Annotated in this window: 43 protein-coding genes; 21 read left to right on the plus strand and 22 right to left on the minus strand. The window is 68.8% G+C overall.

From position 1 onward, the window contains the following. Positions 1-130: 130 nt before the first annotated feature. Together ACIHAO_RS20880 and ACIHAO_RS20885 are read right to left on the minus strand one after the other, a co-directional pair. Positions 131-325 (minus strand): ferredoxin, encoded by a 195-nt coding sequence (locus ACIHAO_RS20880; RefSeq protein ID WP_125788969.1) that lies wholly within the window; start codon positions 323-325, stop codon positions 131-133. Between the two features lie 8 nt (positions 326-333). Next, positions 334-1,548 (minus strand): cytochrome P450, encoded by a 1,215-nt coding sequence (locus ACIHAO_RS20885; protein ID WP_396560162.1) that lies wholly within the window; start codon positions 1,546-1,548, stop codon positions 334-336. Positions 1,549-1,764: 216 nt separating this feature from the next. On the opposite strand from ACIHAO_RS20885, the gene ACIHAO_RS20890 reads away from it, so the two are divergent. Beyond that, positions 1,765-2,403 (plus strand): TetR/AcrR family transcriptional regulator, encoded by a 639-nt coding sequence (locus ACIHAO_RS20890; protein ID WP_396560164.1) that lies wholly within the window; start codon positions 1,765-1,767, stop codon positions 2,401-2,403. Between the two features lie 62 nt (positions 2,404-2,465). On the opposite strand, the gene ACIHAO_RS20895 is transcribed toward ACIHAO_RS20890, so the two are convergent. Genes ACIHAO_RS20895 through ACIHAO_RS20915 form a run of 5 tightly spaced genes read right to left on the minus strand, consistent with a single transcriptional unit; the run spans position 2,466 to position 7,544 of the window. Further along, positions 2,466-3,332 carry an aldehyde dehydrogenase family protein gene (locus ACIHAO_RS20895; protein WP_396560166.1) on the minus strand — a complete coding sequence of 289 codons (867 nt, stop codon included), beginning with the start codon at positions 3,330-3,332 and terminating at the stop codon, positions 2,466-2,468. After that, positions 3,325-4,758, minus strand: coding sequence for an aldehyde dehydrogenase family protein (locus tag ACIHAO_RS20900; RefSeq protein WP_396560168.1), 1,434 nt, complete (start codon positions 4,756-4,758; stop codon positions 3,325-3,327). Before ACIHAO_RS20900 ends, ACIHAO_RS20895 begins: the two co-directional genes overlap by 8 nt. A gap of 3 nt (positions 4,759-4,761) precedes the next feature. Next, on the minus strand, positions 4,762-5,736 hold the full coding sequence (deoC, locus tag ACIHAO_RS20905; protein WP_396560170.1) for a deoxyribose-phosphate aldolase: 975 nt from the start codon (positions 5,734-5,736) through the stop codon (positions 4,762-4,764). Between the two features lie 19 nt (positions 5,737-5,755). Beyond that, the gene (locus ACIHAO_RS20910) at positions 5,756-6,913 is read right to left on the minus strand and encodes a serine hydrolase domain-containing protein (RefSeq protein WP_396560172.1); all 1,158 of its coding nucleotides are present in this window, start codon (positions 6,911-6,913) and stop codon (positions 5,756-5,758) included. 22 nt (positions 6,914-6,935) lie between these two features. Then, a complete protein-coding gene (locus ACIHAO_RS20915) occupies positions 6,936-7,544 on the minus strand; it encodes a DUF1707 domain-containing protein (RefSeq protein ID WP_125796731.1) in 609 nt (202 codons plus the stop codon). A gap of 105 nt (positions 7,545-7,649) precedes the next feature. On the opposite strand from ACIHAO_RS20915, the gene ACIHAO_RS20920 reads away from it, so the two are divergent. Genes ACIHAO_RS20920 through ACIHAO_RS20935 form a run of 4 tightly spaced genes read left to right on the plus strand, consistent with a single transcriptional unit; the run spans position 7,650 to position 10,660 of the window. Next, on the plus strand, positions 7,650-8,093 hold the full coding sequence (locus ACIHAO_RS20920; protein ID WP_396560174.1) for a protein-tyrosine phosphatase family protein: 444 nt from the start codon (positions 7,650-7,652) through the stop codon (positions 8,091-8,093). 18 nt (positions 8,094-8,111) lie between these two features. Then, positions 8,112-8,735 carry a uracil phosphoribosyltransferase gene (gene upp / locus ACIHAO_RS20925; protein ID WP_037332384.1) on the plus strand — a complete coding sequence of 208 codons (624 nt, stop codon included), beginning with the start codon at positions 8,112-8,114 and terminating at the stop codon, positions 8,733-8,735. A gap of 54 nt (positions 8,736-8,789) precedes the next feature. Further along, positions 8,790-9,383, plus strand: a complete 594-nt coding sequence (locus tag ACIHAO_RS20930) for an RNA polymerase sigma factor (RefSeq protein WP_396560544.1) — start codon at positions 8,790-8,792, stop codon at positions 9,381-9,383. Continuing rightward, positions 9,380-10,660, plus strand: coding sequence for a hypothetical protein (locus ACIHAO_RS20935; RefSeq protein WP_396560176.1), 1,281 nt, complete (start codon positions 9,380-9,382; stop codon positions 10,658-10,660). The genes ACIHAO_RS20930 and ACIHAO_RS20935 overlap by 4 nt, the downstream gene beginning before the upstream one ends. Before the next feature lie 492 nt (positions 10,661-11,152). On the opposite strand, the gene ACIHAO_RS20940 is transcribed toward ACIHAO_RS20935, so the two are convergent. Then, positions 11,153-11,746, minus strand: coding sequence for a TetR/AcrR family transcriptional regulator (locus tag ACIHAO_RS20940; RefSeq protein ID WP_396560178.1), 594 nt, complete (start codon positions 11,744-11,746; stop codon positions 11,153-11,155). An 84-nt stretch (positions 11,747-11,830) separates the two neighbouring features. On the opposite strand from ACIHAO_RS20940, the gene ACIHAO_RS20945 reads away from it, so the two are divergent. From ACIHAO_RS20945 to ACIHAO_RS20955, 3 genes are read left to right on the plus strand one after another with little or no spacing between them, the layout of a single operon-like run. Next, entirely contained in the window at positions 11,831-12,232 is a 402-nt protein-coding gene (locus ACIHAO_RS20945) for a MerR family transcriptional regulator (RefSeq protein WP_007032012.1), read from the plus strand. Continuing rightward, entirely contained in the window at positions 12,229-13,212 is a 984-nt protein-coding gene (locus ACIHAO_RS20950; RefSeq protein ID WP_396560180.1) for an aldo/keto reductase, read from the plus strand. The genes ACIHAO_RS20945 and ACIHAO_RS20950 overlap by 4 nt, the downstream gene beginning before the upstream one ends. A 25-nt stretch (positions 13,213-13,237) precedes the next feature. Further along, the gene (locus ACIHAO_RS20955) at positions 13,238-14,239 is read left to right on the plus strand and encodes an aldo/keto reductase (protein ID WP_396560182.1); all 1,002 of its coding nucleotides are present in this window, start codon (positions 13,238-13,240) and stop codon (positions 14,237-14,239) included. A gap of 62 nt (positions 14,240-14,301) precedes the next feature. On the opposite strand, the gene hisS is transcribed toward ACIHAO_RS20955, so the two are convergent. The 8 genes from hisS to ACIHAO_RS20995 form a co-directional block, all read right to left on the minus strand. Beyond that, positions 14,302-15,588: a histidine--tRNA ligase gene (gene hisS / locus ACIHAO_RS20960; RefSeq protein WP_396560184.1), complete on the minus strand. Its 1,287-nt coding sequence runs from the start codon at positions 15,586-15,588 to the stop codon at positions 14,302-14,304. 36 nt (positions 15,589-15,624) lie between these two features. Next, entirely contained in the window at positions 15,625-16,014 is a 390-nt protein-coding gene (locus ACIHAO_RS20965; RefSeq protein WP_396560186.1) for a hypothetical protein, read from the minus strand. A 61-nt stretch (positions 16,015-16,075) separates the two neighbouring features. Continuing rightward, positions 16,076-17,260: an amidohydrolase family protein gene (locus tag ACIHAO_RS20970; RefSeq protein ID WP_396560188.1), complete on the minus strand. Its 1,185-nt coding sequence runs from the start codon at positions 17,258-17,260 to the stop codon at positions 16,076-16,078. After that, on the minus strand, positions 17,257-18,390 hold the full coding sequence (locus ACIHAO_RS20975) for an MAB_1171c family putative transporter (RefSeq protein WP_396560546.1): 1,134 nt from the start codon (positions 18,388-18,390) through the stop codon (positions 17,257-17,259). The genes ACIHAO_RS20970 and ACIHAO_RS20975 overlap by 4 nt, the downstream gene beginning before the upstream one ends. Then, the gene (locus ACIHAO_RS20980; RefSeq protein ID WP_126735233.1) at positions 18,387-18,908 is read right to left on the minus strand and encodes a hypothetical protein; all 522 of its coding nucleotides are present in this window, start codon (positions 18,906-18,908) and stop codon (positions 18,387-18,389) included. Before ACIHAO_RS20980 ends, ACIHAO_RS20975 begins: the two co-directional genes overlap by 4 nt. Then, positions 18,905-19,297, minus strand: coding sequence for a helix-turn-helix domain-containing protein (locus ACIHAO_RS20985; RefSeq protein ID WP_396560191.1), 393 nt, complete (start codon positions 19,295-19,297; stop codon positions 18,905-18,907). The genes ACIHAO_RS20980 and ACIHAO_RS20985 overlap by 4 nt, the downstream gene beginning before the upstream one ends. 389 nt (positions 19,298-19,686) lie before the next feature. Continuing rightward, entirely contained in the window at positions 19,687-20,139 is a 453-nt protein-coding gene (locus ACIHAO_RS20990) for a flavodoxin family protein (protein WP_396560193.1), read from the minus strand. A gap of 2 nt (positions 20,140-20,141) precedes the next feature. Beyond that, the gene (locus tag ACIHAO_RS20995; protein WP_396560195.1) at positions 20,142-21,779 is read right to left on the minus strand and encodes a phospho-sugar mutase; all 1,638 of its coding nucleotides are present in this window, start codon (positions 21,777-21,779) and stop codon (positions 20,142-20,144) included. Positions 21,780-21,808: 29 nt separating this feature from the next. On the opposite strand from ACIHAO_RS20995, the gene ACIHAO_RS21000 reads away from it, so the two are divergent. Then, positions 21,809-22,966, plus strand: a complete 1,158-nt coding sequence (locus tag ACIHAO_RS21000; protein WP_396560197.1) for a glycosyltransferase — start codon at positions 21,809-21,811, stop codon at positions 22,964-22,966. A 72-nt stretch (positions 22,967-23,038) separates the two neighbouring features. Here ACIHAO_RS21000 and ACIHAO_RS21005 read toward each other — a convergent pair whose 3' ends face one another. From ACIHAO_RS21005 to ACIHAO_RS21015, 3 genes are read right to left on the minus strand one after another with little or no spacing between them, the layout of a single operon-like run. Beyond that, positions 23,039-23,824 (minus strand): purine-nucleoside phosphorylase, encoded by a 786-nt coding sequence (locus ACIHAO_RS21005; RefSeq protein WP_396560199.1) that lies wholly within the window; start codon positions 23,822-23,824, stop codon positions 23,039-23,041. Then, a complete protein-coding gene (locus ACIHAO_RS21010; RefSeq protein ID WP_396560201.1) occupies positions 23,817-24,248 on the minus strand; it encodes an ABA4-like family protein in 432 nt (143 codons plus the stop codon). Before ACIHAO_RS21010 ends, ACIHAO_RS21005 begins: the two co-directional genes overlap by 8 nt. After that, positions 24,245-25,219, minus strand: coding sequence for a hypothetical protein (locus ACIHAO_RS21015; RefSeq protein WP_396560203.1), 975 nt, complete (start codon positions 25,217-25,219; stop codon positions 24,245-24,247). The genes ACIHAO_RS21010 and ACIHAO_RS21015 overlap by 4 nt, the downstream gene beginning before the upstream one ends. A gap of 75 nt (positions 25,220-25,294) precedes the next feature. On the opposite strand from ACIHAO_RS21015, the gene ACIHAO_RS21020 reads away from it, so the two are divergent. Then, positions 25,295-25,996: a MerR family transcriptional regulator gene (locus ACIHAO_RS21020; protein ID WP_396560205.1), complete on the plus strand. Its 702-nt coding sequence runs from the start codon at positions 25,295-25,297 to the stop codon at positions 25,994-25,996. Between the two features lie 54 nt (positions 25,997-26,050). On the opposite strand, the gene ACIHAO_RS21025 is transcribed toward ACIHAO_RS21020, so the two are convergent. Next, positions 26,051-26,794, minus strand: coding sequence for an SAM-dependent methyltransferase (locus tag ACIHAO_RS21025; RefSeq protein ID WP_396560207.1), 744 nt, complete (start codon positions 26,792-26,794; stop codon positions 26,051-26,053). A 287-nt stretch (positions 26,795-27,081) separates the two neighbouring features. Continuing rightward, positions 27,082-28,842, minus strand: coding sequence for a serine/threonine-protein kinase (locus ACIHAO_RS21030; RefSeq protein WP_396560209.1), 1,761 nt, complete (start codon positions 28,840-28,842; stop codon positions 27,082-27,084). 128 nt (positions 28,843-28,970) lie between these two features. Between ACIHAO_RS21030 and ACIHAO_RS21035 the strand changes: the two genes are divergently transcribed. From ACIHAO_RS21035 to ACIHAO_RS21060, 6 genes are all read left to right on the plus strand, one after another. Next, positions 28,971-30,833, plus strand: a complete 1,863-nt coding sequence (locus ACIHAO_RS21035) for a methylmalonyl-CoA mutase family protein (RefSeq protein WP_396560211.1) — start codon at positions 28,971-28,973, stop codon at positions 30,831-30,833. Then, positions 30,833-33,001: a methylmalonyl-CoA mutase gene (gene scpA, locus ACIHAO_RS21040; protein WP_396560213.1), complete on the plus strand. Its 2,169-nt coding sequence runs from the start codon at positions 30,833-30,835 to the stop codon at positions 32,999-33,001. Before ACIHAO_RS21035 ends, scpA begins: the two co-directional genes overlap by 1 nt. 3 nt (positions 33,002-33,004) lie before the next feature. Beyond that, the gene (gene meaB, locus ACIHAO_RS21045) at positions 33,005-34,003 is read left to right on the plus strand and encodes a methylmalonyl Co-A mutase-associated GTPase MeaB (RefSeq protein ID WP_396560215.1); all 999 of its coding nucleotides are present in this window, start codon (positions 33,005-33,007) and stop codon (positions 34,001-34,003) included. A gap of 57 nt (positions 34,004-34,060) precedes the next feature. Then, positions 34,061-34,360, plus strand: coding sequence for a hypothetical protein (locus ACIHAO_RS21050; protein WP_396560217.1), 300 nt, complete (start codon positions 34,061-34,063; stop codon positions 34,358-34,360). 238 nt (positions 34,361-34,598) lie between these two features. Next, positions 34,599-35,897, plus strand: coding sequence for an amidohydrolase (locus ACIHAO_RS21055; protein WP_396560219.1), 1,299 nt, complete (start codon positions 34,599-34,601; stop codon positions 35,895-35,897). A 178-nt stretch (positions 35,898-36,075) separates the two neighbouring features. Continuing rightward, positions 36,076-36,969 (plus strand): DUF559 domain-containing protein, encoded by an 894-nt coding sequence (locus tag ACIHAO_RS21060; RefSeq protein ID WP_396560221.1) that lies wholly within the window; start codon positions 36,076-36,078, stop codon positions 36,967-36,969. A gap of 63 nt (positions 36,970-37,032) precedes the next feature. Here the strand turns inward: ACIHAO_RS21060 and ACIHAO_RS21065 are convergent, their stop codons facing one another. Further along, positions 37,033-37,485: a gamma-glutamylcyclotransferase gene (locus tag ACIHAO_RS21065; protein WP_396560223.1), complete on the minus strand. Its 453-nt coding sequence runs from the start codon at positions 37,483-37,485 to the stop codon at positions 37,033-37,035. A 127-nt stretch (positions 37,486-37,612) separates the two neighbouring features. On the opposite strand from ACIHAO_RS21065, the gene ACIHAO_RS21070 reads away from it, so the two are divergent. The 5 genes from ACIHAO_RS21070 to ACIHAO_RS21090 all read left to right on the plus strand — a co-directional run bounded on the left by ACIHAO_RS21070 (position 37,613) and on the right by ACIHAO_RS21090 (position 41,862). Continuing rightward, complete coding sequence (locus ACIHAO_RS21070; RefSeq protein ID WP_396560225.1) at positions 37,613-39,016, plus strand: NAD(P)H-quinone dehydrogenase; 1,404 nt, start codon at positions 37,613-37,615, stop codon at positions 39,014-39,016. A gap of 80 nt (positions 39,017-39,096) precedes the next feature. Further along, on the plus strand, positions 39,097-39,558 hold the full coding sequence (locus tag ACIHAO_RS21075) for a hypothetical protein (protein ID WP_396560227.1): 462 nt from the start codon (positions 39,097-39,099) through the stop codon (positions 39,556-39,558). 140 nt (positions 39,559-39,698) lie between these two features. After that, entirely contained in the window at positions 39,699-40,271 is a 573-nt protein-coding gene (locus ACIHAO_RS21080; protein ID WP_396560229.1) for a hypothetical protein, read from the plus strand. 380 nt (positions 40,272-40,651) lie between these two features. Beyond that, a complete protein-coding gene (locus ACIHAO_RS21085) occupies positions 40,652-41,326 on the plus strand; it encodes a class F sortase (RefSeq protein ID WP_396560231.1) in 675 nt (224 codons plus the stop codon). A gap of 5 nt (positions 41,327-41,331) precedes the next feature. Next, a complete protein-coding gene (locus ACIHAO_RS21090) occupies positions 41,332-41,862 on the plus strand; it encodes a hypothetical protein (protein ID WP_396560233.1) in 531 nt (176 codons plus the stop codon). Positions 41,863-42,091 lie beyond the last annotated feature (229 nt).

Raw genomic sequence — 42,091 nt, forward strand, 5'->3', positions numbered from 1 at the left:
TCCCCCTACCTCGGTGTTTGTGTTGTTGTGTGGTTGGCTTTTTTTTTGGGGTGGGGTTGGTTGGGTTGTTTTGTGTTTTATTTTTAAACAAAACACAAACCCCCCCCCCCCCCCCCCCACGCCCCACGCCTCACGCGAGCGACAGGGCCTGCCCCGGACAAATGTGCACGGCGGTGCGAGCGTTCTCCTCGGCCTCATCGCCTTCGGGCTCGGCGTTCAGCACGATGACGGTCCCGTCGTCCTCGCTCTGGTCGAACAGATCGGGGTCGGTGAGCACGCACTGGCCCGCGCCCACACACTTCCCGGTGTCCGCGATGATCTTCATGGATCCTCCTACCAGGTGACCGGAAGGGCGTGGAGGCCGTAGATCGACGAGTCGTGCTTGAACGGCAGCTCGTCGACCGGAACGGCGATCCGGATGCCCGGAATACGCTTGAACAGCGTATCGAACACGATCTGGAGTTCCATCCGTGCGAGATTCTGGCCGAGGCACTGATGCACGCCGAACCCGAACGCGACGTGGTGCCGGGCGCCGCGTTCGATGTCGAAGGCGTCAGGGTTCTCGAACCCGTCCGGATCGTGGTTGCCCGCGTTGCTCAGGCCGACGACGCCCTCACCGGCGCGGATGAGCGTGCCGCCGATCTCGACGTCCGCCGTGGCGAAGCGTGAGGTGGCCGTCTCCGCGATGGTGTAGACCCGCAGAAGCTCTTCGATCGCGGGGAGCGTCTTGCCAGGGTCCGCCTTGATCTTCGCCAGCTGATCCGGGTTCTCCAGCAGAGTCACCGTGCCGAGCGAAATCATGTTCGCCGTCGTCTCGTGGCCCGCGATGAGCAGCAGGAACGCCAGGCTGACGAGTTCGGCGTGGTCGGCCTCGCCCGTTTCCCGCTGCTTCAGGATCTGGCGGCCGAGGAGGTCGTCCTCGGTGGCGTTCGCTTCCTTCTTGGTGACGAGTTCGTCGAGATAGTTCCGGAGGCTCTCGAACGCCGTCTGCCGTTCTTCGGGGCTGACCTCCCGGCTGAGCATCTTGGAACTGCACGCCTGGAAGAAATCGTGGTCCGAATAAGGGACACCGAGCAGTTCGCAGATCACCAGCGACGGCACCGGCAGGGAAAGCGCCTGGACGAGATCGGCGGGTTTGGGGCCCGCGAGCAGGGCGTCGATGTGGTCGTCGACGATCTGCTGGATTCGCGGCTGGAGCGCCTTCATCCGTTTGACGGTGAATTCCCCGACGACGTCACGACGGGCCTGGCTGTGCTCCGGCGGATCCATCCCGATGAGGGACGGGCGGAACGAATCGTCCTCCGGGCGGACCGGCCGCGCCACCATCAGCGGGAACGACGGATTCCGCCGGTCGGAGCTGAAATGCGGGCTGCTCAGCATTTCGCGGATGTCTTCGAGCCGGGTGAGTGCCCAAGCGGTTTGGCCGGACGGCAGGCCGACCCGGGAAATCGGGCTTTCCGTGCGAAGCGTTTCGTATTCGGGCGGCGGCGAAAACGGGCATTTCCGGGCCAGTGGCAAAGTCGCGGTGGTTTCCTCGACGTCAGTCATCGGGTTGTCCTTCCCCAGGTGTCGGGTGGGCTCGGGCGATATCGGACAGGGGACCCCAAAACGTATGCGGATGGTTTCATTCCGCTTATGCCACCAAGGTACTCAAGTGGAGACAGGTCGTCCACTCGCGAAGGGGTGGTTTCCCGGGAAGCGTGAAGGGAACGCCCTTACATGCGAGAATCACGGCCCTGAAGGACCCTTCGAGAGGCGAGGATCATGACTGCCGACCCCGAGACCCGCTTGCGCGCCGACGCGCGCCGGAACCGGGATCAGATCCTGGCCGCCGCGAGAGCCATCTTCGCCGCACAGGGCGCCGAGGTCCCGATGGAGGAGATCGCGCGCTCGGCGGGCGTCGGCGTCGGCACCCTCTACCGGCGATTCCCGGACCGGGACGCGTTGATCCGGGCGGTCGCCGTCGACAACTTCGACCGGGTCCTGAGGGACGCGAAAGCCGCGAGGGACCAGGAATCCTCAGACTGGGACGCGCTGATCCGGCTCCTGCACCAGTCGATGGAGCTTCAGCTGAGCATCCAGCTCGCGATGGTGTCGCCACGCGCGCTGGTGATCCTGAAGAGTGACCCCGCGATCAAGGCCCTGCGTGACGAGCTGGTCATGGTGATGGACGCTTTCGTCCGCGGCGCGCAGGCGGAGGGCAGGCTCCGGACGGACGTCGCCACCGGTGACGTCGCGATCCTGTTCGCGACGTTGCTGCGGCAGATGCCGGGCAAGGGCGAGGAGGTCGCGCGGATGGCGACCCGGCGCTGCATCGGGATCATGATCGACGGCTTGCGGGCCGTCGGCGGGAACGAGCCGCTGCCGGGACGGCCGCTGACCGGCGCCGACCTGGACGCGTGAGGCCCCTTGCGCATCTAGATGACTAATTGCGGTGTAGCAAGGGGGCCTTCACGCGCTTCGGGTTAGACGCCCAGCGGGTGCCAGACGGTTTTCGCTTCCAGGTACCGCCGCAGCCGCGCGATGTCGGCGTCGGCGGTCCAGTCCGGCTCGGCGTCCGGGACGGTCAGGACACGCTTCACGGTGCCCGCGGCATCGCGCGCCAGGTCCGCTCGCGCGGACGGCTCCGCGCCCGTCGGGTCGAGGGCGTTGACGTCCCCGTGCGAGGCCAGCCACGAACCCAGCTCCGACGCGCGGCCGGTCAGGATGTTGGCGACCCCGCCGGGCAGGTCGGACGTCGCCAGGACCTCCGAAAGCGTGATCGCGGGCAGCGGCCGGTCCGCGCTGGAGACCACCACGGCCGTCGAACCCGTCGCCAGCACCGGTGCGAGCACGCTCACCAGGCCCAGCAGCGACGACTGCTGCGGCGCCAGCACACCCACGACACCCGTCGGTTCCGGGACGGTGAAGGAGAAGTACGGGCCGGCGACCGGGTTGGCTCCGCCGAGCACGGTCGCGATCTTGTCGGTCCAGCCCGCGTACCAGACCCAGCGGTCGATCGAAGCGTCCACAAGGGACTGTGCCTTCTTGGCCGCGACGCCTTCGGACGCGGCGACCTCCGCGACGAACTGCTCGCGGCGGCCTTCCAGCATCTCCGCGACCCGGTACAGCACCTGGCCGCGGTTGTACGCGGTCGCCGCCGACCAGCCGCCGAAAGCCTTGCGGGCGGCGGAAACCGCGTCGCGGACGTCCTTGCGGGACGCGTGCGAGGCGTTCGCCAGGAACTTGCCCTTGCTGTCGGTGACCGGATACACCCGGCCCGACTCCGAGCGCGGGAACTTGCCGCCGATGTAGAGCTTGTAGGTCTTCGCCACCGAAATACGGTCAGACATCGAGGTAGGCCTCCAGTCCGGTGCGTCCGCCTTCGCGGCCGAAACCCGACTCCTGGTAGCCGCCGAACGGCGCGGCGGGATCGAAGCGGTTGAACGTGTTGGCCCAGACGACACCGGCGCGGAGCTGGTTCGCCATCCACAGGATGCGCGAGCCCTTCTCGGTCCAGATTCCGGCGGAGAGCCCGTACGGCGTGTTGTTCGCCTTGGTGACGGCCTCGTCCGGCGTGCGGAAGGTCAGCACCGAAAGCACCGGCCCGAAGATCTCCTCGCGGGCGATGCGCATCGACTGCTGCACGTCGGAGAACACGGTGGGAGCGAAGAAGAAGCCGCGTTCCGGCACCGGGCACGGGCTGGTCCAGCGCTGCGCGCCCTCGGCGTCGCCGGACTCCACCAGGCCCTTGATCTTCGCGAGCTGCTCGGCGGAGTTGATCGCGCCGATGTCGGTGTTCTTGTCCAGCGGGTCGCCCAGCCGCAGCGTCGAGACGCGGTAGCGGAGCTTTTCGAGCACCTCTTCCGCGATGGACTCCTGCACCAGCAGACGCGAGCCCGCGCAGCAGACGTGGCCCTGGTTGAAGAAGATCCCGTTGACGATCCCCTCGACGGCCTGGTCCAGCGGAGCGTCATCGAAGACGATGTTCGCCGCCTTGCCGCCCAGTTCCAGCGTCAGCTTCTTCGCGGTGCCCGCGATCTGGCGCTGGATGGCCTTGCCGACCTCGGTCGATCCGGTGAAGGCGACCTTGTTCACGTCGCCGTGGCCCACGAGCGCGGCGCCGATGTCTCCGGCGCCGGGCAGGATGTTCACCACGCCGGGCGGCAGTTCGGCCTGCTGGCAGATCTCCGCGAACACCAGCGCGGTCAGCGGCGTGGTCTCCGCCGGCTTGAGCACCACGGTGTTGCCGGTGGCGAGCGCGGGCGCGATCTTCCACGCCAGCATCAGCAGCGGGAAGTTCCACGGGATGACCTGCCCCGCGACGCCGAGCGGCTTCGGGTTCGGGCCGTAGCCCGCGTAGTCGAGCTTGTCGGCCCAGCCCGCGTGATAAAAGAAGTGCGCGGCGGCCGTCGGCACGTCGGAATCGCGCGATTCCTTGATCGGCTTGCCGTTGTCGAGGCTTTCCAGCACGGCCAGCTCCCGCGACCGCTCCTGGATCAGGCGCGCGATGCGGAACAGGTACTTGGCGCGTTCGGCGCCCGGCATCTTGGACCAGACACTGTTGTACGCCTTGCGCGCGGCCTTCACCGCGATGTCCACATCGGACACCGACGCGGTGCCGACCTCGGCGAGCACCTCTTCGGTCGCGGGGTTGATCGTCTTGAGCGGCTCACCCGAGCCGTCGACGAATTCGCCGTTGACGAACGGCCGGTAATGCGGTTTGAGGTTCGCGAGGTCGCGCGATTCGGGCGCGGGCGCGTACTCGAAGATGCCCATGGATCAGTCCACCGTCACGTAGTCGGGACCGCTGTAGTGGCCGTCGGCCTGGGTGCGGCGCTGCAGCAGGAGGTCGTTGAGCAGGCTGGACGCCCCGAACCGGAACAGGTCCGGGGTCAGCCACTGCTCGCCGGCGACCTCGTGCACCGCGACCAGGTACTTGATGGCGTCCTTGGTCGTCCGGATGCCACCGGCGGGTTTGACGCCGCGCAGTTCACCGGTCTGGACGAACCAGTCGCGGACGGCCTGCAGCATCACGTGGGTGACCGGCAGCGTCGCGGCGGGCGCGACCTTGCCGGTGGAAGTCTTGATGAAGTCGCCGCCCGCCAGCAGCGCCAGCCAGGACGCGCGGCGGACGTTGTCGTAGGTGGCGAGCTCGCCGGTTTCGAGGATGACCTTGAGGTGGGCGTCGCCACAGGCGGCCTTGATGGCCTGGATCTCCTCGAAGACCTCCAGATAGCGGCCTTCGAGGAAGGCGCCGCGATCGATCACCATGTCGATCTCGGCGGCTCCGGCGTCGACGGCGATCTTGGTGTCGGCCAGCTTGATCTCACGGCTCGTGCGGCCGGCCGGGAAGCCGGTGGCGACACTCGCGACGTGGATGCCGGTGCCGCGAAGCGCCTCGACAGCCGTCTCGACCATGTCCGGGTACACGCACACGGCCGCGACCCGCGGGGTGTCCGGGCGGTCCGGATCCGGCCGCATGGCCTTCGCGGCGAGCGCGCGGACCTTGCCCCGGGTGTCGGCGCCTTCGAGGGTCGTCAGGTCGACCATCGAAATGGCGGTGTCGATCGCCCAGAGCTTGGCGGCCTTCTTGATGCTGCGCGTGCCGAGTCCCGCCGCCCGCTGCTCGACGCCGACCTGGTCGACACCAGGCAGCCCGTGCAGGAACCGGCGCAGGCTCGCCTCGTCGCGAGTCGCGTCCGCCAGCGGCGACGGGGTGGCCGTCGCCGCTGACGAGCTGGTCGTAGCTGTCATACGGGTGAGTGTAGGCGGCCTACAAGCTGGGCACCGGGGCCTGGGCGGCGGCCCGTGCGGGCAGCACCGGCGCGCAGAACTCGCTGACCATCGGCAGCTGACGCTTGAGCGCGGCCTCGGGCGACGCGGTGAGGTCGACGGTGGCCAGCGTGGAGATGTTCTTGCCGGATTCGTCACGGAAGCTGAGGGTGGCGAAGCCGGGCAGGTCGCCGCCGTGACCCCAGACGGTGACGTCCTCGGCGCAGATACCCGCGTTCTTGAGGTTCACCTTCATCAGGCCGAGGCCGTACTCCATGCCGCCCGCCGGGACCGTCTTCTTCATCTGCGCGAGCAGGTCCGCGGGCAGCAGACGGCCGCCGAGCAGAGCCTCGAAGAAGCGGTTGAGGTCCTTGCCCGAAGACACCATTCCACCCGCGCCGTAGTACCGCGAGTAGTTGTAGGTGGTGACGTCGGTGAGGCCGCGCGGCGCGTCGTACAGCTGCTCGTAGCCGCGGGCGGCCGCGCCGATCAGGAACGGGAAGTCGCGGGGCAGCGAGGTGTCGCGCAGGTGCAGCGGCCTGGTGACGCGCTCGGCGAGCGCGCGTTCCAGCGGCTTCCGCGTGGTCTTCTCGACCAGCAGGGCGAGCACGTTGTAGCCGGTGTTGGAGTACGCCCAGCTCGTCCCGGGCTTGAACTGCAGCGGCTGCTTCGTCACGCTCAGGCGGATCTGGTCGTCGCTGTCGAAGTGCTCGAAGCGTTCGGTGTCGACCTCCGGGCCGGATGCCCAGGTGTCCTCGGGAGCCAGATCGCGCGGGAGGCCGCTGGTGTGCTGCAGCAGCTGGCGGACGGTGATCGGCTCCGGGTACGGCAGCAGCCCGGGCAGGTAACGCCCCACGGGCTCGTCCAGCCCGACGCGCTTTTCGGCCACGAGTTGCAGGACCAGGGTCGCGACGAACACCTTCGACACACTCGCGATCCGCCAGCGGCCGGCCGCGTCGGGCTTGCCGGGCCGGTCGATGTTCGCGACGCCGCTGACGCCGCGGAATCCGTCGGAGACGGCGACCATGCCCGGGATGCCCGCGGCGACCGCCGCGTCCATCGCGGCTTGACGCGGATCGGTCTTCTCAGCGGCCACCGCCGGGAAGGCGGTGACGGAAAGCAGTGCGGCACAAGCGATCGCGACGAAACTTCGGCGCATGTGATGAACCCCCCAGTTCAGGTCAGGCTTCCAGTTCGGGTACGTCCTTCTTACGCGGTTTCCGCTTCACGACGACGCCGCCCCAGAACGCCAGGCCGGTGATCTTCACCGTCGGCGCGGTCGGCGGCGCCGGGGGAGTCCCGGCGCGGTCCTCCAGTTCGAAGGCGCCCATGAAGCCGATTCCGGTGACCTCCACGTTGATGTCGTCGGGCACGATGATGTCGATCCCGCCCATGATCGCGACCGCGGTGATCGTCGTGTTCTTCTCGGCGAAGCGCGCGTATCGCAGGTCGATGTCGGTGCCGCCCCAGAACGCGAAACTGTTGTGCTGCGGCGGGACGACCCAGCTGCCCTTGCGTGACGCGCCGGACATGACGGCGATCGACGCGCCGGAACCCGGATGCCCGCCGATGCGATCGTCGGGCAGGCCGAGCGCGCGCGACGCCGACGGCTGGATCGCCGAACGGGACTGCGGGAGATCCGCGGTGACCGGCTTGAGGTCGCCGACGGTCTTGGCCGCGTACACGATGGTGAGCCGTTCTTCCAGCTCGTTGATGGTGATGCGCCCTTCGGACATCGCCGCGTGCAGCACCTGCGCGACCTGCTCACGGTCGGCGTCGGAGATGCGCATTTGTTCGGGGCCCGGCAGGGCCGGCTCTTCACTCACCTGGAGGAGCCTAGCGCCGACGGGAGGGCCAAGCGTCCATCTTATGGTCGACAGTGGCATCCTCCCGTGATGGGGAACTCACTACCCGGCGCCGTCACGCTGCCGGACGGGATCGAAGTACGCGGACGGGGCCTGGGTCGCCCCTGGCCAGAGGGGCCTTCGCCGGATTTCGGCCTGTATTTGGGCGGCGCGAAGCTGCGCCGGAAACACGATCACAAAATGGACTGGGAGCGGGCGTGGATCCGCTGGCCCGACTTCCTGCTGCCGACGGACTGGGCGGACGCGCGGAGCCGGATCGTCGATCTGCACACCCGGGCGGCGGCGGGTGAAGCCGTCGAGGTCGCCTGTTACGGCGGAGTGGGGCGGACCGGCACGGTGCTGTCCTGTCTCGCCACCCTTTCCGGGCTGAACGCCGAAGAGGCGGTGGCGTGGGCGCGGGCCAACCACGACAAGCGTTCGGTGGAGACGCCGTGGCAGCGCCGCTGGGTCGGCTGGTTCGCGCGGCAGGCCTGACGGGCTAAATTGACCGGCATGGATGTGCACGTCGTTGATCACCCGCTGGCCAAGGCCAGGCTCTCCACCATGCGCGACGCGCGCACCGACAGCGCCGCCTTCCGCGCGGCGCTGCACGAACTGACCGTCATGCTGGTCTACGAAGCCACGCGCGACATGCCGGTGCGGATCGAGCGGATCCACACGCCGGTGGCGCGCACCGACGGCTACGCGCTGGCGAGCCCGCCGCTGCTGGTGCCGGTCTTGCGTGCCGGGCTCGGGATGGCGGATCAGGCGCACAAGCTGATCCCGGACGCCCAAATGGGTTTCGTCGGCCTCGCCCGCGACGAAGAGACGCTCAAGCCGACGCCGTACCTCGAGTCGCTGCCCGAATCGCTCGCCGACCGGCCGGTGATGGTGCTCGACCCGATGCTCGCGACCGGCGGCTCGATGGAGTACACGATCCGGCTGCTCACCGACCGGGGCGCCACCGACGTCACCGCGATCTGCGCGCTCGCCGCGCCCGAGGGCATCGAGCACCTGGAGAAGACCGGGCTGCCGCTGCGGGTGGTGACCGCGAGCATCGACGAGCGGCTGAACGACTCCGGCTTCATCGTGCCGGGCCTCGGGGACGCGGGAGACCGGCAGTACGGGGCCGTCTGACCCGTTTCGCAACATCTCCGCCGTTGCCGGTCACTGACAGATGTGACCAGAACAGTGACCGGAACGGTGGGGGTGCCGGTGGACTCGAGCGAACCTCCTCCCGACAGGAGCGACACGGAGCTTTGGCGGGCGGCCGCGGGCGGTGATCACGGGGCGTTCACCGAGCTGTTCGAACGCCACGCCCAGCCGGTGTGGAACCACGCCTACCGGCTCACCGGGTCGTGGGCGTCGGCCGAAGACCTGACCTCGACGACCTTTCTCACCGCCTGGCGGCGCCGGGCGGACATCACGCTCATCCGCGACAGCGCGTTGCCGTGGCTGTACACCGTCGCGGGGAACCTCGCGCGCGGTGAACACCGCAGCACCGGGCGGCGGCTCCGGCTCGTCCGGCGGCTGCCGGAACCCCGGTCGGTGTCCGACCACGCCGACACCGTCGTCGACCAGCTCGACGGCGAAGACCGCCTTCGGCAGGTGCTCGCCTTGGTCGCGAAGCTGCCGAAATCGCAGCGGCAAGCCGTCGAACTCTGCCTGCTCGGTGATCTCTCCTTCGGCGACGCCGCCGAACTGCTCGGCGTCGCCGAGGTGACCGTTCGCGCCCACATCTCGCGGGCCCGTACGCAGCTGCGGGCCGCCTTGGAGGAGAAATGACCGACGACCTCGGCCTGCCCGGCAGGCGCGAACTCCCCCCGGAATTGCTCGACAACCTGCGGATGTCCCTGCGGGAGGGAATGGGAAAACCCGTCCGGCGGCGCTGGCCGATCGTCGCCGCGGCGGCCGCCGTCGTCCTGGTCCTCGCGGGCGCTCTGATCACGACCGTGCTCATCCGGAAGCCGGACGGACAGGGCCCCGTCGTCGCGAACCCTGACTTCTCCCTCGACTGGCCGAAGGCGGAGGAGGCGATGAACCGGTGCTGGGCCGCCGTCCAGGCCGAGGGAAGGGCCGCGAGCTTCCCGGCACGGAACGAATGGGTGCCGCGGTTCACCGCCGTTTCGCCGCCGGTCACCGTCGTCGCGATGACGGCGGACGACAAACCCTTCTTCTGCGAGACCACGCTGATGACGGCGACCGTGTCCGACCCGAACGCCGTTCCCGCCTACACCGACGGCGCGCGAACCGCGGCCCTGCTGGTGACCCGGGCCGGGACGGTCGCGGGCATCGCCGATCCGGACTGGCCGAAAGTGGAGCTGACGGGGCAGAACGAGGCGTCACAGTCCACACGGGACATCCCGGTCTTCCGGCCGGGGAACCTGTTCGTGCACATCGCGCCGATGAAGCCGTCGCGGACCACTTACGCGGTCGGGCCGACTCCCGGGGAGCAATCCCGGCCGCCCGGGTACCAGGCGCCGTACCCCCTTCGGCCCGCGCCGGAGCCTGCCGTGTCGAGGCTCGACGAACCGGTGTTCCCGGTTCCCGACCGGGCCACGCCCGCGGGTGAGTTCTTCAACACCTGCACGAGGGGAGCGTCCGAAGCGGTGGCCGACGAGGACGCCTACCGGGTCGGCGCGTACCTCGAAGGCCAGGATGTCGGAGTCGTCGTCGCTCGACTGGGTGGCCAGGCCATCGTGTGCCAAGGCGGACTCGGGTACGCGGACGGGAAGACCGAGTACTACCGGGTCTTTCCCGACCAGCCGCGGTCCGCGGGGCCGGTGCGCACGTTGCAGGCCGAAACGGTCGGCAGGGTGGACCGGAACGGGAACCCGGTCCCCGTCCGGAACACGTATCTGGGAGTCGTTCCCGAGGCCGCCGCGGGCGTGAAGCTCGACTTCGGGACCGGCACGACGATCGACGCGACGGTCGCGGACGGGACTTTCGCGGCCTGGGTGCCGGACGGGGTCAGTGATGACTACGAGCACGCGCGGGTGGGCGTCACCGTCGTGGACGCGGCTGGGGTGACCCTGTACCAGGGGACGCTTCCGCTCTACTGAACTGAGCGCGTTTAGCCCGCTAAACGCGATCCGGTGCTTGGGGAAGTACATGAAGGGGGCCTTCACGGAGCTAGGAGCAAGGAAGGGGTCCTTCATGTACTTGAGCGGGGGTGGCGCGGCCTCCGGAGCGCGTTTAGCCCGCTAAACGCGACGCGATCCCGGCCGCGTAGGTGGCGAGGTAGTGAGGGCCTCCTTCCCTACCCTGAAGGTAGGCAAGGAGGCCCTCACGGCATCCCGCAGCAGGGTTCCGGTCCGGCGGCCGGAGCGCGTTTAGCGGGCTAAACGCGACGCGACGTGCGCTCGCCACCGGAGCGCGTTTAGCCCGCTAAACGCGACGCGCCCTCGCCGGGGAAGGGGCCCGAAAGTCCGTGAAGGCCTCCTTGAGGGACCCAGAGTCCCTCAAGGAGGCCTTCACGGACCGCGTTCCGGTCCGGACGCACCCAGCCCAGCCCAGCGCAACGGCCGGAGCGCGTTTAGCCCGCTAAACGCAGGTCACCGGCGCAGCCAGCCGGAGGCGTTCGCCCGCAGCGCGGTCTCGTAAGCGGTGCTCACGGTGAACTTCTCCGGCAGGTTCCCGTTCAGTTCCAGCGACACCAGTCCGTGCACGAATCCCCAGCACGCCACGGTGACGACTTCGGGCGGCAGGTCGAGGAAGACGCCGTCGGCGATGGCTTTGCGGATCGTCTCCTCCAGCGGTGCCATCGTGGCGCGAGCCTGCTCGGAGGTCTCTTCCACCGGCTCGAAACCCGGCACCGACTTCGTGAACATGATCGCGTAGAGGTGCGGGTCGGCCAGCGCGCTTTCCCGGTACGCGACGCCGAGCCGCACGAGGTCCTCGACCGGATCGCCGCTCAGGGTGACTCGGGACATCCGACGGCCGAAGCGCCGGAAGCCCTCGGCGAAGAGGGCGCCGACGAGGTCCGTTTTCCCGCCGAAGAGTGAATAGACCGCGGTGGTGGACGTGCCGACGTCGGCGGCCAGTTTGCGGAGGCTGAGTGCCTTCGGGCCGTCGGCCGAGATGAGCTCGCCGGCGCGGTCCAGTAGTTTCAGCCGGAGATTCTCGTCGTGCGTCCTGGGGCGGGGCATACGCCCAGGGTAACGCAACGCTGTTATCAATCGCTCGGATTCGGAGTTGACCTGGAGCGCACTCCAGGTCGTAGTGTCGTTCGCATGAGCTACTCGATAGCGGAAGCCGCGCGACGTAGCGGACTGTCCATCGACACTCTCCGGTACTACGAGCGCATCAAACTCGTCGAGCCCCCGGCGCGGGACGCCGCGGGGCGCCGCGCCTACACCGACGACGACCTCGGGTGGCTGGGGTTCCTGACCAAGCTGCGCCTGACCGGCATGCCCATCAAGCGGATGCGGGAGTACGCCTCCCTGCGCCACCACGGGGCGGCGAGCGCTGGGCGGCGCAAGGCGATCCTGGTCGACCAGCGCAAATCGGTCGCCGACCGGATCGCCGAGTTGCAGACCTGCCTCGACATCCTCGACTACAAGATCGACCACTACGACCAGGTGGAACGCAAGGTGCTCGGCACCGGAGCCACCGTGGAGGGAATTTCAGCGTGATCAGCACCAGGAGGCTCGGCGGCCTGGAGGTCGGGGCGCAGGGGCTCGGCTGCATGGGGATGAGTGCGGCGTACGGCGTCCACGACGACGACACGGAGTCGATCGCCACCGTCCACCGCGCCCTCGAACTGGGCGTGACCTTGCTCGACACCGCGAACGTCTACGGCGACGGAGCGAACGAGGAGCTGGTCGGCCGCGCGATCGCGGGTAAGCGGGACCAGGCCGTGCTGGCGACCAAGTTCGGCATCGTCTGGGACCAGGACGGCGGGATGTCCGCTCGCGGCGACGCGGCGTACGTCAGGCAGAGCTGCGAAGAGTCGCTTCGACGGCTGAACGTCGACCACATCGACCTCTTCTACCAGCACCGCGTCGACGCGAACACGCCGATCGAAGAGACCTGGGGCGCGCTCGCGGAGCTGGTCCAGGAGGGGAAGATCCGCTACGCCGGAATCTCCGAGGCCGGTGCCGAGACGATCCGTCGCGCGCATGCCGTCCACCCGGTGACGGCGCTGCAGAGCGAGTGGTCCCTGTGGACCCGCGGCATCGAAGGCGAGATCCTCTCGACCGTTCGCGAGCTGGGCATCGGCGTCGTGCCGTTCTCTCCGCTCGGCCGCGGTTTCCTCACTGGCAGCGTGACGTCGGTGAAGGACCTTCCGGCGGACGACATGCGCCGCGGGCTGCCCCGCTTCGCCGAGGGCAACTTCGAGCGCAACATGGCGATCGTCGAGGCGTTGCGCGCGCTGGCCGAGCAGAAGGGTGTCACCGCCGGACAGCTCGCGCTGGCCTGGGTGCAGGCCCAGGGTGACGACGTCGTGCCGATCCCGGGCACCAAACGTCGCAAGTATCTCGAAGAGAACGCCGCCGCCGCGGACCTGAAACTGTCCGAAGTGGACATTCAGGCCATCGGAAAGGCCGCGCCCGCCGAGGCGATCGCCGGTGAGCGTTATCCCGAGCGGCTCGCCCGCGCCGCCGGCAAGTAACACCGAAAGAATTGCGAGAGAAATCATGACGGGTTCCACCCTGCCCACCCGCAGGCTCGGCACGCTGGAAGTCGGCGCGCAGGGGCTCGGCTGCATGGGCATGAGCGAGTTCTACGGCCAAGGTGACGACGCCGAGTCGATCGCGACGATCCACCGCGCGATCGAACTGGGCGTCACCCTCATCGACACCGCCGACATGTACGGCTTCGGCCGCAACGAGGAACTGGTCGGCCGCGCGCTGGCAGGCAAGCGGGACCAGGTCGTGCTGGCGACCAAGTTCGGCATCGTGCGTGACGAGGCGGATCCCTCGAAGCGCGGGATCCGCGGCGACGAATTCTATGTGCGCCAACAGGTCGAGGCGTCGCTGCGCCGGCTGGACGTCGATCACATCGACCTCTACTACCAGCACCGCGTCGACCCGGAAGTGCCGATCGAGGAGACCGCGGGCGCGCTTTCGTCGCTGGTCGAGCAGGGCAAGATCCGGCACATCGGGCTGTCCGAGGCCGGTCCGGAGACGATCCGGCGGGCGCACGCCGTGCATCCGGTGACGGCCGTGCAGACCGAGTGGTCGCTGTGGTCGCGCGACATCGAGAACGAGATGGTCCCGGTCTGCCGTGAGCTCGGCATCGGGCTGGTGCCGTATTCCCCGCTGGGCCGCGGTTTCCTCACCGGCCGCTTCAAGTCCAAAGAGGACTTCGCGGACGGTGACTTCCGGCAGACGACGCAGCCACGCTTCGCCGAAGGCAACCTGGAGCGGAATCTGGCGATGGTCGAGGCGCTGCGCGCGCTTGCCGAGCGGAAGGGTGTCACCGCCGGGCAGCTCGCGCTGGCCTGGGTGCAGGCCCAGGGCGAGGACGTCGTACCGATCCCGGGCACCAAGCGGCGCAAGTACCTCGAGGAGAACGTGGCGTCCGTCGGTCTGAAGCTGACCGCCGAAGACGTTGCGGCGATCGAGGAGGCGGTCCCGGCCGACGCGGTCGCGGGGGAGCGTTACCCCGAAGCGGCCATGCGCCTGCTGTCACGCTGAACACGACAAAGCCGGCGCCCCGTCAAAGGGGCGCCGGCTTGCGTTGTCAGAACAGAGCGTTGTCAGACCAAAGACGTGACCGCCGAGACGACGTCGTCGACGGCGACGGTCTGCTGCTCGCGCGTCGCGAGACCGCGCACGGTCACGTTCCCGGCGTCCCAGTCCTCCTGGCCGACGATCACCACGGCCCGCGCCCCGGCCTTGTCGGCCCGGGTGAGTTCCTTGCCCAGCTTGCGGAGTTCGACGGGCGTGGACGTGCGCAGACCGGCCTTCCGCAGCCGTCCCGCGACCTCGCGCGAAGCGTCCGTGAGCTCTTCGACCACCGGGATCACCACGACATCGACCTCGCTGCGCGGCTTCGGGGTGAGGCCGTGGGTGTCCAGGAAGTCGATCAGCGTGACGTCACCCATGCCGAAGCCGATCCCGGGGATCTGCTGCGACGTGAACAACGAAGCCAGGTCGCTGTACCGGCCGCCGCCGAAGAGAGCGCGACGGTTCTCCGGCGAGGTGTCGAAGACCTCGAACACGGTCGACGTGTAGTACGCGAGCCCGCGCACGATCATCGGGTCGAACGTGATCAGGTCCGCGGCACCGCTGTTCAGCACCTTGACCAGGTTCGAGTTCTCCTTGACCTGTTCCGGCAGCTCGTCGAGCAGAGCCGCGCCGGACGACAGGATCTCGGTCAGCTTCTCGAACTGCTTGTCGGTCAGCCCGATCTCGGCCGCGGTGTCGCTCAGCTTCGTGCGGTCCGACTTCTCCCAGCGGTCCACCAGGGTGAACACCTGCGGAAGCTGCTCCGCCGTCACGCCGACGATGTCGGTGAGCGCGGACGAGAGCAGGTTCCGGTCGTTGGCCCGCACCTGGAACATGTCCGGGGTCGCCCCGAGCGCGCCCATCATGTCGTGGACGAGCTCGAAGATCTCGATCTCGCAGTTCGCGCTGTCCGAACCGAAGATGTCCGCGTTGATCTGCCAGTGCTCGCGGACCCGGCCACGCTGCGGCCGCTCGTAGCGGTGGCAGTTCGGGTGGCTGTACCAGCGCACCGGGAACTGCAGCGACTTCGCGTTGCCCGCGATCATCCTGGCGACCGACGGCGTCATCTCCGGGCGCAGCGCCAGCCGCTCGCCGCCCTTGGTGGTCAGCGTGTACAGCTGCTGGTCCGCGATCTCCTGCCCGGACTTCCGCTCGTAGATCTCGGCGGGTTCGAGGATCGGCCCGTCGTAGCGGAGGAAGCCCCGCAGTTCGAGCACGTCGTAGAGATGACCGAACACCTGCGTCCGGACGGACATCTCGGCGGGCAGGAAGTCGCGGGTCCCCTTGGCGGGGGCTGTCGGCAGGTATTCAGGCACGTCAACAAGCTTAACGAGCCGTTTCCACCGCTTTTGTCAGGGGAAGGCCACGCCGTACGCGGTGGTCAGGATCGCCGCCCCGAGCAGCACCGCCCCGGCGCTGGTGACCCGGCCGCCGAGCTTGCCCTTGCCCGGTGCCAGGTGGAGGAAGAAGCCGCCGGACTGGGCGAGCACGCCGAACAGCAGCAGGAAGCACACGATCCACAACGCGGCGGACGGGAGCTCGGTCTGCGCGAGAATCTGCAACGCGACCAGCGCGAGAACCAGCAGGACACCGGCGTGCGCGTGCCCGGCGCGGAACATCCCGCGCTGGTGTTCGGTCAGTTTCTTGTCGCGCAGGACGCCCATCAGCGCGTAGCCGCCGTACATCATGGTCGGCAGTGAAACGAGCGCGATGACGGTGAACAGTCTGATCGGGTCTTCCATGAGTAAACGATAACACTGTTTTAAAACGCTGTCACCAAAGTTGTCGTCCCACTTCCGGGAGTCAGGCCCGCGCGCCGCGCGCAAGGACAAGGCGAACGTTCCGGAGTGCGGAAAGATCGGCGAGCGGATCGCCGTCGACCACCAGGACGTCGGCGCTCAGGCCCGGAGCGAGCCGCCCGGTCACGTCGCCGAGGCCGATGCCGACGGCACTGTCCTCAGTCGCGATCTCGAGGATCCGGCGCCGTCCGAAACCCAGCCATTCATAGAGTTCGAGAGCGCCGACGGGGTCGTCGAAGACCGAACCGGGCAGCCCGGCGTCCGTCCCCGCCAGGAGCGGGACGCCCAGCCCCTCCAGCCAGGACAGCCGGCCGTAGACGGTCTTCGCGAGCTCCTCGCCCATGCGCTCGGCCAGCATCCGCCAGTTGCGGCTGCTCGTCGAACACGCCGCGATGCCCTCGGCCGCCATCCGCTTGGCCACGTTCTCGCGCCGATCCTGCCGCTGCGGCCCGGTCATCCAGGTGCAGTGCTCGATCGTGCGGACGCCCGCCTCGACCGATGCCTCGATCGCGTCGGCGCCGTGGGCGTGTGCCGCGACCGGAAGCCCGTGGCGCGCCGCGTGCTCGACGATCACGCGCAGCGCCCGGACGTCGAACTGCGACTCCCACATGTCCGCGCCGCCCTCGGTGATCTGGCCGCCGCTGGCCATCACCTTGATCACGTCCGCGCCGGCGGACGCGTTGGCGTCGATCATGGCCCGGATCGCCGCGTCATCCGCGACCTCGCCGCCGAAGAAGTGGCAGTGTCCATTGAGGACGGTCAACGGCGATCCCGCGGTCAGCAGACGGGGAGCGGCGATCCTTTCAGCCGCCAGCTCCGCACGGACCCGCGCGCCCAGCGCGTCGCGATCCCCGAGGTCCCGCACCGTCGTGACGCCGCTGCGCAGCAGCTGCCCCAAGCGGTCTTTGGCGCCCGCGCGCAGCGCTTCGTCTTCGCTCGCCAGGAAGTTCGGCAGCATCTCGCGGGTGGCGTCGAACGCCAGGTGCACGTGGGCGTTGAACAGCCCGGGCAGCAAGGTCGCGCCCGGGAAGTCGAGCCGTTCGGCGTCCGGTGCCGCCCGCGGGGCGACTTCGGCACGAAGACCCGCCGCGAGGATCCGGTCGCCCTCGACGAGCACGGCGCCGTCTTCGAGCGGCGTGCTCGGCCGAGGCAGGATCCGGCTCGCCGTCACCAGCAACTGCGCTGTCATGCTTCGCTCCCGGAGACGGCGGCGGAGAGGGCGAGCAGCGGCCGCACGTCGGATTCGATGTCCGCGGCGCCACCGGGCAGCACGAGTTTCGCCCGCCCGTCGGTCTCCTCGCCCGCGGTCTGCCTGGCGATCGCCGACTTCAGCGCTTCCGCGGCCGCGCGGGGATCGTCGGCGGCGAGCGCGGTCAGATCGGTTTCCAGATAGGGACTCAGCTGGACGAGCCCGTCCCGGATCTCGATCACACGGCGGTAGTACCGGCGATGGACGGTGCGCGGACGCCACCGCTCCCACCGTCCCTGAGGCGTGGTCCGCAGCACGATGTTCGGGTAGATCCCGGCCAGCGCGGTCCACAACGGCGTGAGCTCGTCGTGGTGGCGCCGGTGCTGGCGGCGGCGGCGCAGCGCGGCGAACCGGGCGCGGACGCCGGGATAGGTGATCCCGGCGAGGAAGAGCACGATCCCGAGGAGCACCAGCGGGACGGCGACGGCGAGCAGCAGCGGGACCGACGGCCCGAACGCCCACGCGATCACGATGTACAGCGCGCGGAAGACACTGCCCACCGAAAGGCAGATCAGCCCGGCGGCGCTGAGTTTCAGCCCGGTCTTCAGATGGCGGTCCGCGGTGCGGATGTACCGGAAGATCCACCAGGCGCAGGCGGCGAGGCCGTAGATCAGGTAGATCCCGGCGCCCAGGTAGAACAACGCCACCCCGGGCACGTGCACGAGCTTCGGGCTCAGCGCGAGTCCTCGCACCTCCGGTGGCGTGACGGCCATCGCGACCAGCATCAGCGCGATCGCGCCGGACAGCGGGATCAGCTCGAACAGCACCCGCCCCGGCCTGCGTGGCCCCAGCGCGGAACCGAGGAACACGATCAACAGCGCGCAGACCCCGATGGCGAGCAGGATGTTGTTGACCAGGCGTCCGGTGCCTTTGCCGGTCAGCCCGTCCAGCCAGCCGGAGATCACCTTCTGCTGGGCGAGGAAGGAACCGGCGACGCAGACGATCGTGATCGTGATCGCCCAGTTCGGCAGCAGCCGGGGCGCCCGGTACGTCTGGTAGATCCGCCAGGCGAGCGCGGTCGCGAACAGCACCATCGCCACGACGTTGAGAGGGGAGAACAGCGAGTTCACAGCCACCCTTGATGGTCGCCCAGCGCGCCTTGGACACGGCGGACGTCATCGTCGTCGGCGCGACGGGGAATCGTGTAGTTCAAGACCGACGCCCATTCGAGGATGATGGTCGCCACGGTCTCGGCTTCCCATTCGTGCGCCTCATCGTAGGAGGTGCGGCGTAAAGCCCGGTGTACCGCGTCGCCGTCCAAGCCGGTGGCCGGGCCGCGCAGGAAATCGGCGGGTTCGGCGTCGCCGCCGGGATGGTGATCGGCGAGCATATGCCCGAGTTCGTGCAGGATGATGTGGTCCTGATGGGACTTCGTGGTCTCCTGCTGGAAGAAGATGTAATCCGCCGAACCGGTGGCGATCCAGCAGCCGAAGGGGCCCGGCACCTCCAGCGGATACGGCATCAGCCGGATCGGCCTGCCCCGCTGCTCGCCGAGCCGCTCGCAGAGCACGCCGACGTCGAGCGGTGGTTCGATGTCGAGCTTGTTCAGCATCTTGCGGCAGCGTTTGCGGAGTTCCCGTTCCTTCATCGGCTTTCGCCCGGCTGGTCGCGTTCGGCGCGTTCGTACCGTTCGACGAGTTCCAGCAGGTCCATGACCTGACGACGGCCTTGCGGGGAAAGCTCCTGCGCGCGCATGGCCATGAGCTTCGCCTCTCCGACGGGTTGGGCTTCCTGGTCTTCGAAGAAATAGGTGATCGGGACGCCGAACAGTTTCGCCAGCGCCTCGACATAGTGGATCTTCGGATTGACGCGTTTGCCCGTGGCGAGCTGCTGGAGGTACGCGGGCGACATGGTGGGCCCGCCGGCGCGATCGATCGCCGCGGACAGCTCGCGATAGCTGTGCGGGGCGCCTTCGTTCGCGCGGGCCGAATCGATCAGCGCGCTCAGTTTCTGGGCGAAGGTGTGGTACGGCGACATGACCCCCCATTCGTTCCAAGGTCCCGTTCCGTAGTGGGAGTGTAACGCGATTCGACCTGTCCGCAGCTGTTGACAGCCTATGTATGCAGTGGTTTACAGTTGTCAAGCGGTTTCGTACCGTGTCCCGGCCTCTTGCTCCGGAATCCGTGCCCTGGGGGTGCACGGACACCGGAGTGAGAGGCGTTTTTCCGGGCGGGTGCACAAGATCGTGCCGGATGTAGTACGCTGAGGCAGCCAAGGTTGATCGCCATCACGGCGAACCCTTGGTCTAGGCCTGTTGCCGGAGGTCGACCCCCAGGGCTTCCGGTGACAGGCCCCTTACTTTTCCAGGGCAATTCGTCACCTGCTTGCGCCGAACGCTGTCGCAAGTAGGTGACGAATTGCGTGGCTCAGGGCATGAGGGTGGCGGCCAGGGTGCCGCCCAGTTCGAAACAGGCTTCCAAATCCGCTTTGCCCGGTTCTCCGGTGACGAGCACTGGAGACGCCGCGCTCTCCCAGCCGAGGCCGGTGGTGATGCTCTCGATTCCGCGCACGGTGCCCGCGGTGTCGTTGTTGCCGTGCACGAAGAAGCCGAACGGCCGCCCCCGCGTGGAATCCAGGCACGGGTAATAGACGGTGTCGAAGAAATGCTTCAACGCGCCGGACATGTAACCGAGATTCGCCGGGGTGCCGAGCAGGTAGCCGTCCGCATCGAGGACGTCGGGCACGGTCGCGCCCAACGCCGCGCGGCGGACGACGTCGACGCCCTCGATGTCCGGATGGTTCGCGCCGGAGAGCACGGCCTCGAACATCGCCTGCGTCGAGGGCGACGGCGTGTGGTGGACGATCAGCAACCTCGGCATGGTCAGGCCAGCCGGGACTCGATGTCGGCCCGGAGCGCGGCCAGTCGCGCGTCCGCCGCGGTGTGCGCCTCGGCGAGATCGCCGGAAACCGGCTCCTTCACCTGGAGATACGCCTTCAGTTTCGGCTCCGTTCCGGACGGCCTGATGACGACGCGCAGGCCTTCGCCGGTCAGGCGGAGGACGTCGGCTTCGGGCAACAGGTCCTCCATCGTGACGTCGGTGCCGCCCAGCGACGCCGGGGGAGCGGCGCGCAAACCGGCCATCAGCCGCTCCCGCACCGACAGATCGGTGACCCGCAGCGAGACCTGGTCCGTCACGTGCACTCCGTGCTTCACGGCCAGTTCGTCGAGGACGTCCAGCGGTCCGCGGCCCGCCGCGCGCAGGGAAGCGGCCAGCCCCGCGGCGAACACGGCGGCGGAGATGCCGTCCTTGTCGCGGACGAAACCGGGGTTCACGCAGAGGCCGAGTGCCTCTTCGTAGGCGAAGACGAGCCCTTCGCCCGCGCGGACCAGCCACTTGAACCCGGTCAACGTCTCCGCGTAGCGCGCTCCGAATTCCTTCGCGACCTCGCCGAGCATCGACGACGACACGATCGTCGTGGCGACCAGCGGATCGGGATCCTCCACAGTGGACAAAACGTGCCAGCCGAGCAGCACACCGGTTTCGTCGCCGCGCAGCATCCGCCACGAACCGTCCCGCTCGCGCACGCCCAGCGCGCAGCGGTCGGCGTCGGGGTCGAGCGCGATGGCCAGATCGGCGTCCACTTCGGACGCCAGCGCCAGCAAAAGGTCCGTCGCGCCCGGTTCCTCCGGATTCGGGAAGGCGACCGTCGGGAAGTCGGGATCCGGCGTGGCCTGCTCGGCCACCACGTGGAGATCGCCGAAACCGGCGCGCTCGAACGCCGCGCGCAGGGTGTCCGCGCCGACGCCGTGCAACGCCGTCGCGGCGACCCTGACTTCGCGCTCCGGTCCACGCGGCAGAAGCGCGACCTTCGCGAGGTACGCGTCGCGGAGTTCGTCGCCCAGCACCTCGGCGCCCGGCTCGCGCGGCACGCTGATCGCCGGGAGAGTGGCTTCGATGGCCCGCTCGATCTGGCCGTCCGACGGCGGCACGATCTGGCCGCCCGACGCGTCGTAAAGCTTGTAACCGTTGTCAGCGGGGGGATTGTGCGACGCGGTGATCTGGATTCCCGCGACCGCGCCGAGTTCCAGTACGGCGAACGCGAGCACCGGCGTCGGCAGCGGGCCGGGCAGCACCTTCACCGCGAACCCGGCGGCCGTCAGCACCTCGGCCGCGGCCTCGGCGAAGGCCTCCGAACCGTGCCGCGCGTCGCGGCCGACCACCACGACCCCACCCGGATGTCCTTGCGTGGTCAGCCAGGCCGCGACCCCGGCCGTCGTCCGCGTGACGACCGCGACGTTCATCCCGTTGGGGCCCGCGCGCACCGGGCCGCGCAGCCCGGCCGTGCCGAATTCGAGCGGACCGGCCATCCGGTCCGCGAGTTCGTCCGCCGCGCCTGCTTCGCCACCCATCGCGCGGGCGAGGATGTTCTGCAGTTCGACGCGGGAATCGTCGTCCGGATCGTCGGCGATCCAGCGGAAGGCCCGATCCCGGAGATCCGAGGTCAAGGAAGTCGTCACCGAGTCAGCCTACGGGTACGTTGGAGAGGGTGCGATTGATCTTCACTTCTCTGGTGAGTCATGGTCATCTCTATCCCCTACTACCGCTCGCCGTCGCCGCTCGCGACGCCGGGCACGAAGTCGTCTTCGCCACCGGTGACGACATGCTGACGGTGGTCGAAAAGGCCGGTCTGGCAGTGGAAAGCGCCGGATTCGGGATGCGGGAGGCGTTCGAGTCGGTCGCCGGGCCCGACGCTCCCAAACCCAACGCCTCCGACGCTCCACCGGAGTCCTTTTATCCCATTATCGGCGAAGTGTTCGGAAACGTGCTGCCTCGGCGGTTCGTCGCCGATCTCACGCCGTTGCTGGAGCGGCTCCGGCCCGATCTCGTCGTTTACGAAAGCGGCAACGCCGGGGGCGCCATCGCCGCCCACCTCGCCGGGATTCCCGCGATCGGGCACGGTTTCGGCCGGTTCTCGCCGGATGAAGTCCTGGACGTCATTTACGGCCGCCTCGCGGAATTCACCGCGGAGGTCGGTTTCGAAGGCACGAACCTGCAGTCCTTCGGCGACCCCGTCATCGACATCTGCCCGGAATCGGTGCAATCGCCGGAGTTCCTGGCCGGAGCGAACCGGATCCCGCTGCGCCCCGTCGGCTGGGCCGAACCGGGAGACCTCCCGTCGGGTGTGGTCGGCCGGGACAAGAGCCGTCCGCTGATCTACCTCACCCTCGGGACGGCGTTCGGCGACGAAAACGTGTTGAAGCGGGCCATCGGCGGTCTGTCGCGGCTCGAGGCGGACGTCATCGTCGCGGCTGGTCCGACGGTGGATCCGGCCGCACTGGGCGAACTCCCGGGCAATGTCCGGGTCGAGGTCTGGGTGCCGCAGGTCGACCTGCTGCCGCACGTCGACCTCGTGGTCCACCACGGTGGCAGCGGGACGACGCTGGGTGCCTTCGGTGCCGGGCTGCCCCAGCTGGTGCTGCCGCAGGGGGCGGATCAGTTCACCAACGCGGAAGCCGTCGTCGCGGCCGGGGTGGGCACGCGGCTGATCGGCGCCGACGTCGTCGAGGACGTCATTTTCGAGCAGGCGCGGAAGCTGCTCACCGACGAAACGGTCCTCGGCGCGGCGCGGAAACTCGCCGACGAGGTCGCCGCGATGCCTTCGCCCGCGGAGGTCGCGCAGCGGCTTCCCGAGTTCGCCGGCTGACACCCTTCCCCGGATGTCATGAAAGGGTCGTTCAGGACAAATAATGTCCTGAACGACCCTTTCATGACACTCTCAGGCGCGGGCGACGAGCTCCCGGAGCAAGGTGCCCATACGAGTGGCTGACTGGCGTCCCGCTTCGAGGACCTCTTCGTGGTTCAGCGGCTCACCGGTCATCCCGGCCGCCAGGTTGGTCACCAGCGAAAGCCCGAACACCTCCACCCCGGCGGCGCGGGCGGCGATGGCCTCCAGCACCGTCGACATGCCGACGAGGTCGGCGCCGAGCGTCCGCAGCATGCGGATCTCCGCCGGCGTCTCGAAATGCGGTCCGGTCAGCCCCGCGTAGACGCCCTCTTCCAGCGAAGAGTCGATTTCGCGCGCGATGTCGCGCAGCCGCTTCGAGTAGAGATCCGTCAGGTCGACGAAGTTCGCGCCGACGATCGGCGAACGCGCGGTCAGGTTCAGGTGGTCGGAGATCAGCACCGGCTGCCCGACCCGGAAACCCTCGCGCAGGCCGCCGGCCGCGTTGGTCAGCAGCACCGTCCTGGCGCCGGCCGCCGCGGCGGTGCGCACGTTGTGCACGACCGGGTCGATGCCCTTGCCCTCGTAGAAATGCGTGCGGCCCAGCAGGATCAGCGCGCGCTTCTCGCCGACGTGGACCGACCGGACGGTTCCCCCGTGCCCGACCGCGCCCGGCGCGACGAATCCGGGCAGTTCGCCCAGCGGGATCTCCGCCTCGGGCTCCCCGATGACGTCCGCCGCCGGGCGCCAGCCCGAACCGAGCACGACGGCGATGTCGTGCTTCTCGACGCCGGTGCGCTCGGCGATGGCGGCGGCCGCCGCGACCTCGTTCTCACTCATGCGACGAGCGTATCCGGACGGTTCTCACGACCAGGAACGCCACCAGCCCGAACGGGGACAAGAAGATCGTGAGCGCCAGGATCGGGCCGGTCACCAGCGGATGGATCCGGAGCACGCGGGATTCGAGGTACATCCAGCGGGCGATGAACAGATCGAAGGCGATCAAATGGGCCCAGATCGTGGCCGCCCCGTACGGCGTGCCGGTGAACGCGCCGAGCACGTCGAGATCCGGCCTGCTGACCGCCGTCCAGAGTTCGCCGAGATGCGTGAGAGCGAGCACGAAGTACGGGATCAGCGGCAGCAGCGGTGTCCACGGCGAGGACATGATCCGGCGGGTCCACGACCAGCCCGGCAGGAAGATCATCAGCAGCCAGAACGGCGTCGCCAGCGGGAAGGTCCAGGTGAACAGCGTCTCGACGCTCATCGCAGCGAGTCCTCCAGCTCCCGGTCCTTCGACGGCCGCCCGATCGCGATCAGCCCGCTAAAGGCGACACCGGCCACGAGCAGGGCGAAGGCGGCCAGCGTCTGGGAATCGGGGGAGACGATCGACTGGCCGCGCAGAGCCTGCCAGGTCAGAAGCGCGAGAAAGCCCGCGTAGCCGACGCCGGAGATGACCACGAGCCGCAGCCGGAGGACGTCGTCGCGAAGCCGCGGGTAGCGCGCGGCCAGGACGGCGAGGGCGAGCGCGACCAGCGGAACCGCCTGGAGTCCGTGCAGGCCGAAGAAATGCGGGATCCGCAGATCGCCGCCGACCGTGCTCCAGCCGAGGATCGGCAGGCCGGGACCGCCGTCGGGGAGACCGACGGTATGCGCGCCGATCATCGCGGACTGGCCGGTCGCGTCGAGCAGCGCCTGCTGTTCCGGGGTGGGACTGCCCATCAGGGTCGCCAGCGAAATCCCGATCATGCCGAGGACCGCGCCGATCCTGGCCGCCCACGCCGTCGGGCGGTCGGGAAGCCGGGTGAACAGCACGGCGACCGTCAGTACGAGGTTGACCACCCACAGCGTGGCGATCATCCCGGCCATGACCTGGAAGACCGCGTTGTCCAGCGGGGTCGCGTTGTTGAAGTGGCTCGCCCGGACGCGGACGGCCTGGAAGATCACCAGCGCGTACTCGGCCGCGAAGATCACGACGAGCGCGTTCGCCAGCCAGTCCGCGGTGCGCCGGAACTTGGGCAGCAGCGAGATGAGCCAGCTCCAAGTGAAGAAGTAGAGGACGGCGGAGACGGCGAATTTGAACGGCTTCGCCCAGAGCGGCGCGCCGTTCAGCGTCCGCTGGTCGATCAGCATGGCGAGCACGCACAGCACGGTGATCACGGCGAAGGCCTGGGCCAGGCGATAGGAACCCCGATGCCAGGTGCGGGTTCTCTCGCGGAGATCGGTCAAGATGGTCACGGGTCCCTCCAGAAATGGATAGTCAAGCTCTCCGTTATGGAAAGCTAGACTATCCATCCTGAGGAACCTTCAGGGATGACCCTGGAACCGCCCCCGAGATCGGAGCTGGCACGCGTGCGGATGGCCGAACTGAGCGAAAAAGCCGGGATCCCGGTCGCCACGATCAAGTACTACCTGCGGGAAGGGCTGCTCCCGCCGGGCGAGCGGACCAGCCCCAACCAGGCGAAGTACGACGACGGGCACGTCCAGCGGATCAAGCTGATCAGGGCGCTGATGGACGTCGGCGGCCTTTCGCTCGCGACGGTCGGCGAGGTGCTCGCCGAGGTCGACGCCGGGGAAGCCAGCCCCCACCACATCCTCGGCATCGCCCAGCAGAGCATCACGCCCCCACGGCAGGTCGCCGACGACGAAGCCCGCGAATGGGCGCTCGCGACGGTCCGGGACCTCACCGACCGCCGCGACTGGCCCTGCAAAGACGACGACCTGGTCGTCCAGGCCCTGGTCGGGGTCCTGTGCACGATCCGCGAGGTCGGGCACGGCTGGTATCTCGACCACCTCGACGACTACGCCGAGATCGCCGACCGGACCGCCGAACTGGACTTCGAAGCGATCGCCGGGGTCGAGTCGCTGGAGCGGATCATCGAGATCGCCGTCGTGGAGACGCTTCTCGGGGACAGGCTGCTGTCGGTGTTGCGGAGGCTGGCGCAGCAACGTGCCTCGAAGGCGTACTTCGCCGGGCAGGTCGACGAAGGCGAGTTGGGTCGAACGAGTCCGTGACCCCCGCCCACCGGTCCGGGTCCGGACCGGTGGGCGGGCAGGCCGCGTGCCGATTCAGCCTTGGCCGGGCGTACGGCCGAGGACCAGGGACACGAAGCCCCAGGTGTCCCGGTAGACGCGCAACCACTCGGTCCGGCGAGCGCTCGCCGTCGAGAGCGCTTCCGTGCTGTCCGGGTCGGTGGGACCGTCGAGTGCCCACGCGGCCAGCGACCCCCAGCACGCCCATTCGTAGGCGTCCAGTTCGTGGCGGGTGCTGACATGGCCGTGGATCGGCGTCCACCCGTCGGCGACCACACGGTCCACCGTGGTGGCCAGGTCGGTGAACTCACCCAGCATTTCGACAGCCTCGGTGGTCGGGGCCCGATCCCAGAAGCCTTCCCCGATCAGGACACGGCCGCCCGGGGCGAGATGCTCCCTCGCCGCGGCCAGGGTGGGGATCAGGCCGCCGAAAGCGTGCGTGGCCCCGACGCTGATCACCAGGTCGAATCGCCGGGCCGAGACGAAGCCGGCGGCCTCCTGGTGGTGGAGGACGAGGCGATCCGCGACGCCGCGATCGTTCGCCGCGTGGCGCGCCTGTGCCAAGGCGTCCTCGGAGACGTCCACGCCTTCGGCGAGCAGGTGCGCCCGCGTGGCCAGGGCGCGCAAAAGCCACTCCGCGCTGCCGCAACCGAGGTCGAGGACGCGCTCGGCGCCCCGGGGAAGCCCTCGGTCGAGGAGTCGATCGACCGAGGCGTCGTCGAGCGGCGACTTGATCGGGTGATCGGTGTGGGCGATACGGGAGATCTGTTCACGGTTCAAGGGTGAAGCCTTTCGATGGCAAAGGCTCACGCGGTGGCCGTCGCTCCGGCTCGGCGATCCCGTGGTCAGTATCGATCGGCGAGCTGATGGCGAGGGGCGATACGGCTCCGTCGTGAGGGAGCGAACGTCGAAATCGGGTCCGACGGCTCAGCACTTGTGCGCATGTGCTGCACACCTCCTCGTCGACGATGGGCCTGCCCTGTCGCAGCCGGCCGAACCCTAGCCACCGGGGGAGCGCACCCGCAATCTCTTATCCACGGTTGTCCACAATGGACACTTTGTGGGGTTCAGCCGTCGACGATGAGGGACAGCGCCACGGGCTCGAAGATCCCGGTCTTCGCGGAGTTCTCCTGCTCGATCGTCGAGGTCACCGAGAGGATCCAGAGGTCCGTGCCGCCGCTGAACAGGTCCATGTACGTCGTGCGGGTCACGGAGTCCCTGTTGCCGGGGGCGCGCTCGGTCGTCCGGTAGGTGTACCGCTGGCTGCCGTCACCCCGGCCGGGGACGGTGGACGGCCCGCCGATGGGGGCGATCTCCGGGTGCTGGCTCTTCAGCCAGCTGAAGTAGGCGGGCGGCGGGCTGTCGGCCAGGAAACCGCTCAGCCGCTCGATCCGGATGACCTGGCGGCCGTCGGGCGAGACGTACTGCACCACGGTGCTCGGCACACCCTTGGTGACGTGCGGGGCGACGAACTTCTGCCACCCCTCGGGGACGCCGATGCTGAACCGGCCGCCCTTGAGGCCGTTCACCGTGCTGGCGTCACCCTGCTGCGTGATCAGTTTCGGCGGCGGCTGAGTGACGATGGTGTCGCCCTGCTGCACCTTCTCCGGCGGCCGCAGGTCCTGCCCGCCTGCGGTCCTGGCCAGTACGAACCCGCCGCCCGCGGCCAGCAGGAAGAGCACGATCGACGCGAGCGCAAGCACCACGGTGGCGGCCGGGGACCGGCCCGGCGTGCGAGGCGGCGGCGGGGTGACGGTCGGCATCGGCGGGAGTTCGGCCGGGGGCGCCGGTGCCGCGGCGGGCTGGTTCAGGAACGGCAGCGGACCAGGATCTGCGGCGAGTTCCGAACTCGTGCCTTCGCCCGGCTTCTCCGGCTTGACCGGCTTGATCACCTGGGTGTCGGTCGCGTCCAGATGCGCGGTGGTCTTCTTGCCGTCGGGCGTGTGGAACAGCTCCGCGGGGAAGAGGTCGATGAGTGTCTTGGCCTGCAACGGGTACAGGCGGCGCCGCACCTCGCGCAGCGTGATCCGCTTCGACGGCTCCTTCTTCATGAGCGCGCCGATCACGTCGGCCAGCGGACCGGGGCCGGGCTTCGGGACCTTCCCGTTGACGACCTTGCCGACCGTTTCGAGCGGGTCGCCGTCGGCGTCGTAGGGCGGCGAGCCCTCGATGGCGGCGAAGAGCGTCGCGCCGAGCCCCCACAGGTCGGCGGCGGGAACGACGGCGCCGCCGGAGGCGACCTCGGGCGCGATGTAGGCGGGGGAGCCCAGCATCATCCCCGTGCGGGTCATGGTGGCTTCGGAGACGTTGCGCGCGATGCCGAAGTCGGTGAGCTTGATGCGGCCGTCGCCCGCGACCAGGACGTTCCCCGGTTTGACGTCACGGTGGGTGATCCCGGCGGCGTGCGCGGCTTCGAGCGCCGACGCCACCGCGATACCGATCGCCGCCGCCTGCTCGACCGTCAGCGCCCCGTGGTCGCGCAGGATGTGCGCGAGGCTGCGCGAGGGCAGCAGCTCCATGACCACGAACGGTTCGTCGTTCTCGCGCGCGACGTCGTGCAGGATGATCACGTTCGGGTGACTCAGGACGGCGATCGCGCGGGCCTCGCGCAGGGTCCGTTCGCGCAGTTCGTCGGCCTGCGAGGCCGGGACGCCGGGCGGGAGGCGGACCTCCTTGACCGCGACCGGACGGTGCAGGAATTCGTCGTAGGCCGACCAGACCGTGCCCATCGACCCTGATCCGATGACCGAGCGCAACCGATATCGCCCGGCGACTACACGCTTCTCGTCGCCGGGACTCTCGCTGGGCTCGGTGGTGTCGGACGGCACGGCCCAATTGTGGCGTATGCCCGCGTGACGGACCTATGCGCCGTGCCCTGTCGGAGTGAACGGGCCGGCCCTCAGGCGCGACTAGCGTCACAGGTAGGTCCAGTTGAGGGCCGTTAGCATCGTTGGTTATGACGGATGTGGCCGAGACGGAGTCAGTGCCGACCCCTGACTCGCCCGAGGAGCTGAAGCTCGCTGCGGAGTTCCCGGAGGCGAGCCGGGACCAGTGGCGGGAACTCGTCGCCGGCGTGCTGCGCAAGAGCGGCGCCATCGACGAGTCCTTCGACGGCCTGCCCGAAAGCAAGCTCGTCACCCGGACGTATGACGGCCTCGAGATCCAGCCGCTCTACACCGCCGAGGACGCCGTCGACGGAACGGGTTTCCCCGGCCTTCCGCCGTTCGTGCGAAGTGCGCGGCCCGAGGGAACGGTGACGACCGGCTGGGACATCCGTGCCCGGTACGCGCGCCGTGACGCGAAGGCCACGAACGCCGCGATCCTCGCCGATCTCGAAGGCGGTGTCAGCTCGATCTGGCTGCGCGCCGGCGCGACCGGCGTCCCCGTCGCCGATCTGGGTGATGCGCTGAACGAGGTCTACGTCGACCTCGCGCCCGTCACCCTCGACGCGGGCGAAGAGTACGAAGCCGCCGCGAACGAGTTGTTCGCCCTCTTCGCCGAACGTGAGATCCCGGCGAGCGCGGTCACCGCGACCCTCGGCGCCGACCCGATCGGGTCGGCCGCGCGCACCGGTTCGCCGCGGCCGCTCGCTCCCGCCGCGGCTTTGGCGGCGCGGGTGGCCGTCAGTCACCCGAAGGTTCGGACGATCGTCGCCGACGGCCTGCCGTTCCACGAGGCGGGCGGCTCCGACGCGCAGGAGCTCGGCGCGACCATCGCCGCCGGCGTCGCGTACCTGCGGGCGCTGACCGAAGCGGGGCTGGACGTCGACACCGCGGCCGGGCAGCTCGAATTCCGGCTCGCCGCCACGGCCGACCAGTTCCTCACGATCGCCAAGTTCCGCGCCGCGCGGCGCCTGTGGGCCCGCGTCACGGAGGTCTCCGGAGGCGAGAGCGCGGGGATGCGGCAGCACGCGGTCACCTCGCCCGCGATGCTGACCCAGCGCGACCCGTGGGTGAACATGCTGCGCACCACGCTCGCCTGTTTCGGCGCCGGGGTCGGCGGTGCGGACGCGATCACCGTGCTCCCGTTCGACGCCGCGATCGGCCAGCCGGACGCGTTCTCCGCGCGGATCGCGCGCAACACGCACGCCGTGCTGCTGGAGGAGTCCAAACTGGCGGGCGTCATCGATCCGGCCGGCGGCTCCTGGTACGTCGAGAACCTCACCGAAGAGCTGGCCAAGGCCGCGTGGCGGGAGTTCACCGCCATCGAGGCGGCGGGCGGTATCGAGGCCGAACTGGCCTCCGGTGCGCTGGCCGCACGGCTCGCGGAAACCTGGGAGAAGCGGTCGAAGCGGCTCGCGACCCGTCGCGATCCGATCACCGGTGTCAGCGAATTCCCCAACCTGACGGAGAAAACCGTCGTCCGCGATGCCGTCGAAGACCTGCCGGACGGCGGTCTGCCCCGGCACCGGTACGCCGAGGCGTTCGAGGCCCTGCGGGACCGGGCGGACGCGCATCCGAGCCGTCCTCGCGTCTTCCTCGCCACGCTCGGCCCGGTGGCGGCGCACACCGCGCGGGCGAGTTTCGCGGCGAACCTGTTCCAAGCGGGCGGGATCGAGGCCGTGAACCCCGGCGCCCCCCAGGACATCATCGCGGAATTCCGGGCCAGCGGAACGAAGATCGCCTGTCTCTGCGGAAGCAACACTTCCTACGCGGAGGAAGCCGACAACGTCGCGAAGGCCCTGAAGGAAGCGGGCGCCACGTCGGTGCTTCTCGCCGGGAAACCCGGCGACCACCCGGACGTCTCGGGCTACCTCTTCACGGGCTGCGACGCCCTGGAAATCCTGACCGGCACGTTGAACGAGCTCGGAGTGCAGTGATGACCATCCCGAACTTCGCAGGCATCGACCTCGGCGCCCCCGAACCGGCCGACCGTCCTCAATGGACCGAAGCGTTGCACGCCGCCACCGGCAAGGGGCCCGACGCGCTCGCGTGGGAGACGCCGGAAGGCATCGGCGTCAAGCCGGTCTACACCGCCGACGATCTGTCCGGAGTGGACTTCCTCGGCACCTATCCCGGCATCGCGCCGTATCTGCGCGGCCCGTACCCGACGATGTACGTCAATCAGCCATGGACCATCCGCCAGTACGCGGGTTTCTCCACCGCCGAGGAGTCGAACGCCTTCTACCGCCGGAACCTCGCTGCCGGGCAGAAGGGTCTCTCGGTCGCCTTCGACCTCGCGACGCACCGCGGTTACGACTCCGATCACCCACGCGTCGCCGGTGACGTCGGCATGGCGGGCGTCGCGATCGACTCGATCTACGACATGCGCCAGCTCTTCGACGGCATCCCGCTCGACAAGATGAGCGTCTCGATGACCATGAACGGCGCCGTCCTGCCGGTGCTCGCGCTGTACGTGGTCGCGGCCGAGGAACAGGGTGTCACGCCGGACAAACTGGCCGGGACCATCCAGAACGACATCCTCAAGGAGTTCATGGTCCGCAACACCTACATCTACCCGCCGCAGCCGTCGATGCGGATCATTTCGGACATCTTCTCGTTCACCTCGCGGAACATGCCGAAGTACAACTCGATCTCCATCTCCGGCTACCACATGCAGGAGGCCGGGGCGACCGCCGACCTGGAGCTGGCGTACACGCTCGCGGACGGCGTCGAGTACCTGCGCTCCGGCGTCGAGGCCGGGCTGGACGTCGACAAGTTCGCCCCGCGCCTGTCCTTCTTCTGGGCGATCGGGATGAACTTCTTCATGGAGGTCGCGAAGCTCCGCGCGGCGCGCCTCCTGTGGGCGAAACTCGTGAAGGGCTTCGAACCCAAGAGCGCGAAGTCGCTTTCGCTGCGGACCCACTCGCAGACCTCCGGCTGGTCCTTGACCGCCCAGGACGTCTACAACAACGTCGTCCGCACCTGTGTCGAGGCGATGGCCGCGACCCAGGGGCACACGCAGTCGTTGCACACCAACGCCCTCGACGAGGCGCTCGCGCTGCCGACCGACTTCTCCGCCCGCATCGCGCGGAACACGCAGCTGCTGCTGCAACAGGAATCCGGCACCACGCGCGTCATCGACCCGTGGGGCGGCAGCGCGTTCGTCGAGAAGCTGACCTACGACCTCGCGCGCAAGGCATGGGCCCACATCGCCGAGGTCGAGCAGGCGGGCGGGATGGCGAAGGCGATCGACGCCGGTATCCCCAAGCTGCGCATCGAGGAGGCCGCCGCGCGGACCCAGGCGCGCATCGACTCCGGCCGTCAGCCGGTGATCGGCGTCAACAAGTACCAGGTCACCGACGACGAACAGATCGACGTGCTCAAGGTCGACAACGCCGGTGTGCGCGCGCAGCAGCTGGAGAAACTGCGGCGGCTGCGCGAAGAGCGGGACGAGGACGCCACGCAGGATGCGCTTCGGCGCCTCACCGCCGGCGCCCAGGCCGACGGCAACCTGCTCGCGCTCGCCATCGACGCCGCCAGGGCGAAGGCCACGGTCGGCGAGATCTCCGACTCGCTGGAGCGGATCTGGGGGCGTCACTCCGGTCAGATTCGTACCATCTCCGGTGTGTACCGCGAGGAGGTCGGCAAGGCCGAGAACGTCGAGCAAGCGCGCGAGCTGGTCGAGAAGTTCGCCGAGGAAGAAGGCCGCCGTCCCCGGATCCTGGTCGCGAAGATGGGCCAGGACGGCCACGACCGCGGCCAGAAGGTGATCGCGACCGGCTTCGCCGACATCGGTTTCGACGTCGACGTCGGCCCGCTGTTCTCCACCCCCGGCGAGGTCGCGCGGCAGGCGATCGAGGCGGACGTGCACGTCATCGGCGTTTCGTCGCTGGCGGCCGGGCACCTTTCGCTGGTGCCCGCGCTGCGCGCCGAACTCGCCGAACAGGGCCGCGAGGACATCATCGTCGTGGTCGGCGGCGTCATCCCGCCGCAGGACTACGAGGAGCTGCGCGCGGCTGGTGCGGCGGCGATCTTCGGGCCCGGCACGGTCATCGCCGAAGCGGCGATCGACCTCATCGGACAGCTGACCGCCCAGGAGTCGTGAAACTTGCCGCGCAAGATCGACGTCGGGGCGCTGGCCAAGGGTGTCCTCGCGGGTGACCGCGGCCTGCTGTCGCGGGCGATCACGCTCGTCGAGTCGAACCGCGAGGATCACCGTGCGCAGGCGCAGGAACTGCTGGTCGAGCTGCTCCCGCACGCGGGCGGCGCTCGGCGCGTCGGCATCACCGGCGTCCCCGGTGTCGGCAAATCGACCTTCATCGACCAGCTCGGCACGGATCTGACGGAGGCCGGGCACCAGGTCGCCGTGCTGGCCGTCGACCCGTCGTCGACGCGGACCGGCGGCTCGATCCTGGGCGACAAGACCCGGATGGCGCGGCTCGCGGTGGACCCGAATGCGTTCATTCGCCCTTCGCCGACTTCGGGCACGCTAGGCGGTGTCGCGCGGGCGACCCGCGAAACGATCGTGCTGATGGAAGCGGCCGGATACGACATCGTGCTGGTCGAGACCGTCGGCGTCGGGCAGTCCGAGGTGACCGTGGCGAACATGGTCGACCACTTCCTGTTCCTGACCCTCGCCCGCACCGGCGACCAGCTGCAGGGCATCAAGAAGGGCGTCCTCGAACTGGCCGACGTCATCGCGGTCAACAAGGCCGACGGCGACCACGAACGCGACGCGAAACGCGCGGCCCGCGAACTCGCCGGCGCGTTGCGGATGATCTACGGGCGGGACGCCGAGTGGACCCCGCCGGTGCTGACCTGCAGCGCGCTCACCGACGTCGGACTGGACGAGGTGTGGGCCGAAATCGGCCGTCACCGTGACGTTTTGACCGCGTCGGGGGAACTCGACGCCCGGCGACGGCGGCAGCAGGTGGAGTGGACCTGGTCGATGGTCCGCGAACAGCTGCTCGGCAGGCTCGCCGCGCATCCGGACGTGCGAGCGGTCGTCCCGGACGTCGAACGGGCGGTCCGGGACGGTGAACTGACCCCGACGCTGGCCGCGCAACGGATTCTGGAGGCGTTCTCCGGTCCTCCGCGTGGCGGCTGACGCGGGAACCCGGCAGAGTGCAGAATCGGATTCGCGCCACGCCGTCGAAAGGGAGTCATGCCGAAAAGGTCTCGTCTCGGGCAGCTTGCCGGACTCGTCGCCGCCGGGCTGGTCGTCTGCGCGCCTGCCGCGCAGGCCGTGGAGATCCAGGCGCCCGCGCCGGTGATCGCGCAGGCGGCGGCGGTGCACGAGCTGCCGCGGCAGGCGCCCCCCGGGCCGGTGCTCGACCCCGCCGAGACCGACAAGGCCAACAGCCAGGAGACCAAGAACAAGATCATCGCGGGCGTCGCCGCGGCCGTCTTGCTCGGCCTGGTGATCCTCGGCCGCCGCGCCCGTTCCAAGAAGAAGAAGTCCTGAACCGCGACCGGTAAGTAGAAGGACTCTCCGCTTAGCCCGGGCCGAATTCCCGTAGCCGTTCAACGCAGATCCACTACCGGCCATCTCCGGCTCGATCACTCGACGAGCGGCTTGTCATCTGCATGGTGCACGATCTATCGCAAATGCGTATCACAGATCGAACGGCACCCAGCGTGCCTTCAGCGACCACTCGTACGGTGGTAGACGAAGGTTCCTGTGTTGCGGGAGGAGGTGCGGCGTGACGGTGCTCGATTCACGTCCGGACATTCCAGGCGACCCCGAGGGTCGCGTCGTTGCCCCTATAGAGGCGCCCACCGCGCTGATCTCCGAGGCCGGCGTCAGCATGGCACCTGTGCATGATCTGGGTGCCGGACGCGGCCCTTTCTGGCTTGACGACTGGCTTCGCGCGAACGCCACCGACGTCCTCGCGTGGCGTCGGCACATCCACGCGCACCCGGAACTCTCCCGCCACGAGTTCGCCACGACCGAAATGGTCATGTCCCTGCTCCGCGCGGTCGGGCTCAAGCCATGGGTGCTCCCCACGGGCACCGGCGTGGTCTGCGACATCGGCAGCGGAGACCGCTGCGTCGCACTGCGCGCCGACATGGACGCCTTGCCGCTGACCGAGGCCACCGGCCTCCCGTACGCCTCCAACACCGAAGGCGCCGCGCATATGTGCGGGCACGACGCGCACACCGCGATCCTGCTGGGCGCGGCGCGGGCGCTGGCGGGCGCGCCGGAGCTGCCGGGGCGCGTGCGGCTGATCTTCCAGCCCGCCGAGGAGGTCATGCCCGGCGGCGCGCTGGACATGATCGCCGCCGGCGCGATGGAAGGCGTCGAGCGGATCTACGGGCTGCACTGCGACCCACGGCTCGAGGTCGGCAAGGTCGGTCTGCGCGAAGGCGCGCTGACCTCCGCCGCCGACCTCATCGAGCTGCGGCTCACGTCGCCGGGCGGGCACACCTCGCGGCCGCATCTGACCGCGGACCTGGTGCACGCGCTGGGCACGGTGATCACGTCGCTGCCCGCGGTGCTCTCGCGGCGCGTCGACCCGCGATCCGGGACCGTGCTGGTCTGGGGCGCGGTGCACGCCGGGCAGGCCGCCAACGCGGTCCCGCAGGACGGGGTGCTGCGCGGCACGCTCCGGACGGCGGACCACGAGGTCTGGACGATGCTGGAGCCGCTCGTCGCGTCTTCGGTGGAGTCGCTGCTCGCGCCGACCGGCGTCGGGTTCTCCCTCGACTACCGCCGCGGCGTCCCGCCGGTCGTCTCCGACCCGGAGTCGCACCTGCTGATGCGTGCCGGTGTCGAGGCCGCGCTGGGCGAGGCCGCCGTGGCCGGAACCGAGCAGTCGTCCGGTGGCGAGGACTTCGGGTGGTACCTGGAGCACGTCCAGGGCGCCTTCGCGCGCCTCGGCGTGTGGTCCGGTGAAGGCCCGATGGCCGACATCCACCGCCCGACCTTCGTCCTCGACGAGCGTTCACTCCTGTGCGGTGTCCGCACCCTCGTCCACACCGCCCTGGCCACCCTGGCCTGACGTCCACTGAATCACGCGTGTCGTCCGTCTGATCACGCGTGTCGTCCACCTGGTCACAGGTGTTCGCCACATCCGGTGTCGAACACCTGTCCACAGGGTTATCCACAGGCCTGAAGTTATCCACAGGTGTGGATGATCGGCCTTTTCGGACGCTGGAAAACCAGCGATCCTCGAAGGCATGATCGATTGGGGAGGACGGCATGGGGCGGTCTCGCGTAGTGAGGCCGACAAGGTTCTAGGGCGTCGGCTGGTCCTTGAAGGATTGGCCACCGGTGTCCTCGCTCAGCCGTGGCGGGGAGTGGTCGTTCATGCCGCGGATTCGCTCAAACTGACGACTCGGGCCCAGGCCGCGCTGCTCGTGGTGGAGCAGCCTGCGGCGCTGTCCGGAGCTACAGCCCTTGCGCTGCATGGGATTTCGGCCGTGGACGACCCGAGGATCCACGTGACGGTGCCTCACTCGCGGCGGATCAAGTCGAAGCCGGGGTTGACCGTCCACCAGGCCGATTTCCAGCCGTCGGATGTCGTCGAGCTCGACGGGCTCGCCACGTTTTCCTTGGATTTGGCGCTGGCTGATTTCCTCTGCACGGGGAACAAGCGAACCGCGTTCGCCGCACTGGACGAGGCGATGCACGGCCTTGTGCCAGACCATGTACGCACCCTGCGTGCGAACGTTCGGGACAGGGTCGTGGATCGCCGCGACCGGCGAGGTATCCACAGGGCGATCATGCTGCTCGACCTGGCGACCGGCAAGGCGGAATCCCCACCGGAAAGCATCGTCCGATTGATCGTCGTCGATGCAGGGTTTCCGATACCGGAGGCGCAGTACGAGATCACCACGATCGAGGGGCGGACGCTTTACATACTCGATATGGCGTGGCCATCGCGGCGGATCGCCCTGGAGTACGACGGCTTCGTTTCTCACGAGGAGCGCCGCGATTACGACTCCGAGCGAGACGCACGGATGGCCGGACGGGGGTGGATCACGATCCGGGTGTCGGCGGCGGACCTGCGTGATCCTCAACGGTTCTTGGCCGAGCTGTCCAGGGCGTTCGAAAGGCGCGCCGTCGCGTGATCAAGGGGACGACACGTGTGATCAGACGGACGACACTCGTGATCAGAGGGACGACTCGCGTGGTCAGCCGCTGATGCCCTGGCAGGGGCGGGTGCGGAGCGCGTCGACGTAGTCGGCGGGGGCGCCCGCGGCTTCGGCGGCGTCGGCCAGCACGCCGAGGTAGCGCGCCGAAGGGAGGCCGCCCTCGTAGCCGTCCAAGACGTACAACCAGGCCAGGACGGACCCTTCCATGGTCTGCACGCGCAGCCGGATCTTGTTGTGGATGCCCAGCTCGCCGCCTTCCCAGCGGTCGAGGCCGTCCTCGTCCAGCGGCGTGACGTCGTAGAGCACCACGAAGACCCGGGAGCCCGGGTCTTCGACGATGGTCGCCAGCGCGCCTTCCCAGCCGATGTCCTCGCCGCCGAAGGTCAGTCTCCAGCCCTCCAGCCAGCCAGTGCCGGCCATGGGCGAGTGGGGAGCGCGCTCCAGCATCTGGGCGGGCTCCATATTGGATCCATACGCGGCATACAACGGCACGGCCACAGCCTAGCGACCCGGCGGTCACCCGGCTGGACGCACATGCCGTGTCCGGCCACTCAATCCGCCCAGCGGTCGCCCGCGTACGGTAAACGCAGTCACAGACACCGCAGCGAGGAGGAGACCAGTGACCAAGATCGTGATCATGGGCGGAGGCCCCGCCGGTTACGAAGCGGCACTGGTCGCGGCCCAGCACGGAGCCGACGTCACCATCGTCGAACGTGACGGTCTCGGCGGCGCGTGCGTGCTCTACGACTGCGTCCCGTCGAAGACCTTCATCGCCTCCTCCGGCGCCCTCGCGAACATGCACGACCTCCGTGAGCTGGGCATCAACACCGACATGGCCGACACCAGCGTCGACCTGCCGACCGTCCACGGCCGGGTGAAGGGCCTCGCGCTCGCGCAGTCCGCCGACATCCGCGCCCGCGTCCAGCGCGAGGGCGTCCGCGTCGTCATCGGCCAGGCGCGCTTCGACGACGACGAGGCCGGGCTCGCCACGCACAAGGTCGCCGTCACCGCCCTCGACGGCTCGACGCAGGTGCTCGACGCCGACGTCGTCCTCATCTCGACCGGCGCCACCCCGCGGGTGCTGCCCGGCGCGGTGCCGGACGGTGAGCGCATCCTCGACTGGCGTCAGCTCTACGACCTGCGCGAGCTGCCCGAGCACCTGGCCGTCATCGGTTCGGGTGTCACCGGCGCCGAATTCGCCTCGGCCTACACCGAGATGGGTGTCAAGGTCACCGTCGTGTCCAGCCGCGACCGCGTGCTCCCGCACGAGGACGCCGACGCCGCCGCCGTGCTCGAAGAGGTCTTCTCGCAGCGCGGCACCACGGTCGTCAAGCAGGCCCGCGCCGACAAGGTCGAGCGCACCGAAAAGGGCGTCGAGATCCACCTCTCCGACGGCCGCGTGATCGAAGCCAGCCACGCGCTGATGACCGTCGGTTCGGTGCCCAACACCACCGACATCGGCCTGGAGAAGGTCGGCATCGAGCCCGGCCCCGGCGGCTTCATCGGCGTCGACCGCGTTTCCCGCACCAGCGCGCCCGGGATCTACGCCGCCGGCGACTGCACCGGGGTGCTCATGCTCGCTTCCGTGGCCAGCATGCAGGGCCGCATCGCGATGTGGCACGCGCTCGGCGAGGGTGTCGCGCCGATCAAGCTCAAGACCGTCGCCGCGAACGTGTTCACCCACCCCGAGATCGCGACCGTCGGCATCAGCCAGCAGGCGATCGACTCGGGTGAGGTGCCCGCCCGCACCATCATGCTCCCGCTCGCGACGAACGCCCGCGCGAAGATGGAAGGCCTGCGACGCGGTTTCGTGAAGCTGTTCTGCCGCCCCGCCACCGGCGTGGTCGTCGGTGGGGTGGTCGTGGCGCCGAACGCGAGCGAGCTCATCCTTCCCATCGCGCTCGCCGTCCAGAACCAGCTCACAGTGGAACATCTGGCACTGACATTTTCGGTGTACCCGTCGCTGTCGGGGTCGATCACCGAGGCGGGCCGCCAGCTCATGCGCCACGACGACTTGGACTGATCTCCGCCGCCGAAGCAACCCTCGCGGGGATGTCCGCGTCTAGCGCGTGTCGGTGTTTCGTTGACAGCTAGGGGTTTTTCGTGGTTCGCAGGGTTCTCGCCGGGATGGTGGCGATCGGCGCGGCGGTGCTGGCGGGTTCGTCGGCCGGTTTCGCTCAGCAACCCGAGGCGGATCCCGGTGTCAAGGTGCAGCTCAACGACGACACGGCCTACGAGCTAGGGCTCGTCAACAAGTACGTGCACGGCGACTCCAACGTGGCGCTGGCCCAATGCCCCGGCGACGGCCTGAAGGCGCCGAAGTCGACGACGTTCGCTTCGCCGGTGCTGAGCATCGGAAAGTACGACTACGGCCCGCTCATCGGGGTCCCGGCGAACATCAGTGCCGAGGTCACCCTCAAGGAGGGCACCGCCCCCGGCAGCTACCCGCTGACTGTCAACTGCAACGGAAAGTCTTATACGGCAACGTTTTCCGTTCCTGCCCGGCAGGTGGGCGCGGTGCCCGCCGGTGCCGCCCACGCGGGCGACGGCAGCATGGCGTCCTGACTCTGTCCTTCGAGACTGAAACCCTGCCAGGTCGAACGCCGCGAGAACTTCGACCTGCTCCGCAACCCCATCCTGCCCTTTGCAGCCAGGCGGACAGAGGATGGTGGACCACAAGTCCAGTGCACCTCAGAATCAGAGTCATGAATCCGACCCTCCTGGCAGCGTTGATCGCTGCGACGGCCACCGCTGCCGGATGGATCGTCAACAGCGCGCTGGCAAACCGGACGGAGCTAAGGCGGAGACGGGCCGAGGCGCGGCTCACACACGTAGAACGGCAACTGGAACAGCTCTATGGACCGCTTCTGTTCTTGGTGAAAGAGGGGCGATCAGCGTGGCAGGACTTCTGTGACACGCTCGGGCGCGACGGCGTGTTCTTGGATGGCAAGCCGCTCAGCGGCGAGGAGAAGGCAAGCTGGCTGTTCTGGGTGGACCATGAGTTTATGCCGCGTAACGAGGCGATCCAGAGTCTCTTGTCATCTAATGCACACCTCATTGCGGGCGACCAGATGCCGGACTCCTTCATGGCATTCATCGAGCACCACAACGCCTGGCGCGTGACGCATCTGCGGTGGAAGAAGGACGAAGTGCCATATTCATGGCACTCCAAGGTGAACTGGCCGGTGGAGTTCGAGGCGGACGTGATCGAATCCTACGAACGGCTCAAGAACTTGCAGATCGAGATGGCAGGCTTGGTGAGAGGCGTGGAGACCTGACTGTCCCCGGCGCCGTCCCAGTCGCGAATTCGACCAGCCGGTCGAAGACCTGCGCTCAGCGGCGCGATGCCGCAGCATCGCGCTGGGGCCCGACTGGCCTTTCCGACTTTCATCCACTTTTCAGAGGTAAGCCCAAGAAACGCATGCATGTTCGCTGACGGCTTCCTGCTTCTCAAGCTGGGTGCCGCCTCGTCGTGCCCGTTGTCGGGGTGGCGGCATCCTGTCGGGCACCGGCCATCGCGATGATTTCGTGACCTTGGCGGGCAACCGTCCGGCCGCGCCCGGCGTCTGGCAGTCGTGGGGGTTAACGACGAGCCGGTCCTGGTCTGGGGGCCGGGACCGGTTCCGTCGCTCCCGCGCCGGTTCCGTGAGGGGTGAACATGAAGTCGACGTGGTGGCGAGGACGACGGGCGCCGTTGGTGCTCGCTGCCGTCTTGCTGGCCGTCCTGGCGACGCTGACGATCGTTCTGTCCGGGCCGGGGGAGACCGGACAGGCCGCTCCGCCGCAGGTCACAGCGCAGGGCGGGACCTCGACGCCGCCGAGTGCAGCGCCGGAGACCGGGCCGGAGCCTGCGGGCGAGGCCGCCGCCGAGGGGCTGCCCAAGGTCGATCCGCTCTCGATCGACGTGCCGAAGATCGAGGCGAAGTCCAGCCTGGTCCCGCTGGGACTCAACGCGGACAACACCATCGAGGTCCCGCCGATCACCCAGCCGATGCAGGCGGGCTGGTACGTGCACGGGCCGACCCCGGGGGAGGTCGGACCTTCGGTGATCCTCGGGCACGTGGACGGGAACAAGCAGAAGGGCATCTTCTTCCGGCTGAAGGAGCTGGCGCCCGGCGACAAGGTCTCGATCGCCCGGAAGGACGGCAAGACGGCCGAGTTCGCGGTCACGAAGGTCGAGCGGGTGGCGAAGGACAAGTTCCCCACCGACGCGGTCTACGGCGACACCACCGAGCCGGAGCTGCGGCTCATCACCTGCGGCGGGGTCTTCGACAAGGCGTCGCACAACTATCTCGACAACATCATCGTTTTCGCCCGGTTGATCGCGAGGTGAGTTCCATGATCAGGTCCGCCTTGGTGGTGGTGGTGGTGGTGGCGTGCGGCGTGGCCTTGGCCGCACCTGCCGTCGCGTACGCGCAGGACGACGTCCCGCCGACCACGACCTTCACCCCGCCGCCCATGCAGTACCCGTTCGTCGCCATCTCCCCGTCGAAGTCGACGGCGGGAGAGGACGTCCTGGTCTCGGTCGGCTGCGCGAAGGACGACTTCGGCGAGGTGAAGTCGATGGTGCTGGACCGGATCGGGACCTTCGAGGTGACCTCGGAGGATCCGGTGATCCTCGGCACCGTCGCGCATATCAGCGACAAGGCGAAGCCGGGCTTCTACGCGGTCAAGGCGACCTGCAAGACGACGACGGTGACGATCAACCTCGAAGTCGCTCCGGTCAAGACCCCGACCCCGACGCTGCCCCCGTCTCCGTCGGCCGAACCGACGAAGTCGACGCCGCCGAAAGCGGTGCCCGCGGCCGGACGGCGGCAGGTTTCGAAGATTCCGGTGGGGGCGCCGCAGACCGGTGGCGGTTTCGCGTGATTGAACGGACGACACCCGTGTTGGGAGGGACGACACGCGTGATTCAACGGACGACACGCGTGATTGGGCGGACGCCTCGTGGCGGGACTTCGTCCGCCGGATCACGTGACATCGGCGGTCAAGTGTCGTGGGGGGGGGGGGGGGGGGGGGGGGGGGGGGCCGCCACCACCCCCCCCGCCCCGGGCCCCGCCGGGGGCCCCGCGGCGGGGGGGGGGTGGGGGGGGGTGGG

It is taken from the genome of Amycolatopsis sp. NPDC052450, assembly GCF_044547565.1.
Taxonomy (GTDB): domain Bacteria; phylum Actinomycetota; class Actinomycetes; order Mycobacteriales; family Pseudonocardiaceae; genus Amycolatopsis.

What these genes read in the sequence shown, in the direction of transcription:
- ACIHAO_RS21090 (WP_396560233.1), top strand. Translation starts at nt 41,332, where the DNA reads ATGATCAGGTCCGCCTTGGTGGTGGTGGTGGTGGTGGCGTGCGGCGTG.
- ACIHAO_RS21035 (WP_396560211.1), top strand. Translation starts at nt 28,971, where the DNA reads ATGACGGATGTGGCCGAGACGGAGTCAGTGCCGACCCCTGACTCGCCC.
- ACIHAO_RS20970 (WP_396560188.1), bottom strand. Translation starts at nt 17,260, where the DNA reads ATGACAGCGCAGTTGCTGGTGACGGCGAGCCGGATCCTGCCTCGGCCG.
- ACIHAO_RS21060 (WP_396560221.1), top strand. Translation starts at nt 36,076, where the DNA reads ATGATCGATTGGGGAGGACGGCATGGGGCGGTCTCGCGTAGTGAGGCC.
- ACIHAO_RS20990 (WP_396560193.1), bottom strand. Translation starts at nt 20,139, where the DNA reads ATGCCGAGGTTGCTGATCGTCCACCACACGCCGTCGCCCTCGACGCAG.
- ACIHAO_RS20885 (WP_396560162.1), bottom strand. Translation starts at nt 1,548, where the DNA reads ATGACTGACGTCGAGGAAACCACCGCGACTTTGCCACTGGCCCGGAAA.
- ACIHAO_RS20955 (WP_396560182.1), top strand. Translation starts at nt 13,238, where the DNA reads ATGACGGGTTCCACCCTGCCCACCCGCAGGCTCGGCACGCTGGAAGTC.
- ACIHAO_RS20920 (WP_396560174.1), top strand. Translation starts at nt 7,650, where the DNA reads ATGGGGAACTCACTACCCGGCGCCGTCACGCTGCCGGACGGGATCGAA.
- ACIHAO_RS20985 (WP_396560191.1), bottom strand. Translation starts at nt 19,297, where the DNA reads ATGTCGCCGTACCACACCTTCGCCCAGAAACTGAGCGCGCTGATCGAT.
- ACIHAO_RS20890 (WP_396560164.1), top strand. Translation starts at nt 1,765, where the DNA reads ATGACTGCCGACCCCGAGACCCGCTTGCGCGCCGACGCGCGCCGGAAC.
- upp (WP_037332384.1), top strand. Translation starts at nt 8,112, where the DNA reads ATGGATGTGCACGTCGTTGATCACCCGCTGGCCAAGGCCAGGCTCTCC.
- ACIHAO_RS20915 (WP_125796731.1), bottom strand. Translation starts at nt 7,544, where the DNA reads ATGCGCATCTCCGACGCCGACCGTGAGCAGGTCGCGCAGGTGCTGCAC.
- ACIHAO_RS21085 (WP_396560231.1), top strand. Translation starts at nt 40,652, where the DNA reads ATGAAGTCGACGTGGTGGCGAGGACGACGGGCGCCGTTGGTGCTCGCT.
- ACIHAO_RS21080 (WP_396560229.1), top strand. Translation starts at nt 39,699, where the DNA reads ATGAATCCGACCCTCCTGGCAGCGTTGATCGCTGCGACGGCCACCGCT.
- ACIHAO_RS20910 (WP_396560172.1), bottom strand. Translation starts at nt 6,913, where the DNA reads ATGCGCCGAAGTTTCGTCGCGATCGCTTGTGCCGCACTGCTTTCCGTC.
- ACIHAO_RS20965 (WP_396560186.1), bottom strand. Translation starts at nt 16,014, where the DNA reads ATGGAAGACCCGATCAGACTGTTCACCGTCATCGCGCTCGTTTCACTG.
- ACIHAO_RS20935 (WP_396560176.1), top strand. Translation starts at nt 9,380, where the DNA reads ATGACCGACGACCTCGGCCTGCCCGGCAGGCGCGAACTCCCCCCGGAA.
- ACIHAO_RS21020 (WP_396560205.1), top strand. Translation starts at nt 25,295, where the DNA reads ATGACCCTGGAACCGCCCCCGAGATCGGAGCTGGCACGCGTGCGGATG.
- ACIHAO_RS21010 (WP_396560201.1), bottom strand. Translation starts at nt 24,248, where the DNA reads ATGAGCGTCGAGACGCTGTTCACCTGGACCTTCCCGCTGGCGACGCCG.
- ACIHAO_RS20945 (WP_007032012.1), top strand. Translation starts at nt 11,831, where the DNA reads ATGAGCTACTCGATAGCGGAAGCCGCGCGACGTAGCGGACTGTCCATC.
- ACIHAO_RS21050 (WP_396560217.1), top strand. Translation starts at nt 34,061, where the DNA reads ATGCCGAAAAGGTCTCGTCTCGGGCAGCTTGCCGGACTCGTCGCCGCC.
- ACIHAO_RS20880 (WP_125788969.1), bottom strand. Translation starts at nt 325, where the DNA reads ATGAAGATCATCGCGGACACCGGGAAGTGTGTGGGCGCGGGCCAGTGC.
- ACIHAO_RS21005 (WP_396560199.1), bottom strand. Translation starts at nt 23,824, where the DNA reads ATGAGTGAGAACGAGGTCGCGGCGGCCGCCGCCATCGCCGAGCGCACC.
- scpA (WP_396560213.1), top strand. Translation starts at nt 30,833, where the DNA reads ATGACCATCCCGAACTTCGCAGGCATCGACCTCGGCGCCCCCGAACCG.
- deoC (WP_396560170.1), bottom strand. Translation starts at nt 5,736, where the DNA reads ATGACAGCTACGACCAGCTCGTCAGCGGCGACGGCCACCCCGTCGCCG.
- ACIHAO_RS20895 (WP_396560166.1), bottom strand. Translation starts at nt 3,332, where the DNA reads ATGTCTGACCGTATTTCGGTGGCGAAGACCTACAAGCTCTACATCGGC.
- ACIHAO_RS20940 (WP_396560178.1), bottom strand. Translation starts at nt 11,746, where the DNA reads ATGCCCCGCCCCAGGACGCACGACGAGAATCTCCGGCTGAAACTACTG.
- ACIHAO_RS20980 (WP_126735233.1), bottom strand. Translation starts at nt 18,908, where the DNA reads ATGAAGGAACGGGAACTCCGCAAACGCTGCCGCAAGATGCTGAACAAG.
- ACIHAO_RS20900 (WP_396560168.1), bottom strand. Translation starts at nt 4,758, where the DNA reads ATGGGCATCTTCGAGTACGCGCCCGCGCCCGAATCGCGCGACCTCGCG.